Here is a 54,547-nt window from a genome sequence, read left to right on the forward strand (position 1 = left end):
CCGTGCATGTGGCGATGGTGCTGGTCTCGGGCGTGTTCAACAATTTGCGCTCCATGGTCACCGGCTATTACGACATCGGGCAGGGAGGAAAGTCATGAGCCGCATCATCACCAGACGTCGCTTCCTGATCGGCGCGACCATGACGGCATCGGCGCTGGGGCTTGCCGGCTGCGATGCCCTCGTCGAAAACGATCGGACGAAATCGGTGTTGAAGATCGCCGAAGGTTTCAGCATGAAGACGCAACGCTTCCTGCTCGGCGACGACGCACTCGCCCGCGAGTTCACCGAAGCCGATATCTCGCCGACCTTCCGCGTCAACGGCACGAGCATGCCCGACAATGCCCGCTATATCGACTGGATGAACCAGCGGTTTTCGGGCTGGAAACTCGAGGTCGGCGGGCTGGTCGACAAGCCGATGCAATTGTCGCTGGCCGAGCTGAAATCCCTGCCGGCCGGCACGCAGATCACAAGGCATGACTGCGTCGAGGGCTGGAGCGCGATCGGCAAATGGACCGGCGTGCCGCTCGGTGCGCTGCTGCAAGCGGTGGGTCTCAAACCCGAAGCCCGCTACATCGTCTTCCACTGCGCCGACGAATATGAAAAGACGCTCGACGGCAGCGGCTGGTATTACGAAAGCATCGATCTCGTCGATGCGTTTCACCCCCAGACGATCCTTGCCCACAGCATGAACGGCCGCGATCTCGAAGTGGCCCATGGCGCGCCACTCCGGCTCCGGGTCGAGCGCCAGCTCGGCTACAAGCAGGCAAAATACCTGACCGGCATCGAAGCCGTCGCCGATCTCGGCCAGCTCTACGGCGGCAATGGCGGCTTCTGGGAGGATCGCGGTTATGAATGGTATGCGGGCATATAGGCCCCCGACCGACATGCCGACCTTGACGTTTTCCTCGTGTCGGGTTCCACGGCCGGAGAGGTCGTCGTGGTCAAGGGTACGGAAATCCCGCAGCTCCCCTCAGGAAGAGAGACCGATCGTGATGGTGGCGGATAGCACGCCGCCGTCGAGCTTTTCGAAATCGAACATGTGGTCGGCCGCATCCTCCGGGAAGAGGCCGTCCTCGTCGTTGCGCGTATCGCGGGCAGGGCGCCCGAGATAGTCGGGATGCTCACCATAGGTGATATCGCTCAGCACATCGTCGAAATAGATCTGGCTGACGAGAAGCTCCTTGCCCTCGACGAGGATGCGGCAGTGAACGTGCGGCGTGCGGCCCTTGTACCATCCGGGATAGGCCGTCAAAAAGCTTGCCTGCCCCGTGGCATCCGTCAGCTGGCGGCCGCGAAAGGCGAGCCCGCTGATCGCCTCGGCATCGCCGAAGGTGCACATCTCCGCAGCCTCGCGGCCGGAATAGATGCCGCGGTGATCGGTATGCCAGATTTCGATATCGGCATTTTCGACCGGCCGGCAATCGGCTGCGTGGACGATCCGAACGGCCAACCGCAAAGGCAGCCCGGCCTTTCCTTCCGAGACGTCCTGACGGGTAGGAACATTGTTGACATGACAGGGGCCAAGGGTCTGGGCGACGGTCACGACGCAATTCGGACTGCTGCGGAAGAGCGGCTCGGGCAGCTTTTCCAGGGTAACCGCCTTTGTGCCGCCGGTCAGGAAATCCGTTCCCTTCCAGTCGAAAGTTTTGGCCGCAACAACGACATGCCGCCGCGGCCAGATCGCCATCGCAGCCACGGATGATGCGACAATGGCCGCACCGCCAAGCACAAGGGTTCGCCTCTTCATCTGTCTTCCTCTGTCTCAAGACGCGGGATTTAAGGAGGATGCGCAGGAAATTCCAATTAAATCCAGGCAATGATGCGACGGCAACGAGATCATCTGCAATGCCGCCGAGACGCCAGGTGGGTCCCGAAGGGGTCACTCCTGTTTGCAGCCGGATTGACGAGAAAGCGTATTCTGCCGATGTTAGCAAATGGACGGTTGCTCCGAAGCTATCATTGGGCTCCGGTCGCTTAAAAGATGCTGTAAAGCATTGAATTACCGGATAATTTTATCCTTGAATCGATTCCGCTTTGAACTATGCAGTAGGCATCCAAAATTCGTTTTCGAGCCAGGGCAGAGGCGTATGGAACCAACCCACTTATTCGAGCTCGTCATCGCGATGTTTCTTGCGATCATCGCGCTGCACTATGCGGCCCACAGGCTCGGACTGCCGCCGTCCGTCGCGCTGCTGACGGGTGGCGCCTTGCTGGCGTTCGTGCCGGGGTTGCCGGCGATATCGGTCGATCCGGAGCTGGTGCTGGTCATCTTCCTGCCGCCGCTCCTGATGGACGGCGCCTGGGCCATCGCGCTGGCGCGGTTGCGGCGCCATATGATCGGCATCGCCTCGCTGGCCGTCGGCGCGGTATTGTTCACTTGCGCGGTCGTCGCCGTCGTGGCCCATCTTATCTTTCCATCGCTTCCCTGGGCCGCCTGCGCAGCCCTTGGCGCGATCGTTGCCCCGCCGGACGCAGTTTCGGCGCGCGCCGTGCTGGAGCGCGTAAAACTGCCGCGGCGGCTGCAGATTCTTTTGGAAGGCGAGAGCCTGCTCAACGATGCGAGCGGCCTGGTTCTCTTCCGTTTTGCCGTTGCCGCTGCCGCAACGGGAGCCTTCAGCGCGGGGGAGGCGATCGGCAGCTTCTTCGTGCTGGCGCTCGGCGGCGCCGTCGTCGGCGTCGTTGTGGGGACGGCATGGGTCAAGCTCGTTCGGCGACTCGGTGACGAATATCTGATCATCGCAGCCACGGTGCTGCTCGGCTGGATTTCCTATCTGCTCGGAGAGCTGCTGCATGTTTCCGGCGTCATCGCCACCGTCACCACCGGCTTGATCGCGTCCTGGCACCAGCACACCGTATTTTCGGCCGCAACGCGCATGCGCGGCACGTCGTTCTGGACCGTGATGATCTTCCTGATGGAAGCTTCGGTTTTCACCTTGATCGGCCTCTCGCTGCGGGATGTCGTCGAACGCGGCGGCGGCTTGACCACGGTGATCGCGACGATGGGGCTGCCGATGCTGGCGATCCTTGTCACACTTGTGGTCGCGCGCTTTGTCTGGGTTTTCGCCTCCGATCTCGCCATCAGCTTCTGTGCAGCCCTGGGCGTAACGCAAGCTCAGCCGCTCGGCGCCGGCGGCGCGACGGTTCTCAGCTGGGCAGGCGTACGCGGCGTGATCACGCTCGCTCTGGCGCTCAGCCTGCCGGAGGGGTTCCCAGGCCGTGACTTCATCCTCGCCACATCCTTCGCCGTCATTCTCGGAACCGTGCTCGTGCAGGGCACGACGTTGGGGCGGGTGATTGCCTGGGCGCGGCTGGTGGAGACGGAGACGGAAAGAGCGCGCCTGACCATGAGCCAGGCCGAAGTCGCCATGGTGCAGGCGCAGCTCGGGACCGTGCAAAGCCTGGCATACGACGCGGAAGGAAAACTCATCCACCCGCAACTGCTGGACCGATACCAGCGCAGGGCGACAGTAATCGTCGACTATGCCGAGAGAACGGAGCATTACAGACCGGTGCTCCATGCTCACTTCGACGTCGTTCTCGAAGCGGTTGCCACAGGACGACGAGAACTCATTCGCCTCCATCGCGCCGGCGACATCGACGACGAAACGTTGGACGAGCTTGAACGCGATCTCGATCTCGAGGAGTTGAGCGCGATCTCTGCCAAGGCGTAAGGTTCAGCGCCTTACGCCCTTCGATATCATCGTCAACGCATTGCGATATCGAGGCTGATACAAGCAGCGAGCGGCTTGGGAGCCGTGCTCTTAAATGGCAATCTGCTCGCCGAGTTCGACGACGCGGTTGGACGGCAGGTTGAAATAGTCGGAGGGATCGATCGCGAAGCCTTCCAGCGCCATGAATATGCGCTCCTGCCAGCCAGGCAGCCCGGTGTTCGGCGTCCTGACGAGGTTCCGGCGGCCGAGATAGAAGGAGGTTCTCATGATCTCGAACTTGAAGCCGCCCTCGCGGCAGAGAGCCAATGCCCTGGTGACATCGGGATCGTCCATGAAGCCGAAGGTGATGTCGAGGCGCACGAAGCGCGGCGAGAGCTGGCTGATTTTGATGCGGCGGCTGTCGGAAACATAAGGTTCGTCCTCGGTCCAGACGGTCAGGATAACATTCTGTTCGTGGAGCACGTGGTTGTGCTTGAGATTGTGGAGCAGAACATTCGGCGTGCGATCCGGGACGCTGGTCAGGAAGACAGCCGTTCCCGGAACGGTGACCGGCGAATGGTCCGACTTTCGCTCGATCGACCTGATGAAGGAATCGAGCGGGATCTCGTTGTTGGCCCGCAGTCTCTTCAGATAGGCCTGGCCCCGGGTCCATGTCCACATCAGGATCATGATTGCCAGGGCAAGAGCGATCGGAACCCAGCCGCCATCGTGAATTTTCAACAGATTGGCCGCCAGGAATACCACTTCGATGATGAATAGCGGCAGCAGTGCGACTGCGGCAAGTACAAGGGAGTATCCCCAGGCGGCCCGGAGAAACTGGAAGGCCAGCATGGTCGTGATCACCATGGCGCCGGTCACCGAGATACCGTAGGCCGTCGCCAGCGACTCGGAATCGCCGAAGGAAAAGATCAGCATCAGCACGCCGATCAGAAGGAGAAGGTTGACGCTCGGCACATAGATCTGGCCGGTGTTGGTCTCCGAGGTGAACTTGATCCTCAGCCTCGGCAGAAAGCCGAGGTGAACGGCCTGGCGGGCCAGCGAAAATGCGCCTGTTATCACAGCCTGGCTGGCGATGATCGTTGCCATCGTCGCCAGGAGAACTATCGGCAGCAAGGCCCAGTCAGGATACATCAAAAAGAACGGATTGGTGGCCGCTTCGGGATGGGCGAGAACCAGTGCGCCCTGGCCGAGGTAGTTCAAGAGCAATGCCGGAAAGACCAGAACGAACCATGCCATCTGGATCGGGCGGCGCCCGAAGTGCCCGAGATCGGCATAGAGCGCCTCCGCACCCGTCACCGTCAGAAAGACGGCGCCGAGCACGATGAGGCCGACAAGGCCGGCATGGGTGAGGAACAGGAATGCATTGACCGGATTGAGCGCGCCCAGTATCCGCCAGTCGTCACCGATATGGAGCAGGCCACCCGCCGCCATGGCCAGAAACCACAACACCGTTATCGGCCCGAAAAACATTGAGACGGCGGCCGTTCCCCTCGATTGGACGGCAAAGAGAACGATCATGATCGCCGCCGACAGAGGCGGGACGTATTCGGCAAAGGCGGGTGTGACCAGTTTCAGGCCTTCGAGCGCCGACATGACCGACAAGGCAGGCGTGATCATCGCATCGCCGATGAAGAGGGCGGCGCCGATCAGGCCGGCGAAGAAGAGCACCGGCACGTTTCGCCCCATCTTCTTCATCAAAAGCGCGAGAAGCGAGAGCGTACCGCCTTCGCCGTCATTGTCCGCCCTGAGAAGGAAGAGCACATATTTGAAGGTCACGATGACCGTCAGCGTCCAGACCATCAGCGAAATCAGGCCGATGATTTCCGGCTCGTGTATGCCATCGGCGGCAAAGGGCCTCAGCGCCTCGCGAAAGGCATAGAGCGGGCTGGTGCCGATATCGCCATAGACGACGCCGACCGCGCCGATGACCAGCCCGACTAAGCCCTTCCGGCCGGCGCCATCCCCCGTCTTATCCATATGCGTCGACGTCATGGTTCCCCGCTCATGCCATTTGCCTATGAGCACAAACATATGCCGCATTGCAGAACGGCAAGCAAATTGATGCGGGTGCTAAATTTTTTATGACGGGCTGAGGCGGCGGTGTGCGGGTGAACGGTGGCAGCGTCAAAGACGAGACCATGCGGCTTGGCGACTCCGACGTCCAGGACGGGGTGATCCGGCTCTCGGTCGGCAAGAAGCGACACGTCCTCCTTCAGCCGGTTTAGCGTGGTCTGTTCAATTCGGAGAGCGGGCAACCTCGAACCACCTTGTCGCGCTTCCTGCGGGTGCCGTTGACAAGGTGGCCCTTCGGCCCGACTTGTTTGCAGCCTTCAATTGGAGCGGCTGCTCGGCATTGATTTGTGAAATCAGCGACGGCTACACCATGCTGACAGGGGATGTCAGCAGCGGTGGTCGATAATCCTGAGATTACGGGTTTCTCAAGCCCGTCGCCATTTCGTTGGAATGTCCGGTTATGCCGCCGATATCCCGCGCCAATCGGAGCAGTGTCCCCGAGATGAAGCCGCACCACCGCATTTTCTTCATCCAGTTTGCCGTGGCCCTTTCCTTAGGCGCGTTTGTTTCGCGGCTGCCTGACCTTCAGGTCAAGTTCAGCCTGACGGAAGGAGAGCTGGGCCTTTTGCTTGCCGTCATGTCCTCCGGGGTTCTCTGCGGGTTGACGTTCTCGGTGAGGTTCATCGAGAGGCTCGGTGCGCGCACCACGGCTTTCGTCACCGTCTTTGGTGCGGCGCTGTTTTTCGCGTTGATCCCCTGGATGCCTTCAGCTCTTCTGGCGGTGCCGTTGTTCTTCATTGCCGGCATTTTCACCGGCGCGTTCGAGATCAACGCCAATATCGAAACCGATCGCCGTGAGGCGCTGCTTGGGTACCGCATCATGAGCCGGGCTCACGGCATGTGGAGCCTCGGCTTCTGCATCACCGCCCTTGTTGCCGCCGGTATGCGGCAGGCTGCCGTCTCCATAGAACTGCATAGCTTCATCATCCTCGTCACCGTCTTGATTGCGGGGTCGATCGTTTTTTCCGGGATCGAGAACGCGCCCCAGCGGCAAGACGCGCACCCCGGAGATAGTCCGCCCATCGCTTTTCCGACGATCGGGCTGCTGCCCCTTTGCCTGATAGGCGCAGCTCCACTTCTCGCCGAAGGGGCGAGCGTCGATTGGTCGGCGATCTATATGCGTGACGTATTTGCGGTCGAACCCTTCATCGGCGGGCTCGGGGTGACCATTTTCTCCCTGTTCATCGCCATCGGACGGCTCGGCATGGACCCTGTCATCGACCGCTTCAATCCACGCCCGGTCGTAATAACCCTCCTCGGGATCGCGACCATGGGTCTCGTCATGGTTGCGACGGCGACACATCCTGTTGTCGCGCTCGCAGGCTTTGGCCTGACGGGTATCGGCTGTTCTTCGGTCTATCCGCTTGCCATCTCGGCTGCGGCCCAACGCACGGATCGACCCGCACCCGTCAACGTTGCAGCGCTCGGGCAGACGACGTTCCTCGTGTTTTTCGCTGGACCGCCACTGCTCGGTTTCGTTGCCGAACACTTCGGCATCCGCTTTTCGTACTGGGCGGTCGTCCCTGTTCTCGCCGCAGCACTCCTGGTCACCAGGGCACTTGCTGCTGATCCTGCCCCGGTCACAGGCCAACCCGAACCGGCGCAGCCACAAGGTTGACACGCCACGCCGGTCTCCGCCGTCATAACTCGTTCACGTCCGCAACCGGAGGGGCAACCTCCGGCTTTCGCTGGTGAATTGGTGATCGCAATGTATTTCCTATCACGTGTAAGTATTATTGGCAGGCATCGGAAATATAGCTCGTATAGGTGAGGAGCTAATTCCGCGCACTGTCGTCAACTCTTAGCGAATGGTTTTGCTGCTCAAGCATTGCGGACGCTGTCCATCTCGTCTGAATGGACCTGGCTGGGATGGCGAAACTCCAGCCTTTCGGCCTAGCAAAACATATGTTTTGCGGGGTTTCGATGGTCGTGTCCGGCCGTAAAGGGGGGCTCGCCTACCGAGCTCCGCGCCTCGCTTCGGACAAATTTCTGCCGCCAAAATGCCAGTATTAGTTGTTTTCTAAATCACGCCATAATTCGCATCTACGTTGCTGCGCCTGTTTTATTCTTCGCCACATTTCGGAATTTCAACATTATACAAACAATGGTGGGTAACTATGAAGGTTATTCTCGTCATCGTCCTCACGGCGCTTGCCGTGCCCTGTGAGGCGGATATGCTCCGCACGGCGTCCAAGTACAAGAGCATGCACGAACGCTCCATTTCCTTCCTGAGCATCAATCCGCGCCGGGTGTCGTGGTGCGGCGCATTCCTGGCCTTTGTCGCCAAGAGATCTTCGCGGCAGCCGCCGCCCAACCCCAACATGGCGGCGTCGTGGAGAAAGTTCGGCAAGCCGGTCGGCGTCCGCGCCGCCAGGCGAGGGGATGTCGTGGTGATCCGCACCGGCCGGCGCTTTCATGTCAGCCTGTTCGATCACATCGATCAGCGCCGGCAGTACGTCTACCTGTTCGGCGGCAACCAATCCAATCGAGTCCAGCTGTCCAGATATCGCGCCAGCTCGGTGGTCGCCGTGCGACGATGATGTTGGGTGAGAACCCGGGTGAGAACTCACCCTCCTTCTAAACCTCGGTGGCGGCGGGAAAACAGGCCTTACGCCTTGCGCGCCCTGATGTGGAGGAAGATCGGTGCGATGCGGGTATCGGCGACCATTGGCTCGGCGAGCGCCACCTCGACTGACGCCATGGGCTCGCCGAAAGCTTCGATCGTCAGCCCGGCTTCGACGATCATCGACACCCAGGTCGACAGCGTCCGGTGAAAACGCGGAATGGCGAACGGCGTCAGCGTCGCCCGTTCTTCCTTGGGGATGGAGGAAAAGATCCAGCGCTCGACCCGGCCGTCGCTCTCATCGAAATAATCGGCGATCTCCACCGCGACGGGCTTGCCGGCCTCGTCGCGGATATTGCGGCGCGTCGGCGGTACGAAACAGGGGTGCAGGATCGAAAACTGCAGGAAGCCGCCCGGCTTCAGGACGCGGTGGATGCCCTTCAGCACCTGGCGCTGGTCGGCCATGTCCATCATCGACATGAAGGCGGTGACGAAATCGAAGCTCGCTTCGGGGAAATCGATGCCCTGGCCGTCGCCGAGCACGTAGTCGATGCCGAGCGGCGCTTGCGTCTCGGTCTCGCGGGCATAACGAATGAAGGTCGGGGCGATATCGAGCCCGATCATGCGGGCGCCGAGGCAGGCGACGGCGCGGGTGTTGGAACCTTCGCCGCAGCCGAGATCGAGCCCGGCAAGGCCTGCAACCGGCGGCAGCATCTTCAGAAAGGCCGGTGTGTTCAGCGCGTCGCGATATTTGTCGTAGCCGGCGCGGCTATAGATCGTCCAGGTCTCGGCATTGCTCTCCCAATGGGCGGCGACATCATTGGCGTTCATGGCTCTCCTCCTCGCGCGATCGGAACGGGCGGGGAGCTATAAGCGGAGCGTGTGGCAATGGGAAGACAGGAGTCCACTGTAAGCGATTCACGCCTATGGATCATGGCCAAGTTCGCGTGCACTATCATGCGACCGAGAGAATAAGGGGCTGCTGTGTCCGACGAAGTGATCATCGGCGAACTGGTCGGTCTCGATCAGACGATGACAATTTTCCCGCTGTACAGCCAGGTTAGTCGGCTGAGTGAGGCCGCGGTTTGCCGACGACTTTCAGCCATGTTTGCACAGAGCAACTACCGCTGCAGGAGTGAGCGAGGCCCTCGATAGCACAATTCCGTGTCCGGGCGAACCAAGGGAGTTGATGCGTCACCCCAGGCTCACACTCTTGAACGCGGCGATGATGCTTTGGGCAGCGAGCTGCGCCTCATCTGACGTCGTCTGGAAATTGGTGACGGAGAGGCGCAGAACGTCACGGCCGCGCCATTTGGCGCCGCCGGCGAAGATCATGCCGTCCGCCTGGATCTTTTCGATCGTCTTTCGGGTCAATGTGTCGCCTTCTTCGGGGGGCAGGTCAGTTCCGAAACGGATGACGAGCTGGTTCAGAACGACGTCGTTCAGAATGGCGATGCCCGGTTGCTGCGACAGGAGATCGGCCACCAGCCGCGCTGAGGCACAGCACTGGTCGATCAAGGCGGCGATGCCGTCGCGGCCGAGATGTTTCAGCATCGCCCAGGTGGCAAAGCCGCGCGCCCGTCTCGAAAGCTCGGGCACGTAGAGTGAGGGATCGCGTTCGCCTTGGCCGGCGAGCGGCAGGTAGCTCGCGGCGATCGTCATGGCGCGGCGATGGGCGAGCTCGTTGCGGACGATCGCATAGCCGCAATCATAGGGAGTCTGCAGCCACTTGTGGCCGTCGGTCGCCCAGCTGTCGGCCGCTTCGATGCCGCAGCTGAGGTGGCGGGTCTTCGCTGACGCCTGCGCCCAGAGGCCAAAGGCGCCATCGACATGTACCCAGGTGCCCTTCGCCTTCAACAGCGGGATGATGGCGGCGAAATCGTCGAAGGCGCCAGTATTGATCTGCCCCGCCTGGAGAACGGCGATGACCGGTCCAGAGACAGTATCGAGCGTGCCCGCCAGCGCGGCCGGGTCTATCCGTCCCATCGCGTCGGTGGGCAGGCGCAGCACGCGATCATGGCCGAGGCCGAGGAACTGGAGCGCGGAGAAGGCGGTGGTGTGGGCGTCGTCGCCGATCAGCACGGTAATCTCAGGCGCCCCGAACAGGCCCTTTGCGTCGGCATCCCAGCCCACCTGGCGCAGCACCTCGCCGCGGGCGGCGGCGAGGCAGGTGAAGTTCGCCACCGTCGCGCCGGTGACGAAGCCGACCGAGCTTTCTGCCGGCAGCTTCAGGAGATCGAGAAGCCATTTCGCCGCGACGGTCTCGACCGCGGCTGCGGCCGGGGCGGCGGCATGGTTTCCGGCATTCTGGCCCCAGGCGCTGGTGAGGAAATCGGCCGCGACGCCGACCGGATGGGAGCCGCCGATGACCCAGCCGAAAAAGCGCGGCCCAGTGGTTGCATGCAGTCCGGGTTCGGCGCCGTCCGAGAGACGCCTGATGACGTCAAGCATATCGGAACCCGCCGCCGGCAGCGGCTCTTCGAAACAGGCAAGCGAGGCTGCGTATTCGTGGGTGGGCATATGGCGGGCGGGCGCTGCCTGCCGGAACGCGGCCGCAAGCCGGGCGGCTTCCTGAAACAGAGATGCGATTGCCGTCATGCGGATCCCCCTGCCGCCACCGATCCTGGAGGGTCTCACCCTCGAAAGCAGGCTGCCGGCACACGCAATCTAGCCGATATCGCCGAGGCTGTCTTCGCCTGACAGATCTCGGATCTGGGTTCCAGTGCCTTCCTTGGGCTTACCGAGACCTCAAGACAAATTGAGCATCGGGGAGGCGCTTCCTAAATATCTATAATAACTGCGTTATCCCGTTCTGTGCATTTTTGAAATTTCGCGGCTCTTGTTGAAAATGATTGCCTTCGCTTCAAGTATCGTTCAATGATGCGGAAATATCATTTGCACCATTGTCAAGTTGGTGCTGCCAATCAGCGAGGGATATGCACTGAAATATTTCCTTCTCTACGCGCTGACATGCACGTTGGTCGGGATAGTTCTTCTCTTCATCGTCCGTGAAGTTGTACCGTTCGCGATCGACAAGCCAGCCGATCAATCGGTGGCCGACTCAACTGATGAGCCAGGTGCCGGGCCAACCGAGCAATCAGCGGCCCGACCAACCGGTGAGCCGTTGAACGCGGCAACCGGCCAGCCGGTGCCGGGGGCAACCGACAAGCCGGTGCCGGGGGCAATCGGCGAGCCGGTGCCCAGGCAAACGACCGACCAATCCGCCGTCCAGCCAGCCGATCCCCTGGTCGTCCGATCCACTGGCCAGCCGGTCGACGGGCCAGCCCGTGAACCGGTGGTCAGGCCAACTGGCGAACCGGCAGCGAGGCCGACCGATCAATCGGTGGTCGGCCCGAGCGGTGAACCGGTCGTCCGGAAGGGTGGCCGGCTGGGGAGCCCGGCGCAGTGACCGGCGCCTGAGACGACGGATTTCCGTTCGATCTCGTCACTTCGAGCATATGCTGAACTACGAAGCTTCCTGACACCGTTGCATCGGCTGAGGCCATCTGTATTGACAGTACCTCTCATCTCGCAGGAGGTCCCGATGGATGGAAGTGGCACGACGATCAGGCATGTCAGGGCAGACGAAGTGGAGGCTTTCCGGCGCATCCGTCTGGAAGCGCTTCGCACCGAACCGTCCCTCTTTGCAGGCCGCTACGAGGATTGGCAGGCTCTTTCTCTCGAGGAGTGGCGCAATCGCTTGAATGAGCCGGTTTTCATCGCCTTTCAGGGTGACGAACCCGTCGGCATAACCGGCCTGGTTCGGCAGCGGTCGAGCAAGATGGCCCATCGCGCGACGATCATCATGGTTTACGTGAGAAGGAGCCTGCGCGGAACGGGCCTTGCCGGCAAGCTGCTCGGCGCGGCGGCCGATCACGCGCGCGATATCGGCATCCTGCAACTGGAACTCTTCGTCAGCGCGGAGAACCCGGCGGCAATACGCTTCTATCAACGGGAAGGTTTCTCCGAGATCGGCAGGATTCCCGGCGGGGTTCTGGAGTAGGGCAGGGAGATCGACGACGTCATGATGGCTCGCCGTCTGACTGGGTAGGACGAGGGAGGTTGGGGATGCCACGGTTTTGCTTGCCGCTCCCGCTGCGCGACCCCGCTTTTGGGGCGCCGACACTTCAGAGAGCCTCATCCTGAGGTGCCCCGCGAGGGGCCTCGAAGGACGAGGCGGGCGCGCTGTGTCAGATGCACGCAAGGAGCAGCGTTACGGCGTGTCCTTCGAGGCTCCGCCCTTCGGGCTGCGCACCTCAGGATGAGGGATGTTGGAGGATGCCGTACCCAAGGACCAGGGCGAATGGATTTGCCCAGCCTATTGACCACAAGTGGGGTTGGGGTTGCAGCATGCCGGCATGGGTTGGAGATTTGGCCGTGACGAAAATTCTGAAAGACGAGGATCTGGTCGGCAGCGCGCTGATGGTGGCCGCAATCGATGCGCTCGAGACCGCTTTTCTCGCGAGGGCCGACAATCGACTGATCTCTCCACCCCGGCACCCTGTCTCGTTTCCCGATCGAGGCGATCTCGTCTTCACCGTCGGCGGTATCCTCGGCGAGAAACCGCTTGCGGGCTTCCGGGTCTATGAAACATTCGAGGGGGTTGAGCATTCGCAGATCGTCGCGGTGTGGTCGGCCGACGACGCGAAGCTCAAGGGCATTATTCTCGGAGAGCGTCTCGGTAACCTCAGAACCGGTGCGATCGGAGGGCTCGCCATCCGGCATCTCAGCGCGCCTGACGCCAGTATCGTCGGGATCCTCGGCAGCGGAGCGCAAGCGCGAACCCAGCTTGCCGCGGCCGCCGCCGTTCGAAAGCTGGACCGCGCCCGCGTCTATAGCCGAAACGAGAAAAATCGCGGCGCCTTTGCAGACGAGATGCAGCACACCTTGGGTATAGAAGTGGAGCCTGCCGGCAGTGCCTCTGAAGCCGTCGATGACGCCGACATCGTCATCTGCGCGACGACGAGCCGAACGCCCGTCATTCATGCCAGGGATTTGAAGCCCGGCGTGCACGTCAACACCGTCGGCCCGAAAACGCATGAGGGATACGAACTCGGCCTGGATCTTGCCGATGTCGCCGCCGTGATCGCGACGGATTCACCCGAACAGACGCGCGCCTATGCTTCGCCCTTTTTCCTGACCGGCTCCGGCAATGAGCACCGCATGACCGACCTTGCCGATATCATGGCCGCGAAAGCGGCCGGGCGAGGATCACCTGGCGATACGACGCTGTTTTGCTCCGTCGGCTTGGCTGGAACCGAAGTCGTCGTCGCCTCGGCAATCCTCGATATGCTGTGAGCCTGTTTTCCTTATTCACGCTAGGCCCAACACATCCCCCATGGCGTATTCACCGGGTGCGCGCCCTGCGATCCAGCGGGCGGCGGCAAGCGCGCCGCGGGCGAACATGCCGCGGTCGAGAGCCGAATGCGAGAGCGTCACGAGTTCTTCGGCGGCGGCAAACAGGACGCTGTGTTCTCCGACCAGCCCGCCGGCCCGCAACACGGCAAAGCCGATTTCTCCGGGCGGGCGCTCGCCGGTGATGCCGTCGCGCCCGCGTCGCTCGACGGATGCGAGAGAAACGCCACGGCCCTCGGCGGCGGCTTCGCCGAGCATCAGCGCCGTACCGGACGGCGCGTCGATTTTCCTGTTGTGATGGGCTTCGAGGATTTCGATATCCCAGCCATGCGCGGGAAGGGCGCGTGCGGCCTGGGCGACCAGGCCGACCAGCATGTTGACGCCGATGGAGAAATTGCCGGAGCGCAGGATCGGAATCCCGCGGGCGGCCTTTGCGATCCGCTCGAGCTCATCCGGCTCGAAACCCGTCGCCCCGATCACCAGGGCCGGTCCACTGGCCGAAGCGCACAAACCGGCAAGTTCGGCGGCAGCACGTCCCGTCGTGAAATCCAGGATCACGTCGGCCGCTCCGATCGCAGCCGAACGGTCAATCAGCCCGGCGCCTGCGGAGCCCTCGCGGCCGATGCCGCCGACGAACGCAAAATCCGGATCGGCCGCCAGCAGTGGCAGGATGGCGCGCCCCATGCGGCCGTTCGCGCCGGCGACGGCTATTTTGATTGGTGAGGTCACGGAGTTTCCTTGGCTGGCGATATTTCCGACGGACGGCTGTTTGGATCGGCATTACGCCGGCGAACGGGATCTGCAACTACCGCAATTGAGGTCCCGGCGCAAAGCGGGGATCTCCTCTGGTCGTCTGCCGCTTACCAGTTGCCGGGGTCGGCGGTGTGATCGATGCTGGCGAATTCGTCGGCCTTTTGCCGATCCAGCTTCACCTCCGTGGCGGCCTTCGTCCCGTCGACGACCGAGTAGCGGTCGGGGATCGGTCCCCTTGATAGTTCCTGATACAGGAGCAAGGCGGCCTCCTCGGCGGTGTCGGCCTCGATCTCCCGGGTGATTGATACGGTGAACTTGTGCATGGCTTCGGCCCTCTCGATCGGTGCGCCGGCGTGTGCGTGGCTTGCGCAGTCTGACACGAGTTTTATCTCGATGACACTAAAACTGCTCGCTTAGAATTTGATTCATGCGACGGCTTCAGGTCTTTGTTTTTATGCATGTCGTCGCGCCAAGCCGCCGCATAGGTTTGGACGAACTCAGCCGAGGAGATAGATCATGCGCCTGAACCAGGTGACCGTTACGGTGCCTGACCTTGATGCGGGCTGGAACTTCTACTGCGCTCTTGGTCTCAGGCCGGTCGTCGACGCTCGTCCTCGCTATGCGCGCTTCGTCTGCCCGTGCGGGGACAGCACCTTCTCCCTGCATCAGGGCGAAGGCGGCGGTGGCGGTGGCGGCACCACGGTGTATTTCGAGTGCGAGAACCTGGACGAAACGGTCGGCAGTCTCAGTGAGGCTGGTGTTCGTTTCGTCAGCGGACCGGAGGACAAGAGTTGGCTCTGGCGCGAAGCGGAGCTGTTCGACCCCGGCGGCAATCGCATCATCCTCTATTTCGCCGGATCGAACCGCACCGATCCGCCGTGGCGAGTGGATAAGGCGGAACGCCCGACGTAGGGCGCCTCGGCGCCTGCCGATCCCGGCCATTCCCTGAATTGACGAATCGCGGTCGCCTCGGCATCTTTGTGTCGGCGTGGCCTAACGCCGAACCTCCCAGGACCTTCCCCAGCAGGGTCGTCAACCGGAGGCAAAGGGAGTTTCGTCTCGGGTCGTGATCCTTGGTCCTGATGTTTCGGGCCAGTTGCTGGGGAACGATGTCCGGAACGTGAGAGGCCCTGATATGACTGAGAATGGAAATTTCAAACGGCGGGTGCGTGCGCGCGCCGCCAAGACGGGTGAATCCTACACCGCCGCCCGCATGCATGTTCTTCCGAGGTCGGCGAACGATGCACTGCCTGAGGCAAGACGCTTGCGTCTCGCCGTGGCCCAGACCACCCATGCAGACGATCCCCGCGATGCCGACAAGCTTCGCCGGAGCGGACAGGAGATGCGCCTGCTGATGCGGCAGGCGCGAGAGGCAGGGGCGCGGCTCATCCACTTTCCCGAAGGAACGACATCATCGCCGAACAAGCGCATCATGTCGGAAATCGGCCCGAGAGAGATCGGGCCGTCCGATTGGCGGCGGTTCGAATGGGCCGTGTTGCGTGAGGAACTGGATGCAACGCGCAAGCTGGCGCGCGAGCTCGGCCTCTGGACGGTCATCGGCTCGGTGCATCCGCTGACGCCGCCGCACCGGCCGCACAACAGCCTTTATGTCGTCTCCGATCGCGGCGAACTGGTGACGCGTTACGACGAGCGGCTGCTGTCCAACACCAAGATCTCCTTCATGTATACGCCGGGTTCGATCCCCGTGACCTTCGAGGTCGACGGCATCCGCTTCGGCTGCTCGCTCGGTATGGAGTGTCACTATCCGGAGATTTTCAGCGAATATGAGCGGCTCGACGTCCACTGTGTGCTGTTCTCGACGACCGGGGGCTCGCCGGCCAACGAGCCGTCCTTTGCTGCCGAGGCACAAGGGCATGCGGCGAGCAACAGCTACTGGGTCAGCTTCTCGATTCTTGCCCATCCCGGTCAGGCTGATCCGGCATCTTCCGGGATCGTCGCGCCTGGCGGCCGGTGGGCGGCGCAATGCCCTGCGGATGGAACGGCCGCGATATCGCTTGCCGATATCGACGACAATCCCTGCGATCTTTCCCGGCCGTGGCGGCGCAAGGCGCGGAGCGGCCTCTACGAGCCGCATCGCGTTGACGGCGACCCGCGCAGCGATGCGCGGGATAGGTTTTAGAGCCGTATCGAACCTCATCCATGCGACGCACTTGCCCAATGATTTTCCTATGGCTCAGGCGCGTTAAATTTTATCACCGGTGGCTCGACCCCACCGGTGATGCAGCACCAAAAGAGCCGCATTCTGAGGGGCCTGAAGGTCGATGGTCGCAAGTCGAGGCGTCAATCTCTGGCAGCGAGCCGCGTTATAATCAGCAATGACGTTTGGCGGCCGAGTGGTCACTCAGGGATGAACCCTTCCTAAGCGACCACGCCGGATATCATATCAGCCGAACCGTTTACCAGGCTGAACTCACCGTCACAAAGACGATAAAACCCGTCTTGGGGAACGGGCAATTCCAGCATTTCCTGCTTCGAAAGGCCAGCATATACACCACGAACCAATCTGCCAAACAGCCCGTGAGAAATCGCTACTGTCGGTCCACGTATCCCTACGATCCAGTCCTTGGCTCGCGCACAGGCAGCATCGAAGCTCTCCCCGTCTGGAGATTTGAAATACCAATCAAAAGCGTTGGACCCGTCCAGCATTCCTGGAAACTCGTTGTCGATCTCGAACTTGGTCATGCCGTCCCAAGAACCGACGGTCACCTCCATTAGCCGCGATTCCGGACGAGCCGTCAGCGGCAATACACGTTCGATGCGAGCCGCAGTCTCCTGCGTTCTGCCGAGAGGGCTGACATGGAGTTGGAAAGATTGTTCGCTCGCTGCCATTTCCTTCTTCAGAAGCTTCGCCATCTGTTCGGCCTGTACGATGCCGCGCTCTGTCAGCGGTGAATCTTTTTGGCCTTGGAACCGACCTAAGGTGTTCCAAATGGTCTCGCCATGGCGAAGCAGGTAAATCACTGGCGTTGTCCTAAATGAATTGATGAAACAATTAGCTGAGCTACCCGCCCGAGGTGCAGTTGTAGCAGCTACCTCATGCGACAGTTCAATGATGACCGCAATTGGAGCGATCCAGGCGAACCCGGTCTTTTTCTACTGGCTCAAAGCTACCAAGGACCTCATTGGGCCTCCTCGCTCGATGCCCCTGGCTCGACGCGCAGCCACGGCCAGCGTTGCTGATATTGCTTGCATTTCCGGGCGAACAATTCAGGCTGAGCGTTAAGTGGGTTCATCCTGAGTATGCCGTGCCACATGTCGTCGAGGTAATCGGGTGCATAGAGGCTGCCGTCATGAACTCTCACCCCCAGCCGAGTACAGGAGATAAGATAATGATCAACGCCGTCTTCAGTGCATTCGAAGGCAGGGAAGTCTTTGCCAAACTTCTCGCCATACCAGAGGTGGACGCGAGCCTGGTTCTTTATGTCAACTTTGTCTGCGAGGTCTCCCAGCAAAGCCTTGCCACGACGGATCACGTTGTCCTCGGCTTCCCATGAGAGATCGTGGTCGTCAAAATAAAAAATGTCATAATCTTTGATGCCGTGCTCTGGATCATTTCCCGTCTTCAAGTTCCATACCGTCTGAAAGAGGCAGCCAGCCGTCAGCATACATTGCGGCAGGTCCAGAGCCGGCAATTTCTCCAGGAGCAGATGGTTGACCGGATTAAGCCGAATGCGGGCTAGAAATTGTTCAGTGGTGATGGTCACGCTTATCCCTTCCTCTCTGCGATTATAGTCGATTCTCGTCTCGCGATCGTCCGCGTGAAATCGTGCGGACTGGGCTGGAGAAAGACGGCTTGCCTCTTATTTCAGTTGGGAATTGAAACGAAGAGCGAAAGGACCGCGCAATGGCAAAGAACACGATCTGTGTATGGTACGACAAGGACGCTGAGGCGGCTGCCCGCTTCTATGCCGCGACTTTTCCCGACAGCGCCGTGGGGGCCGTCATTCGGGCACCGGGAGATTATCCTGACGGCAAGCAGGGGGACGTCCTGGTTGTTGAATTCACCGTTGCGGGCATTCCTTGCATCGGCCTGAACGGCGGCCCTGCGTTCAAACACAACGAAGCCTTCTCATTTCAGATCGCAACCGATGATCAGGAAGAAACCGATCGCTATTGGAACGCCATCGTCGGCAATGGCGGTCAGGAAAGCGAGTGCGGCTGGTGCAAGGATAAGTGGGGGGTGTCCTGGCAGATTACGCCGCGCGTCCTCTCCGAAGCGCTCTCGGCCGGCGGCGGTCAGGCAAAGCGTGCTTTTGACGCGATGATGACCATGAGGAAGATCGACATTGCTGTGATCGAGGCAGCGCGGCGCGGCTGAGGTGGCCTTGCGCAGAACGATCTTTTACCAGGGCTTGCATCTGGCGCGATCAGGTCCGTGTCGCTCCTCGCAGTCGGCTCAGAACCAGAGATCGCGCACGCAACGCCCCTTCGATGGAAGGTCTTCAAATGTGTCCAGGCCGTCGAAATGATCGATAGGCAGATGCTGAACGAGATCCGGCGGCGCAAGCCGCATGTTGACGGCCATGCGCCTGCGGCCATCCTTTCCAAGCCGCAGGCCGCGCCAGCTCAAGACACAGGCGCAGAATGGGCAGAATAAGATTTCGAGGGACGGCTCGTCCCTGTCGGCGCGGGTGTAGGAGGCGGTCTCACCGGTGAGAGCGATGCGCTCTCCTTCGTAGTCATAAGCCCACAGCGTGCCGTAGCGTCGGCAGAGCGTGCAGTTGCAGGCGGTGATCGAGCCGGGATCACCTTGGAGTGTCCAGCTTGCCTTGCCGCAATGACATGAGCCCGTCAGCATGAGCGTCGGTTCGATCCTGCTTGCTATTCAAGGACGGCATCCTGCCTCAGTCGCGCGATGACCGCAATTGGGCGATCCGGCTCCGCTTGCTTCTCTGGCTTCCTAACCGGCGTTCGCGATACGTCAGGCTTCGTCAGGCTTTCTGAAATTTATAATTGAGATTGCAGCATGAAGATGATTTTCTGCGACCTTGCGTAGCTGAGTCCACGCCTCCTCCCGATTTAATCCGAGTGGCCCATGTCGATTTCAGATGCGATCTATCGTCCTTTCGAAAGCCTGATCCGGCCGCTCGATATCCCCTACCGGCCGCTGCCGTCGAAGGGGCCGGTGGCGGTACTCCTGCATTTCATCTCGATGTTTCGCGGCGTGCTGATTGTGGTGACGCTTTGCACCATGGCGAACGAGGCCATGAATCTAAGCATTGTCTGGGGGCTGTCGGTCATCGTCGACGGTGTTACGCAACAGGGTGCATCCGCTTTCCTGGCGAGTGAATGGCCGCTGCTGACCTTCCTCGGCTTGCTGCTCTTTCCGGCCATGCCGATCGCCTCGTTCCTCGTCAACACGCTGACCTCGCATACGCTCGGCATCGGCATGCCAGCCGCCATCCAGTGGCAGGGTCACAAGGCGGTGGAGCGGCAGGATCTCGGCTTCTTCCATGATCTCTATGCCGGCCAGGTCGCCTCGCGCCTGCAGCAGGTGGCCTCTGCTGTCCAACAGCAGCTCATTTCCGCCTTCCAGTCCATTCCACGCTTCCTGATGCAGATGGTGGGCTCCGTGATCCTGCTCAGCGCCTTGTCCTGGCAGCTCGCCGTGCCGACCGTCATCTGGATCACGCTCAACGTCCTGCTCGCCGTCAGGCTGGCACCGATCTTTACCGAGCGCGCTCGCCGCTCCGCCAAGCGGCGCAGCCTGATCGCCGGCGCCATCACCGATCTCTACACCAACATGCAGATGGTCAAGCAGTTCGCCGCCGAAGACAGCGAGGCGGGCACTATCCGCGGTATTATCGGCAAGTCGATCGAGACCCAGCAAAGCGAACAACGCATTTATCGCACAGCCGAGCTGACTGTTGTCGTCCTCAACGTGCTGCACTGGCTGTCCATTCTGTCGATCGGCTTTACCGGCCTCGTCGAGGGGGTCGTGACGATCGGCGAATTTACCGGCGCCGTCTATGTCCTCCAACGGCTGTCTGGCCACACCTTCACCTTCCTGCAAATGGGCCGGCAGATCTTCCAGGCGATCGGCACGATCAGGGATGCCATGCCGGTCATGACGACGCCGCCCGCGATCACCGACCGGCCGGATGCGGCAGACCTCAAGGTCGAGAGCGGCGAGATCCGTTTCGAAAACGTCCGCTTCGCCTACAAGTCAGGCAAGCCCGTCATCGATGATCTGTCGCTGACGGTCCGATCCGGCGAAAAGGTCGGCCTCGTCGGCCTCTCGGGCGCCGGCAAGACCACGCTCGCCAACCTGCTCCTGCGCTTCTACGACATCAGGGACGGGGCGATCTTCGTCGACGGGCAGGACATCCGCGCCGTCACGCAGGCAAGCCTTCGCCGTGCCATCGGGGTCATCGCGCAGGACGTCGCGCTGCTGCATCGTTCGGTCGGCGACAATATCCGTTACGGCCGGCCGGAGGCGACGAGGGACGAGATCGAAGCGGTGGCGAAGATGGCAAGCGCCGATGTCTTCATCGCCGATCTTTCCGACGGCGAAGGCCGCAGGGGTTATGACGCCTTCGTCGGCGACCGCGGCATCAAACTGTCAGGCGGCCAGCGCCAGCGCGTGGCCATCGCCCGCGTTCTCCTGAAGGATGCGCCGATTCTGGTGCTCGACGAGGCGACCTCCGCCCTCGACAGCGAATCCGAAGCCTCCATCCAGGAAAGACTGAACCTCGTCATGGAAGGAAAGACGGTGATCGCCATCGCCCACCGGCTGTCGACCATCGCCAGGATGGACCGGATCGTCGTGCTCGATCACGGGCGCATCGTGGAGGAGGGCAGGCCGGATGAACTGGTCGAACGAGACGGCTTGTTTGCGCGCTTGTGGAAACGCCAGACCGGCGGCTTCATTCCCGAAGAGATCGATGAACTTTTGCCGACCTCGCCTGCGGCCTGAGCGGCGGGTCCTCACGTAAACCGGGATAACATCAGCGGACTAGGAGCGGCCGAACGGGACCTTCTCCATCGCCGCACCCCTTGACGATGGCGGCGACCGTCCTGCCTATTGCCGGCAAGGGAACCGGGGGCAGGGTGGTCATGATCAATCCGTCGAGTAGGTCGGGCAGGCGCGACCCCGATGTCACCATCCGTCGCATTCTGAAGGTCAACCATGCGGGCGAGTTCGGCGCTATCAGGATCTATGGCGCTCAGATCCTGGTGGCTCGGCGGCTGTTTCCCGACATCGTGCCGGCGCTTGAAGAGATGCGTCGGGACGAGATCGACCATTGCCGCCTGTTTCGCGAGGCGATGCCTGCAAGGAGCGCCAAGCCCTGTCGTGTCATGTCATGTCATTCTGGAGCCTTGGCGGTTCTGTCCTCGGCTTTCTGACGGCGCTTGCCGGGCGCAACATGATCTGGATTTGCACCGAAGCGGTCGAAAGCACGGTCCATCGCCATCTCGAAGACCAGCTGGCTTTCCTTGCAAAGCGCGACCCCGAGCTTCATGCCCTCATCGCGCCGATCCAGGAACAGGAACTGGCGCATCTCAGGACGGCCGAAAACAGCCAGAAAGGGCGGGGCCTCAGCCACGCCCTGCTCCTGCCCGTCGTCGGCGCCCTGACCGACGTGATGATCTGGCTCTCGACCTGGGGAGACTCGAGCTGGATGCGCGCCGAAATGGCGCGCGCGGGGAGGGGCTAGTCTCGCTGCGCAAACGGTGACTTGCTGGTGTCGGGCCTTTGGCCAAATGCGAGTGCGCTATTCGACGAGCCCGAAGATAGGGCCGTAGCCGCCGTGCCAGGATCGGTCGTTGCGGCCCATTGCCGGATTGTAAAGTCCGACACCGCGTCCGCCATCGAGAAACAAGGCATCGGGGCATTTCAGATGGTCGCGGAAGAGCCGTGCGAAATCGTGGAAATTCACGCCGTCTTCGCTGATCGCGAAACGAACCGCGCCATGTTCGCAGACGCCGACACCGTTGCGGCGGGTTCGGTCTGTCGAGCCGACGATGAAGATCGGGTTCAGCTTGTTAGCAATGACAAGCATCGGGCCGGATTGCGTGGCGAACCGCACCTTGGGCCGACGCTTCAGAAATTCATCGGTCGGGAGTATCCCGGCACCTGCCTCACCCAGAAAGAATACGCCGTTCGGCTTCTTATAAAAATTCGGCACCTGACCGGCGGAGCTTTCGGCCTTGGTCGTATTGGCGGGCTGCAATTCCCTGGCGTTTTCGACATAAAGTCCCATCGGCGAAAAATCGGCCCGGTACATCCCGGCGTTGACGGCCAATGTCAGCGTTCGCCCCTCGGCGCGAACGGCTTCGGCAAGGCTTGAAAAACTGCGGTACGGTGCGTCATCGGCGTTCTTCCAGAACAATCGCAGGTCGGCTTTGCCCGGCCCCAGCGTGCAGACGACGTATTTTGCCTCTTCGAAGCTTTCCTGCTCACATTGTTCGGCATGCGCCTGATGCAGGGATGTCATCGTTGCTGCCAGCATGATGGCGGCGGCGAGCACGGGATGTTTGAGATAGGTCATCTTGTGACACGTCCTCGCGCTGCTTACCATGTGCCTGACAAAGCCGTGCAGGCGAGCAATAGCCCGGTCAAGATATTCGCCAGGAACAGGCGATAATTCACCTCCGGGCGGGCAAGATCGATCCGCTGGGTCTGCCAGGCAAGATGGACGGCGATTACCAGCATTCCGATCGCATAAGGCGGCGACATGTCCAATAGCCAGCCCCCGAGCGACCATGCGCCGACCGCCAGAGCATAGAATAGCCCGATAAAGATCTTGCCGTGCCGGCCGAACAGAATTGCCGTCGATTTCAGGCCAAGGCGGGCGTCGTCCTTCAGATCGACATAGGCATAGACCGTATCGTAGCCGATCTGCCAGGCGATGGCCCCGGCCCACATCAGCACGGCGCCGACGGGGATATGTCCGGCAGCCTCGCCCCATGCCATCAGCATCCCCCAGTTGAACGCCGCGCCCAGGACGGCTTGGGGCCAATGGGTGAAGCGCTTGCAGAGCGGATAGACGAAGACAAGCGGTAGGACACATATCGCGATGAGGCGCGTGTAGGGCGTCAGGAAAAACAGAAGCGAAGCCGCCAGTGCGAGTTCAACAGTCAGGAAGATAAAGGCCTGTCGTGTGACGATCTCTCCGCTTGCCAGAGGCCGAAAGCGAGTCCGCTCGACATGGCCGTCAAACTTCCGATCGGCGATGTCGTTGACCGTAGAACCGGCACTTCTCATCAGAAGAGCGCCGAGAGAGAAGATCGCCAATTGCCTGAGATCCGGGAGACCGTGCGATGCCTGGATAAGGGCGGCCCAGCACGGGAACAGCGTCAGCCATATACCGACCGGGCGATCCAGCCGCGCCAACCGCGTATATGGCCGCCATGCGGCCGGCAACCGGCGATCGACCCAGTCGCCACGGTGGATGTCGCTGAGATCAGGGCGGCTCGCAGTCGTCATGATGATCCAAATTTCCTGTCAGAATAGCCGTGAAGCCTCAGGTGCTGTCGCCATCGGCGCCGCCCAGAATAGGAATTTTTGCAGACACGGCAATAACCATCGGCTGCGATTGGTCACCGACCTTCCGCGGAAAATGCAGCTGCCTGTTCTTGTTGTGTTCACATACTTGCGATATGGATTCTTCCGATCTTGGAGCAGGGAGGAAAGATCATGAGCGTCTACGCAACCGTCGGTGCAATCGATTCCGTCAAATCGAATGGCTTTTATGATGCGACCCTGGCAACGATCGGATGGAGCAAACATCGGGAATTTCCCGGATGGAGCGCCTATTCCCAAGGCGGGAAGGGTGATGGTTTCGTTTTATGGGTTTGCACGCCGTTCAACGGCGAACCGGCGAGCGCCGGAAATGGCTCGATGGTTGCTTTCATGGCCAAGTCCCGCGCCGAGGTGGACGCTTTTTACGATGCGGCCATGACCAACGGCGGAACGGACGACGGCGCGCCTGGTCTACGTCCGCACTACGGGCCGAACTGGTATTCCGCTTACGTGCTTGACCCGGCTGGGAACAAGATTGCTGTCGTCTACGATAGCTGAGGCCAGTTTGATTGCCGCAATTCGACGTCTCGGGACTACCAGGCGGTACGGGCGGTGCCGAGCGCGGTTGTATGAGAGGATGATACCTGGGCGACGTGCGCCTTGAGCGACACGACGCAGTTTCCCGGAACGCTGAGATTGTGCGACGTCAAGTGTTTCAGCAATGTCTCGGCGTCGCGCTTTTCGGTTAGCGGAAATGTCACAGTCATGCGAGTTCTCCAACGAATAAACTGAGCATCTGCAAAAATTAATGTCTAAATTCTTTTGCGCTGCAACAAGAAAATTTTAACGATAAAATTAAAATCGATTAGCTTTCGGAGTGGCTATTTTAAAAATCGTTTGAAATCGGATTTGGGGCTTCTCCATGGATGCCTTGACTGCTTCGGCCAACCGCGAGGGAAGATGCCGTCAATGTGGGCATTGACCTATCCGCCCATCTGACCCTCGCAGCTTATTGGGATCCGAACCGTTCGTTTCGTCCGGTTCCTGCCGGTCGAAGTGAAGGCGTTTGAGCGTCGTGAGCGTTGAGTGCTCTGGCTGACGTAAGATCGGGCGGTCATCTGCCGTTGCGGGCGGCCCAACTCCTGAGCCGTAGTCCGTTAAGCCTGATGAAACCTTCCGCATCGTGATGATCGAAGGCGATAGTGCTTTCTTCGAAGGTGACGAGGTCGGCGGAGTAGAGTGAGAAGGGGGAGGCGCGGGAGATGACCGAGGCGCTTCCCTTGTAGAGCCTGAGCGTCACTTCGCCGCTGACGAAAGCCTGGCTGTGGTCGATCAGCGCTTGCAGCATTTCCCTCTCGGGCGCGAACCAGAAGCCGTTGTAGATCAGCTCGGCGTAGCGGGGCATGATCTCGTCCTTCAGGTGGGCGGCGACGCGGTCGAGCGTGATCGATTCAATGCCGCGATGCGCCGAAAGCAGGATCGTGCCTCCCGGCGTTTCGTATATTCCCCTCGACTTCATGCCGATGAAGCGGTTTTCAACGAGATCGAGCCGCCCGACGCCGTGCCGGCCGCCCAGTCCATTGAGCTCGGTCAGCAATGCGGCCGGCGTCATGGCCTTGCCGTTCACCGAAACCGGATCGCCCCTCTCGAAACCGATGGTGATGATTTCGGGGGCATCGGGCGCGTCGACCGGATCGACCGTGCGCTGATAGACATGATCGGGCGCGACCTCCGCCGGATTTTCGAGAATCTTGCCTTCGGTCGAGGTGTGCAGCAGGTTGGCGTCGATCGAGAACGGTGCCTCACCGCGCTTGTCGCTCGGCACCGGGATCCGATGCTTCTCGGCATATTCCAGAAGCTGCATGCGGGAGCGGATGTTCCATTGGCGCCAGGGCGCGATGACCTTCATCGACGGGTCGAGCGCATTGACGGCCAGCTCGAACCGGATCTGATCATTGCCCTTGCCTGTCGCACCGTGGGCAACGGCATCCGCGCCGACCTCTCGGGCTATGCCGACCAGATGCTTGGCAATCAGCGGCCGTGCGATGGAAGTGCCCAGCAGATATTGCCCCTCATAGCGCGCGTTCGCCCGCAGCATTGGAAAGACGAAATCGCGGACGAATTCCTCGCGCAGATCGACGATACGGATGTCCTTGACCCCCGCCATCTCCGCCTTGGCTCGCGCCGGCTCGAGCTCCTCGCCCTGGCCGAGATCGGCGGTGAACGTCACCACCTCACATCCGTAGGTTTCCTGCAACCATTTGAGGATGATCGAAGTATCCAGCCCGCCCGAATAGGAAAGCACAATTTTCTCTATCTTCGTCATTTACCCATCTCCATCTCGATGCTGCAACGATAGGCCAAGCTCTGCGCAATGAGCTTGCGAAACATCCGTAAAATTGCAAAAGTTTAGCATATCATGCCATTTCAGCATGAATAGGAGCTATGAAATGCCAGTCATCCCGGACGCGATCGACCGCCATATCCTGCGCGTACTTCAGCGTGACGGGCGTATTTCGAATGTCGATCTGGCGAGGGAGGTAGGGCTGTCGCCTTCGCCGTGCCTGCGTCGCGTCCGGCTCCTGGAAGAGGCCGGGATCATCGATCGCTACGTTGCCGTGCTGGACCCTGCAAAGGTCGGGGCGGGACTGACGGTTTTTGCCCGCGTCTGGTTCAAGACCCAGGATGCCGAGGTCACGCTCCGCTTCGCCGAAGCCGTCAGGCGGTTTCCCGAGGTGATGGAATGCTACCTGACGACAGGAGAATGTGATGCCGTGCTTCGGATCGTCACCGCCGATCTGCATAGCTACTGGCGTTTTCAGGCCGATCACCTGACGCGCATTCCGAGCGTCCTCAGCGTCAAGACCGACGTGCCGATGGAAACGCTGAAGCGAAGCTTCGAACTGCCGTTGAGATAGGCGTCGTGGCTCCATCCTATCCCAGAGAAGAGGCGCTCCGGCTCCTTGCCAGCCAGACGAGGCCTGTGACCAGGAGCAGGATCATCACGGCATGGGTGAGGTAATCGAGCGTGGTTTGCGGGCCGACGCCGATGGCGATGGTAAAGGCGCCGACGAGGGTGCCGAGGAGAGCGAAGGACTGGGCGAAGATCGCAGCCGTTCGGCTCCACGATCGGTCAAGGCCGAGCGAGATCAGGCCGAGAAGGAGTACGGCCGATATAACCGCTTCGGCAATCATCGCCTGCCGGTGTTCGTGGCCTTCGAGGATGAACCCGGCATGGGTGAGCGAGGCAATGGCATAAAGACAGGTTTCGATCAGGAAGAGGATCGCGACGGCTGAACGCATGGGATGGCTCCTTGGCAAGGTGGACGCCCAGTGGACTTCCGGGGAAGTCGCCGATAAGGTTTGATTGATACGATAATTTGAGTAATAAAACTATTTTTCAAGTATGTTGCGAGGATATTTGATGCCTTCCGCCTCCGACCGTCATGCCAGAGCCGCCGCCTCGGCGTGGCGGATGATGTTCGATCTCTTGATGAAATCGGCGCCGAACCGGCTGGAAAGCCTTCAGGCGAGGGGGCTGACGCCAAACGATTCCAGGGCTCTGTTCACCTTGCACGACGAGGGGGAGCCGATCAGCGCGCTCGCCCGCCAATGGGGGTGCGACGCCTCGACCGCGACCTGGCTGGTCGACCGGCTGGAGCGAGCGGGTCTTGCCGAACGCGTGACGCCGGAACACGACCGCCGCATCAAGTTGGTACGGCTAACCGGCAAGGGCTCAGCCACCAAGGATGAGCTTTTGACGGAGCATTATCGCCCGCCGGCGGAACTCCGGCACCTTTCGGCCGGAGAGCTCGAAGAGCTGGCCAGGCTGCTTGCCAAGACCGAAGGCGGGCACTGACCGGCGAGGGATTGTATCGTCGTCGCGGAGGCTACATCATTCCCGGTTTCTCCGTGGCGCGGAGATGGTCTAACTTTTTGTTTTTGCGCGATTGGGGACGCGCTGTGTCAGACGATTCCGTATTCTTTCAAGAGCGCCTGCTCGTCGCCGGAAACCCAACCAAATATCTTCGGCTCTCCATTCAGTTTCTGAACGAGATAATGGACATCGAAATCTATCGAGATATCCGGTGCGTCCTGTCGAGAGTAGATCGCCGTCCAGGCAACGTGAGCCACGCAATGACACTCATCGATCGGGGAGAGCCTGAGATCGCGTATCCGCATCTCTTTCGTCCCTGTCGCCCGATACCGCTCATAGCCCTGCTCCATGATCCGTCCGAGTTGATCGTCGTTTTTTCCGGCCATGACCCCGGCGGGCGAGGCTGCGATGAACGCGGAAGCGTAGAACGACGCGCTCGCATCCAAATCCACATCACCATTCAGCGCGCGATTGAAGAACCGCTGATATCGCGCGAACAGGTTCCTGACCGCAGTCTCCATCGATCACCCTCAATTCCAATCGGGCATGCCGGGTAGCAGTATGCTTGTGCGTGGTGCAATTGCCAATGCCAGCCGAGAGTTTAAAGGGACTAGCCAGCATAGGCCGCTTCAAGATGGGCGATGATGATCTTCCTCATCCTGTACATGGCCTGGACCACCCGCTTTGCCTTCTTGCGGTCGCGGCCGCCGATAAGGCGGACCGAATTTCTCCTGCAGCCAGCCGCCCGCGCGCTCCGAGCCACCATTTGCCAGCAGCGAAAGCTCAAAGCATTTCGTGATTGGCTCCTTGCCGAAATCAGTCATTCTTGAGATCTCGGGTGCCACAGCGCCTCGGCCGAATGGAGTCCGCGATGAAAAGGGTAAAGCTTGACCAGCGGTTTGGCCGCGAAGCGTTTGGCGATGATCCTGCCAATTATCACAGCGCGCGGCCGCCTTATCCGCAGGCGACCTGGGCGGCCCTGCGCGAGCGCGCCGGTCTCAGGGCCGGCATCGATATATTGGAGATCGGCGCCGGTTCAGGGCTGGCGACAATGGCGCTGCTCGGTCACCGGCCGCGCAGCCTCGTTGCCGTCGAACCCGATGGCCGGCTTGCGGATTATCTTCGCACCTCGATCGACGATCCCTGTCTCGATGTCGTGGAGGCGCCTTTCGAGACCGCCGATCTCAAGCCGGCCTCCTTCGATTTGGTCGCTGCCGCGACGATGTTTCACTGGCTTGATCCGACAGGTTCGCTGAAGAAGATCCATCGTCTGCTTCGGCCGGGCGGAGCGGTCGCCCTGTGGTGGAACGTCTTCGGCGATGCGGGCCGGCCGGATGCCTTCCACGACGAAACGGTGCATCTGTTCGCCAGTCATCCGTCGAGCCTGTCGAGCGGCGATGCGAAGCGATTGCCTCACGGGCTGGACACTGGCGCCCGTGTCGGGGAACTGGCCGCCACCGGCTTCATTGCCGACGAGCCGCAATTTCTCTGGTGGACGCTGACGCTCGATCCGGCAGCCGTCCGCAGGCTCTACGCTACCTATTCTAACGTGACCACACTGCCGCCGGCCGAGCGCGGCGCGCTGCTCGATGCTCTGGAAGCCATTGCCGCATCCCGATTTGGCGGACGCGTTGAACGCAACATGACGACGGCGATCTATATCGCACGGCGACGCTCCTTAGAGGCGGACCATTAGTCGACCTGGATATGAATATGGTCGTCGTGGCGGGCAGCGCGGCAACCTTGAAAGCGGATATGGCCGTCGGTGATGCCGAGCGCGTTCTTCAGATGCGGCTCGATGAAGATCTTCTGCAGGCCGAACTTCGCAACGCCTTCGCTCGTCAGCCAGCCGATCGCCGCCGACGTGCGCTGCTCCTCGAGCCGATAGGCCGGAAACAGAGACTGCAGCGGATCGAAGTTCCAGCGGGTGGTGAGCCAGTCGTTGCGCCCTTCGCATGGCAGTTCATCGCCGGGGGCGGGTTGCTCGAAGGCGAAATAGCCGATCGGGGAGCGGGTGGCGCCATTCAGGAATGCGCCGTCCACATCCTTGTAATAATAGGCGAAGACGAGCTTTTTCCCGTCGGCATGCGACAGATGCGGCAGCAGCGGAAAGCCGTTCACGAAGGGGAAATTCGCATCCAGCGTAACGGTGACGGTTCCGGGGAATTCCCTGTCCATGTGGGCGGAAAGCGCCTTTGCCAGATCGTGCACTTCTGGGGTGACGTAGTTGCGGTTCAGCAGGTAATAGATCGGGGAGCGGACCACGAGCCGGTCCGTCGCGCCGGCGATGCAGGAGAGGGGAACTCGCCCGAAGATCGGCGCGGCGAGGCCTGCGGCAAAGGTGGCGCCGGCATAGCAAAGCAGGAAGATCGCAAGCTCTGCCAGAAATCGCCGTAAGCCCCAGGCGCGTGAGGCGGCCAGCGCTGCGAGATAGACGATGCCTCCGATCTGCGTCAGCAACGTCAGAATGAGAACGATCAGGGCGTGAAGGGCAAAACGGAACACGGGAAGGCCTTGCGGACGTTGTCGTTCCCATAGGCGAGGCGATACTGCTGCGCAAGGCGGATGGCGGGGAAGTGCGCGGCTCATTCATGCCTCCCTTGCGTGCTCCGCATTGACAGGATAAATTATCTGACTAAAGTCAGATAATATGACTTATGATCCTGTCGCTCGTGTCCGTCGTTTCAACCGTGCCGTCACCTCCGAAGTCGGCGCTCTCGATACGTCTTTCCTCGGACGCGGCCGTCCGCTGGGTGCTGCCCGCGTCCTCAATTCGATCGGCCGGGGGCAATCGGATGTTGCGGTGATCCGCGATTATCTCGGTCTCGACTCCGGTTTGATGAGCCGTCTGCTGCGCAGTCTGGAAGAGGAAGGTCTCATCGAGACGGTGGCGAACCCTCAGGATGCGCGCCGCCGCGTTGCCAGGTTGACCGAAACCGGCCGTTGCGAGTTTCAGGCTTATGAAGCGCTTTCCAATGCGCAGGCGAAATCGTTTCTGGCGCGCCATCGCCGCCCGGACGAGCTGCTGCGCGCCATGGATATCGTCGCTTCCTCGCTGAGGCGTGAGCAGATCGTGCTCGAGGAGAAAGACCCGCGACACGAGGACGCCAGCTATTGTCTCCGCGAATACTATGGCGAACTCGCACGCCGCTTTGAGAAGGGTTTCGATGTATCGCTTTCTCGCGATCCCGACGCCGAGGATATGATCCGTCCGCACGGTGCGTTCCTGGTGGCCATGTCGGATGGTCTCCCGATCGGCTGTGTCGGGTTGAAGGGTAATGGCGGCGAGGTCGCGGAGATCAAACGGCTCTGGGTCGCCCCATCCGCGCGCGGCCTCGGGCTCGCAACGCGCCTTATGACGGCCGCCGAGAACATCGCCCGCGAGTTATCCATCAAGCTCCTGCGTCTGGATACGAATAGCGCTCTGCCCGAGGCAACACAGCTTTATCGTGGAACCGGCTGGAGTGAGATCGATCGTTTCAATGACGATCCATACCCGGACACGTTCTTTGAAAAGCGTCTTTAAGTGACGCTCGCCTTGAGCTGCTCACCTCTCCTCCGTCATTCCTGTGCTCGTCACAGGAATCCAGTGCGCCCAAGTCCTTGGGCGCGGGAGAGTTGTTGCTTGGATGAGAGTCACTCACGGCGCCGACGCGCCGTGGCTGGATTCCTGTGACAGGCACGGGAATGAGGGAGCGCGAGGCGCCGCCGTTGCCCGGCCCTTCGCATGGCTCAGGGCGTTCGGCCCTGCGATCGATTCACTGGATCGATCGCTCCTGCTTTGCAGGATCGGGCCTCACCCCTGCCGGTCAGGCGGCGAAGCGCTCCGCTATCGGGCGGCGGCGCAGGTTCGGCTGCGTTACCGTAGGCGGGTTATAGGCCGCCTCCAACGGGCCGGCGTCGGTGCCGGGCGGGACGATCGCGTCGATCCGGTCGAGGATTTCGTCCGTCAGGCTCACCCCGGCGCCGGCAAGCAGATCGTCGAAGTGCTCCATCGTGCGCGGGCCGATGATCGCCGAGGTGACGGCGGGATGGGCGATGGTGAAGGCCATCGCCATGTGCGCCAGCGAAAGCCCTGCCTGCTGGGCGAGCGGGATGAGCCGTTCGACCGCGTCCAGCCGGCGCTCGTCGTTCATCTGCCTGGGGAAGCGTTTGGCGCGGGCGCTGTCGGGTTGCGGCGCGCCCTTGCGGTATTTGCCGGTGAGCATGCCCATCGCCAGCGGGCTCCACACCATCGCGCCCATTGCGTAACGCTCGCAGGCGGGTAGAACCTCGCGTTCGATACCGCGGTTGAGGATCGAATAGGGCGGCTGCTCGGCGCGGAAGCGTGCCAGCCCTCGACGCTCGGAAACCCATTGCCCCTCGATAATTTCCGAGACGGGGAAGGTCGACGATCCCACGGCACGCACCTTGCCCGCCCGTATCAGGTCGGTGAGGGCCGATAGCGTCTCCTCGATGTCGGTGTCTGGTGCCGGCCGGTGGATCAGGTAGAGATCGATATGGTCGCTCTGCAGGCGGCGGAGCGAATCTTCGACTGCGCGGATCAGCCAGCGGCGCGAATTGCCCTGCCGGTTCGGGTCGTCGCCCATCGGCAGATGTGCCTTGGTGGCGAGCACGACGTCTTCGCGCCGGCCCTTGAGCGCCTTGCCGACGATCTCCTCGGATTCGCCGCGGCTGTAGATATCGGCGGTGTCGATGAAGTTGATGCCGGCATCGAGAGCCTTGTGGATGATCCGGATCGAATCCTCGTGGTCGGGATTGCCGGCAGAGCCAAACATCATAGCGCCGAGGCAATAGGGGCTGACCTTGATGCCGGTTCTTCCAAGCGTGCGGTATTGCATGGTCTGTTCCTTTATTGGGAGGCGGACTTCGTGCGTATCGATGTGGCCAACATCGTCGCGCTGTGTTAACAGAAACGGAACCGTATTCCGTTTATATACGGAACAATGTTCCGTTTGCAAGTGAGTGAATGATGAGCGACGCGAGAAAAGCGCAGGAAGACGGCTTGAAGCCCGGGGAAAGGGCGGACAGGCGCGTGCGCGCCGACGCCAAGCGCAATCTCGACGGGCTGCTTCAGGCGGCATTGACGGTGTTTGCGACCTCCGGCGTCGACGCCCCGGTGCGTGAGATCGCGGAGAAGGCCGGTGTCGGCATCGGCACCGTTTACCGGCATTTTCCCGAGCGTTCCGACCTCGTCGTTGCCGTCTTTCGCCGCGAAATCGATGCCTGCGCCGACGCCGCGCCGATCCTTGCCGCCGAACATGCACCGGGCGAAGCGCTGGCCAGGTGGATGCAGCGTTTCGTGGATTTCATCGCGGCCAAGCGCGGGCTTGCGGCGGCCCTGCACTCCGGCAACCCAGCCTTCGATGCCTTGCCCGCCTACTTCCAGCAACGGCTGCAGCCGGCCCTTCGCTCGCTTCTCGACGCCGCCGCTGCCGCCGGCGAGGTCCGCACCGATATCGCCGCTGAGGATCTTTTGAATGCGGCCGCAAGCCTCAGCATGCACGCCTACGCCCAAGGGCCCGAACAAGCCCGGCGTATGGTTTCCTTGCTGGTCGACGGGCTACGCTACGGCGCTGTACAGCGGTAACGCTCCGACAATAGAACGCGCCGTTGCCCGATCGGCACGCGCGCGGCCGGGCAACGGCTTGGCGTCATCAGGTCCGCATCGACAGCTCGATATCCTCTTCGAATGGCATTGAGAGGTAGCCGGCTGCAGGCGAGCGCACGCGGGCGAGGTAACTCCCAAAACTTACAGCCCCTGGCAGGCATGTTGCTCTCCTCCATCTGATTGCGGACCGAAACTAGTTGCGTTGGCGCATAAGTGATCCTATATTGCAACCAGTTTTAAGGAGGGAATTCGTGGATATTGAACTGCGGTCGGGCTGCCCGATCAACCTGACGATGGAAGTGCTGGGCGATCGTTGGAGCCTCATCATCATCAGGGACATCATGTTCGGCAACCGCCGCCATTTCCGCGATCTTCTGACCCATTCGGAGGAGGGGATTGCCTCCAACATTCTGGCTGCCAGGCTGAAGCGTCTGCTCTCGCTCGGATTCATCAGCAAACGGGACGACCCAAGCCACAGCCAGAAAGCGATCTACAGCCTGGCGGAGCCGGCGATCCAGCTCGTGCCGGTCTTTGCTATGATCGGTGCCTGGGGACGTCGGCATCTGCCTGTGAGCGAGGAGCTGAGCATCCGTGCGCAGCTTCTCGAAGAAGGCGGGCCGCCGCTGTGGGACGAGTTCATGGAGGATCTCCGGCAGATCCACATCGTCGACCCGATCGGCGGCGCCAACGGTACATGCACCTCACCCGTACTGGCAAAGCTGACGGCTGCGTTCCTCGAGGTCCGCGCGAGATCGTTGTCGCAGGCATCCTGATGTCGAGAGAGGTCGGCGGCTCGATCAGCCGCCGGCACCCTGGTACTTGCTGGTGGCATATCGCCAGTAGGCAATTGATATCAACACCCAGATCGGGCCGGCCAGGAGAGCCACGGGCCCGGCCCAGTCCCCGAGGATTGGGATGGGCTTGCCGAGCAGGGCGCCGACGGGGACCGAACTGGTGAGGGCGAGCGGGACCGCGGTGATGAGGATCACCTGGATGCTGCCGGGGAAAATGTTGAGCGGGTAGCGCGTCAATTCCCAAAAGCCGAAGAAGATCGAGAACAGGTGGTTGGAGCGCACCCAGATCAGCGCCGTGGCGCCGATCATGGTGATGAGCGCCGCGGTCAGCAGCGTCGCGCTGAGGAGCGCGGCAATAAGGAACGATGCCGACCAGACCGACCAGGCGAAGTCGACGGACCGAACGGCCCAGCCCATCAGCGGCACCGCGAGGATGACGTGGCCGGCATAGCCGATATTGAGGCCGGAAAAGATCAGATAGGCCCAGGGGCTGAAAGGCTTGACCAGCAGCGTGTCGAAAGTGCCGAGCCGCACCAATTCTTCGAGGTCGCGCAATTGCACGAAGCTCATCGCGGCACCGAGCGAATAGGCCAGCAGCTGGAAGCTGAACAACAGCGCAAGCTCCGGCCAGCTCCAACCGCCGAGCGTATCGAAGCGGGCAAGCAGGATGCCGATGGTGGCAAAGACGCTGCCATAGGAGAGTATCTGCGCAAGGCGGTCGAGCCAGAAAGCGCCGCGATATTCCATCTGGGAGCGGACATGCATCCGGACCAGCAGCGGAAGGACGCGAAGGTGATGAATAAGCACGATCAGCCTCCCTGCACGGTGATGCGGGTGGAGGCGCGGCGCCACAGCCAGAGGACGCCGGCGAGGAACAGCGCGGCCCACGCAAGGCCCAGGCCGAGATGGAGCCAGACATCGGCCGCGGAAAGCCTGCCGAGATAGACGGCATTGGGATAATAGACCACCCAGGCGAAGGGCAGGTGGCGGGCAATCGTGGCCAGCGGTTCGGGGAAGAACCAGAACGGTATCAGCAGGCCCGAGAACAATTGCAGCAGGGCGCCCAGGATCCAGTCCAGCGAGAAGCTCGTCATCAGCCAGAAGGCGATGATGCCGAAGAGCGCCGACATCAGGAACAGCAGCGTAAAGGACAGCGCCCAGAAGGCGATGAACATCAAGCCATCGAACAGGGTCGCCGGCGGCAGCATGCCGTAAAACAACGCGGTAAAGGCGATGGTCGGAATGACCTGGGTCATCAGGCGGTAACCAAAGCTGCCGCATTCGTTGGCGAAAAGATAGAGCGGATAGGACAAGGGCTTGAGCAGCCAGACTGCGATATCGCCTGTCTTGAGCGACCGGCCGATTTCGCCGATGATCCTTTCAGGGCGGGTCGCGCCCATCACGGCGCCGCCGAGCAGGCATAGGTCACCATCTGCTGCAGGGACACGCCATCGACCACGATGCCGCCGATGCCGGCATAGGCCGCCTGCCAGATGGCGACACGCGCAAAGACCTGCACGAGTTTGCCGAAGATGTTGGCCCATACTTCGTTACGGTAGGCGAGTTGCGAATGGAAGGAGCTGCGGGCGAAGGCGAAATAGGCGCTCATGATGCCAGAGCCTTGGCATTGCGGCGCTGGTAGAAGGTGCGGATGACCTCTTCGATGTCGGGCTCGTGCAGCGCCACATCCTTGAGGCCCCGCCCGCTGCCGACCTCCGACAGGATCGCGACCAGCGAGATGTCTTCACGCTCGATGAGATAGTTCTTGCGCAAGCCTTCGTCGCTGACGAGCGCCGCGGTGCGCAATAGCAGCGGTCCGGGGTCGCTGGCAAATTCGAGTGTCAGCCGCCGGGCCGAGCCCAATGCCGCACGCAGGCTCTTCAACTCGCCGTCGAAGATGAGCCTGCTATGATCGACCATGATCAGCCGCGGGCAGATGGTTTCGATGTCCTGCAGATCATGGGTGGTGAGGATGATGGTGACGCTGCGCTCGCGGTTGATCTCGGCGAGAAAACGCCGCACGGCATCCTTGGCGACCACATCAAGCCCGATGGTCGGCTCGTCCAGAAAGAGGATCTTGGGATCGTGCAGCAGCGACATGACGATCTCGGCGCGCATGCGCTGACCGAGGCTGAGCTGGCGGACCGCGCGGTCGAGAAAGGGCGTCAGATCCAACAACTCGCTGAAGCGTCGGAGATTATCCGCATAGCGGGCGGTGGGAATGTCGTAGATGCGCTGATGCAGGGTAAAACTGTCGACCAGCGGCAGGTCCCACCACAGCTGGCTGCGCTGGCCGAAAACGACGCCGATCTCGCGGGCATTGTCCATCCGCTTCAGATGCGGTGTCCGGCCGAGCACCGAGAGCGTGCCGTCGCTCGGCACCAGGATGCCGGTCATCATCTTGATCATCGTCGATTTGCCGGCGCCATTCGGACCAAGATAACCAACGGCTTCGCCCGCCGTGATGTCGAAACCGATGTCGGAAACGGCCAGAACTTCCGTATATTGGTTGGTCACCAACGTCTTCAGCGCGCCCAGCAGGCCCGGAAATCTCTTGTGCTGCCGGAAGCGTTTGCTGACACCCCGTGCCTCGATCAAAGCCGTCATGTGTATTTCCTCGGGGATGATTCCAGCCGATTCGGCAGCAGCACCCAGGCTAACGCGAGGCTCGGTGAGTTCAAGCAAAAGTCGCTTTTTTGGATGCTACTCAATCGCGCCTAACCTTTTGCATTGACAGCGACGGTCGCACCGTTCTTGCGACCGGTTCGCGGGCGACATTTTCGTCCGGCTTCCTCTGACGAAGCTGGAGCCGGCGGAAGTGTTCAAGGCCGTCGAGGCAGCGGAGAACCGTTCCAGGGTGCAGGCCGATCTTCAGGCATTCTCGGCCTATGATGGCGGACAGTAAGGCCGCCTGAGGTGCGCTCGCTGCATCATCGGACGTCCATCAGCAGGCCGTTCTCGAATGCCGTCTTTTCGTGAAGCGTGTGCAGAATGACGAGCGGGGCTGCGAGCAGCGCGGCGAGGATGAAAGCGGAGAGGAAGTGTCTCGTCAGGAGACGAAGGATTGGTCGGATCATCTTGATCTCCAGCTGCCGCGAATATTCTTGTGCTGGACCTCAACAATTGCAGCAGCATGACCGGCTGCCTTGCAAGCTCCGCAATGCTGCCGCAACCCTTGTGGCGGACAGAGGGGAGAGCGAGACAATGGACGGGCGATGCGGATACTGCTGATAGAGGATGAAAGGGAGCTGGCCGAGGCGCTGTCGGTCGCACTCGGCAAACATGGGATCGTCACCGACCACACCATGCATCTGGCCGACGCCGTCGAGCTGACGCGGCAGAACCTCTACGATGCAATCCTGCTCGACCGGCGCCTGCCCGACGGGGAGGGGCTGAGCTTCATTCCGGAGCTCAGGCGGACGGGCAAGGACACGCCTATCATTGTGCTGACGGCGCTGAACGAGCCGAGGCAGCGGGTGGAAGGGCTCGATCTCGGCGCCGACGACTATCTCGGCAAACCGTTTCTGGTTGAGGAGCTGATGGCGCGGCTGAGGGCCGTGCTGCGCCGCCCGCCGAGCCTTGCCGAATTGAAGATTACGGCCGGGCGGCTGGTGATCGACCCGCTGCACCTGAGCGTCACCGTCGACGCTACGCCGCTCGATCTCCCCCGACGCGAGCTTCTGGTGCTTTCAGCACTCGCAAGACGCAAGGAGAAGACCGTGCTGCGCTCGACGCTGGAAGCGGCGGTTTACAACTACGAAGAGGAAATTCGGTCGAACGCGCTCGACGCGCATATCTCGCGGCTGCGCAAGCGGCTGATCGACGCCTCCGCCGGCGTGACGATCCACAATATCCGCGGCGTCGGCTATCTCATGAAGGAAGAATGATGCGCGAGGCGACCAAGTCGAACCTTTCACTCTGGTGGACGCTCAGCTGGCAGCTCAGTATCGTTTTCGTGGCTGTTGTTGCGACGGTGATCATCGGGCTTTGCATTTACGCCACCAGCATCCTCTCGCCCAATGAAGGAATGCAGGTTCAGCTGACTGCAGCCCTCGAGGAAGCTCTTACGCGTGACTCGCAGGGCAGGATCGCCATAGCGGATAGCCCGCGTCTCAGGTCGTTCAAGGCTGAGAACAACAGGCTCTGGTTTTTCGTTGCAACACCCAGTGGAGAAACGGCCTCCTACGGCGTAATACCGGCGCCCTATGCGGACCTAGCCCGGTACGTCTACCTCATCAAAGACGCCGACCTACGAGGGGCGTCTGGTACGACCGAGGTCGCCTCCATCGACCGTGTCGACACGGTCGATGGAGAGTACAGAGTGATGTACGGCGGAAACGCCAGCAGAAGCTCCGCATTTCTGGCAATACTCGGCAAAACCTACCTCATTTACACACCACTTTTGGCCATCGCTTTGCCCGGGGTTTTTCTAACGATCCCCCGCGTCGTAGCGCGCGCTTTGGCGGGCGTGAAGGATATAGCGAGCAAGGCATCGGAAATCGAACCCCGCCGGCAAGGAGCCCGATTGCCGGTGGATGGTATTCCCACGGAAATCGCACCATTGGTGATTGCTTTTAACGGAACGCTTGAGCGGCTTGAGAACGAGTTTAAGAAACGCCAACGTTTCCTGCTCGATGCGGCGCATGAGCTGCGGACGCCGATCGCTATCATGCAGACGCGCATCGACGGCATGCCCGATGGGCGCGAGCGGCAGCGGCTGCTTGACGACGTGGCGCGGCTGGCGCAAGCGGCCGAGCAGCTGCTCGATTTCGAGCGCAACGATCAGGCGGCCGATCTCGACGAAATGGTTGATCTCGTCGAGATCGCCCGAATGACGGTTGCCGATCTGGCGCCGCTGGCGATTGCCGCCGGCTATCAAATTTCGTTTCAGAGCGAGGTCAAGAGCCTGAAACGCAAGGGCAGCCCGTCGGCGCTACCGAGGGCGGTGAGCAACCTCGTGCGCAATGCCATCGACCACGGAGGCAACAGCGGCATGATCACGGTTTCTGTGTCAGACTCACCTTCCGGCGGCGGGCGGATCATGGTCGCCGACGAAGGGCCGGGTATTCCGGCCGAACATCGGGAGCTGGTGTTCGAGCCATTTTATCGCGTCACCCCGAAGAGCAGGGGCGCCGGTCTCGGCCTCAGCCTCGTCAAGCAGGTCGCCGCAAACCATGGCGGCGAGGTCAGCATCGAGAGCAGCGATGTCGGGACGCGGGTGATGATCGAACTCGCATAGGTCAAGGCTTGCTTGAGCAGCATCCGCCCTGATTCTGATCAGCAAAGGCTCTGGGAAGCGAACTGTAATGTTGCGGCAATTCTCGACCGGCACTTTCGCCCGACACTAGAGCGCCGCGCGTCCGACAGGATACGCCAAGGACGCTCTAGCGTTTTAAACCTGCGCATAATCCTTTCCGGAAATCGATTTCGATTTTCGGGGTTATGCGCTATCGGCGACGGAGGCCATACAGCGTGCGCAGCAATTCATTCCCATTTTCCTTCCCCGTGGGGTCGAGAGGTTTGTGCCTCGCTCTGCCGGTGGCGTTCGCCATGGCCGCGGCCGGGTGCAGCTCGGTGCCGCTAAAGGAGGCCGGCACGCTTTCTTCCTATGGCAATCTCGGCGCGCCGAAGGGCAAGTTGTCGAAATCGCGCGTCTATGTCGATGGGACGCGCCTTAGCCCGGCAAAGACGGTGAGCATCGTGCCGACGACCTTCGCCTTCAATGCCGCGACCCGCGTCAAATCGGACGCTGACCGCGTGATGGTGGCGAACGCTCTGGACCGGGCGCTCTGCATTTCGCTCAGCGACAAATACCAGTTGGTCTCTGCCGGCCAGCCGGCAGACCTGACAATCCGCTCCGTCGTCACCGACATCGTGCCGACCAACAAGGCGATGGCGGGTGTTTCGACCGTGGTGACCGTCGGCACCGGTTTCATGCTGCCGGTCAGCGTGCCCCGCCTGCCGGCTGGCCTCGGCGGATTGGCGGTCGAGGCGGAGGCAGTCGACAGCGGTGGCGTACAGCGGGCGGCGATCGTCTGGTCGCGTGGTGCAAACTCGCTGCAGAACAACCCTCGCGTTTCCGAAGTCGGCGACGCCTATAGCCTGGCTTCGAAATTCAGCAGCGAGTTTTCCCGCATGTTGATCAAAGGCAAGGAGCCGAAGGGACTGGATGTCTCGCTGCCCTCAGGGCAGCGGATGAAATCCTGGTTCGGCGGAAAGCCGAAATACGCCGCCTGCGACGCCTTCGGCCGGCCGCCCGGACTGATGGGCGCCGTGGCCGCCAAATACGGCGCGCCGCCGCAGTGGACCGAGAAGAAGCCAAAACCGGCCGCGACCTATTGAACGAGCGTTCAGCCGCAACCCCCGGCTGACGGGACGGGCGGGGAGAGGCCGACAAGCCTTGCTCCGCCCCTCCTTCACCATGCGGACGATTTTGATTAGACCGGATCCCGGAGCTGTAGCCAGAAATACAGTTTGATCCGATCGAGTCTGTTCGGCATAGGCATCAAAAAGCCCCGCATCTTGTTGCGAGGCTCGTTGCTAAATGGTGGACCGGTTAGCGGCACTGGCGGCGCGGGCCGTAGTTCGGCTGGTAGGTATTGTCATAGGCGCGGTAGGACCGATAACGGCTGTAGCAATAGTCCGCATGCGAACTATAGGCACGTGCGCGCGGCTGCGAGGCGAGGATACCGCCGATGATGGCGCCGGCCGCCAGACCGCCGATGATGGCGCCGGTATTGTCGTGGCGGCGATACCGGCGATCGTAGCGACGATCCCAGCCATAGCGGTCGTCGCGGTAGTAGTCTCGGTCGCGGTAGTAGTCCCGGTTGCGATAGTGGCGCTTGCGATACCACCTGCGATTATTGCTGAACTGACCCGGGCAGTTGGTGAAGTTATTGCAGCCAACGGTCATGATGCGGGCATCGGTGCTTTGAGGCGCCGGCTGCGCCGATTGCACCGGGCCCGGCACGAAAGCCGGGCCTGCCGAGGCCGGCATTCCGGAGAAGGCCGTCGCTATCGACAGGGCAATGATGGCGAATCTGTTCATTTCACTCACCTTGGGTAAACGGATGTATCGAGGGGATAACGCAGGGGAAGGGGAATGGTTCATTTTGGGAAATTCAGCAACAAGTTCAAATTGAAAGTAGATAGTCAATTGGATCTTTATGGATGGGCTGCATCAATGACCGAGATGTAACAGCACTCCTGTGCATGTCGGAAGGATTAGCATGCGGCTCTCCAGAATTCTCGGTGTTCTCTGTCTCTCGACGAGCTTGGCGATTGCACCCCTCAACATCACCTTCACCGATTTATCGCCTGCTTTCGCCAAGGGCGGCAACGGCGGCGGCAATGGTGGTGGCCACGGCGGCGGTGGCGGTGGCGGCGGCGGTGGCGGTGGTGGCCACGGCGGCGGAAACAGCGGCGGAGGTCATGGAGGCGGAAGCAGCAATAGCGGCGGCGGAAAGGGCAGCGCCAGCTCGAGGGGGAAGACAGAAAATGGCCGGACCGGAAGCACGGGCAAGGCCGCTAAGACGAAATCGGCCAAGCAGACTGTCAGTACGAAGGCCACGTCCAAAAAGACGACCATCGCCAAAGCGCCTGCGACAAAACCTGCAAAGAAGCCAGCAGCAGAGCTTGCCGGTCTCAATTCGCTGAAGCGCAACTTCCATGCTCTCATGAAAACGGCTGATCCCCGGATGGCCGCGATTGCCGCGTTCAGCACGGCGTACGCTCAATATGAACTCACCAACGGAGTGGCGCCACCGGCCGACGATCCGGTATTGGGCGATGCCGCCCTGACTGCGGCGCTGGCCGCCGCAACCAAGACAGGCACGGTCACGCCGGAGGCTTTGGGCTGGGCACAGGAGACACTCGGTGTCGGAACAGCTATCGGAACGATCGACCAGATGAGAGACGCCTTGGCGGCAGCCGCCCCGACACCGGAAACCCCGGCAGCAGAGACCGAGATAGCGACCGGCGAGACGGCCGACGGGAGCGCGACGACAGACTCGGTCGCGGCTGAGGAAACCTCTGAGACTGGAATGGAAGTCACAGCGGACACCACTGAAGCCGCCCAAAGTGTTGACCAAACCGAGACCTCTGCCACAAGCACCGAGACGACAACGAACCCGTAATCCTCCTTGAGGAACCTTGGGATTTGCCGAATTCATTGCCCCTTCGACGACGGGGCAATGCTGCTTGTCGTTGGCGACATGGCGCTGGATCAGGCCACTGCGCGACATGCTTTAGGTCGTCTCGCGGGCGCTCCAGAGCAGCCTGAGGCCGAGCGCCCCGAGGAAGAGGCCGGTGATGCGGTCGATCCAGCTCTTCATGCCGATATAGAATGTCCGGATGCGACCCGACCCAAACAATATCGCGACGATCGAATACCAGGAGAATTCGTTGAGGAAGACGATGGCAAACAGCGCGATCGTCATCCAGAGTGGGGCTTCGGCCGGCAGCATCGAAACGAAGATCGAGCCGAAGAACACGGCAACCTTCGGGTTGGAGAGCTGCGTCAGCAGTCCCTTGAGGAACGGATTGACGGCGCCATCTCGATCTTCGATGACAAGCGGCTCGCTCGCGTGGCGGAAGATCTGAAAGGCGACCCAGAGAATGAAGAGGGCGCCGGCCACCTTCATGACGAAAAACAGAGTGGGCAGCGCGTGGAACAGCATGTTCAGCCCCAGAAGGGCGGCTAACGCCCAGAGGAGTGAGCCGGAGCCGAGGCCGAGCGCCACCTTGACGCCATCCGAACGCGAGCGCGCGGCTGCGGTCTGGGCGGTGATCAGGAAGCTCGGCCCGGGCGATATCACGGCGACCAGCTGGACGAGGCCGATGGTGAAAAGGCTGAAGAGATGGGCGGTGAGGGAATGCATGGCGGGTTCCTTTGCTGGCGGGCATTGGGGCGTCAAGCTCGGCGATTACACTGTCGCGCGCGGACGCGACACGGCCCAGGTGGGGTCGGCGCCGAAGGGATGGTCGAGGAAGAAATACCAGGTGCCGTCTTCGCCTTTGCGGTGCACCTCCATGCCGTGATGATGGACCTCGACCGGCCTGCCATCCTGGTCCTGCCCGGTGATCAGCCATTGCGAGCGGGTCATGGCGAAATCGCCCGAAACGGTGGTGTGGTGGGTGACGACGTCCATATGCGGTTTCAGCCCGATATAGGCGGCCATCGTGGCGCGGATGGCATCGGCGCCGCGGGCGATCGTGGTGCCGCCATGCACCTCGTCGACCTGAACGATCGAGGCGTCGGGGTGATAGAGGGCGGCTGCGGCTTCGATATCCTGATCGTTGAAAGCCCGGGCAAGCCAGAGGTTGCTGAGTTCGGGATTGGGAGAGCCCATGGAATATCTCCTTTTCTGTGTTTGCTGAAGGGCTAACCGCAATGCGCGGCATCGGCAATCTGTGAGTTTGCAGTCTCGGGATGCACCTGCGCACAGGCGGGCGCCTCGCCCAAGCGGGCCTTCCCGCCGCGCCGGCCGATCGGTTATAGATGAGGGATGGCGCAAAATCATCGACATCTGGACTGGAACGACCTGCGCTGCGTTCTGGCGGTCGCCGAACATGGCGGGCTTGCGGCGGCGGCGCGCGCGCTCGGCGTCAACCATACCACCGTGCTGCGGCGGGTAAACGCCTTCGAAGAAGCGCAGGGCCTACGGCTTTTCGAACGGCTGCCGAGTGGATATCTGCTGACGCCAGGTGGCGAGGAACTGCTCGCCTCCGTGCGGCAGATATCATCGCTTGTTACCGATCTCGAGCGGCGGCTGACCGGCCGGGACCTCAGGCTGGAGGGCGTGCTGCGCGTCGCAACGACCGATACGCTGGCCTCCAGTATCCTGCCGCGGCATCTGGCGGCGTTTTGCGTCCGCTATCCCGATATCGTCGTGGAACTGGCGGTCGGGAACCTGCCCGTGGATCTCGTGCGCCATGATGTGGATGCTGCGATACGGCCGATGGCCGGACCATCCGAGACGCTGATCGGTCGGCGCGTCTCCGCGGTGGCCTTCGCAATCTATGCCGCGCAGGGCGCCGAGACGAGGCCGTGGCTCGTGCCCGACGACACGCTTGCCGGCACCGTTGCCGGCCGCTGGGTGCGCGCGTATGTCGACCCAAGCGAAATCGCCGCGCGCGCAGATAGCCTGCTTACCCTGCGTGACCTCGCGATTGCCGGCGCCGGACGCACGATCCTGCCGTGCTATCTCGGCGATGTGGTGCCGGAGAGGCTTGTGCGGCTGGGGGAACCGCTGCCGGATGCTGTGTCCGAACTGTGGCTGCTGATGCATGCTGATCTCAGCCGGACGGCACGGGTGCGGGCTTTCAATACGTTCATGGCAGGCGCCTTGGCGGGAGAACGGGATTTGCTCGAGGGGCGTCGGGATCGGTCTTCTCGCAGTAGGTAGCGTTAACGCAACAGACATCTCAGGGTGGTAATTCCTTCCAAACAGAGCTTGGCTACTGGTGGCGGTCGATGCCACCGGGGCGCGTCTTGCAGGGGACTGGAAGAATGCTGAATTGGCGCGTGCGGCGGACGGCCCTGATCCTTGGGTTGGGCCTGATTTTGTCGATAAGCATCTACGGTCAGACATCGCGTGACAGCGGGCGGGCCGTCAACAACATCGTCCTTACATCCGATCCCGACAGCAACCAACGGATCGATGCCGGTGCGGGCGACGATGTGGTGTATGGTCGAGGCGGACAGGATGAAATCCGGGGTGACGAGGGAGATGACACGCTCTACGGCAACGAGGATGACGATCTTCTGACCGGCGGCACCGGCAACGACACCTACGGCTATGCCCGCGGCGACGGCAACGACACCATTGTGGAAACGATCGAGGATAGCGGCAATGCCGACACGCTGATCTTTTCCGATATCGGCCCCGGCGATATCGGCCTTCGCCAGGAGGGCGACAATCTCATCATTGCGATCAGGATGAGTGCGGCAGATGCCGCCAAGAACGTATCAATTCTCGAGGAAGCGAGGCTTGCGGCCAAGAGCGACGGCAGGCTCATCTGGGCGCTTGAAAGGACTGCAGCACGTATGGCCGCGGGCGGGTCTATCCTCATCGAGTCGGGACGATCAGGTGGTGATAAGGGGATCGAAAGCATCAGGTTCAGCGACGGGACAATCTGGTCGAAGCAGGACATCGCCGCGCATATCAGTGTGGTTCTGCCCGAGGGTATTGCCGGCACTGTCGGCCGGGAAACTCTAGAAGGCACGAGGGGCGACGATCTGATCATCGGGTTTGAAGGAAACGACACGCTTTCCGGATCCTTTGGCGACGACACCTATGTCTATGCCAGCGGCCACGGCTCCGACGTCATCGATGACATCGTCAACATGTCGAACGAGATCGACACACTTCGCCTAACCGATCTCACCGCTTCCGACGTGATGTTGCTGCGGGATGCGGCAAAGCTGATGGTGATCGTCAAACCCACGGGCGCAGTGATCACCGTCGAGAAGCAGTTCTTGGCCGAGGGCTATTGGGGCATTGAAAAGATCGAATTTTCCGATGGAATGTCCTGGGACAGGGACAAGATTCTTATGCGCTAGGTGCTGAACCTGAATGACTGCGCCGACCCCCATCGTCGTGTGTTCATGCAGCGGCGGCGCAAGTTTCTGCGCCCTGGGTCTCCATGTGCGTTCGGTGCCGGTAAATGGCGGGAGTAGTCGGTCCGCCCTTTGTTGTGCTAACGTGAGGCGCTATCAGGCTCACCTTGCACCGGCCAGCAACCGAAGCTGGTTCTCGTCGTGCACACCCTGGCGGTAAAGCTCGATGATGAGGGCGCCAAGACGGTCGGCCTCCTTGCCTGCTCTGTCGATCTTTAGCCCGCTACAGAGAGCTTCATGGACACGCCTGCACACATCGAGGTCTTCCGAGGCGAGCGGTTCGTCACGCGTGCTGAACAGCTTGTCTGACATCGCAATCTGCCCTTTTTGGATGCCGTGAATTGCTTTCGTGGAAAAAAGATAATTTCGCGATCTTTGCTCTGCAAGATGGGCGAAGGTCCGAAATTCAAAAAACAATTTTGGCCGCGCGAGAAGATGCGGGCGAGGGCGGCGGCACGAGATGAGACCGATCAAGGCGTCGGCCGGACGGATGGTGTGAGCGTGAGATCTACTTGGTTGCGGGATCCTGGCCGCTTTGTTGCGCCAGGCGCAGCTCTTTCAGCCGCTTGGTTTTTTCGCGGCGGGCCCGCTGCTCCGCCTCGATGGTTTCCTTGGCGGCTCGCTCGGTGTTTTCGAAACGATCCTGCCGGTAAGCCTTTGATGAGGGTTCACGTTCTCTTTTCATGGCCGCTAAACGCAAATCGGCGAAAACGGTTTCATGGGAAAATGAGTCACTGGCCGTCAATCGATCGACATGGCCGGCGTGCCTACGTATGGAGTCACAGCCATAACAGCAACCGGGCGCCTCGTCGGCGCCCGGCAACATCACGGATCAGCCCTTGATGAAGGCGAGGATGTCGGGGTTTATGATGTCGGCATGAGTGGTGCACATGCCATGCGGGAATTTCTCGTAGACCTTCAGCGTGGCGTTCTGCAGGAGCTTGGACGAGAGCAGGGCAGAGTCGGCGATCGGCACGATCTGGTCGTCGTCGCCATGCATGACGAAAGTCGGCACGGTGATGATCTTCAGGTCTTCGGTGAAGTCGGTTTCCGAAAAGGCCTTGATGCCGTCGTAATGCGCTTTGGCGCCGCCGATCATGCCCTGGCGCCACCAATTGTTGATGACCGGTTCCAGGACCTTCGCGCCCGGCCGGTTGAAGCTGTAGAACGGACCGGCCGGCAGATCGTAATAGAACTGCGCGCGATTGGCGGCGAGCTGCTTGCGCAAGCCATCGAAGACTTCGATCGGCAAGCCACCGGGATTGGCTTCGGATTTTACCATGATCGGCGGCACGGCGCCGATGATCACCAGTTTGGCGACACGGCCCTGCGGCTGACCATGGCGGGCGACATAATGGGTCGCTTCGCCGCCGCCGGTGGAGTGGCCGACATGGACCGTGTTCCTGAGGTCGAGATGCTCGACAACGGCTGCGGCATCGGCGGCGTAGTGATCCATATCGTGACCGTCGCCCACCTGGGTCGAGCGGCCATGGCCGCGCCGGTCATGGGCGATGACCCGATAGCCCTTCTCGAGGAAGAACAGCATCTGGGCATCCCAGTCGTCGGAGCATAGCGGCCAGCCGTGATGGAACATGATCGGCTGGGCGCTCTTCGGCCCCCAATCCTTGTAGAAGATTTCGACGCCGTCCTTGGTGGTAACCGTGCTCATCTTTTGGCTCCGTTGGTTGGGTTGGTTGGATTAATGCGGTCAGAAGTTTGCGCTGTTGCCGGCAGAATTGACAAGGCCACGAGCGCCGTTGGGCCGGAGGCTAGGGGCAAGAAGGTCGCGCCTGATCAACCCGAATATATTATTGAATGCTTCTTTCTATTCTATTGACATGACAGAAGTTTGTATGTTTCCGCGAGGATGGGTGTGAACCCGCCCATTTCGCATGGCTGCTTTGCACTGCGAACATTCTTTTAATCCACGGTATCTCGGCTGTTGGCTGCCTCAGGCTAGTCCGTCAGGGGCGCGGCGAACGTCTGTAATGAGCCATTTTTTTAATATTCGTTCAATATATCCGTCCGGGTAGTTCAATATATCTGTCCGGGGTAGGTGGGCTCCCGTTCTGCCGCCGCGTGCATGCTGCTGCCGGCGCTCACTTGAACGCGGTTCATCGCCCAACCATCTAATCCTCATACAACAGCGCCATGGCGGACCGTCGCAACCGCGACGGCTTTGCCGGCGGCGGGACGGCCGTTATTGCCGCCTGAGGATCAAATAATGGGTTACATGGATAAGGACATAGCGCCTCAGAATGATGGGGCGCTGATCGATGCCTATTCGCAATCGATCGCAGCCGCAATCGACATCGTCGGGCCGGCAGTCAGCCGGATCGAGAGGGTGGGCGGCCGGCAGGGGCACGGGTCGGGTTTCGCCGTCTCGCCTGACGGCCTGATCATCACCAACAGTCACGTCGTCGACGACGCCAAGGTGGTCCGCATCACCACGCCTGACGGCTTCGTCACCGAGGGCCGGGTGTTGGGTCGCGACGTCGATACGGATATCGCCCTCATTCGCGCCAATACAAGCACCGGCGCCTGGGCGAAGCTCGGAGATTCTCAGCGCTTGCGCAGGGGCCATATCGCGATCGCGATCGGAAACCCGCTCGGCTTCGAATGGACGGTTACCGCCGGCATCGTCTCGGCGCTCGGCCGGTCGATGCGGGCGGCCAGCGGCCGGCTGATGGAGGATGTGATCCAGACCGATGCGGCGCTCAATCCCGGCAACTCGGGCGGGCCACTGGTGTCTTCGGGCGGGGAGGTCATCGGCGTCAACACCGCCGTCATTCAGGGCGCGCAGAGCATCGCCTTTGCCGTGGCATCGAATACGGCCAATTTCGTCGTTTCAGAAATTCTCCGCTATGGGCAGGTCAGGCGCGCCTTCATCGGCATAGCAGGCGATACGATCGTGCTGCCGCGCCGGGTGGCGCTTGCGGCGGGCACGGTGCAGACGACATCCGTGCGCATCCGCCGCGTCGAGCCGGACGGGCCGGCGGCGAAGGGAGGCCTGCAGGAGGGCGATTATATCCTCGCCATCGACGGCAGCCCGGTCGGCGGTGTCGATGATATCGTCCGATTGATGGATGGCAGCAGGATCGGCAGGGATACGGAGATTTTGGTGTTTTCGGTGGCGGGCCGGATCGAGAAGAAGATCTTGCTGCCGACGGCGCGTTCATGACGTCGCACTTCGGCGTCATGACAAGGCGTCGCTTACGTCAGGCGCTGACCGCCTCCTGCTCGGTCCCCGAAAAATCCACTGCCGCAAAGGCTGCCGCCAGCACCTCCGGCCCAGCGCCGTTTTTCGCGGCATCGGTGGAGAGGATCTGGCGGTAGCGGCGGGCACCGGGCAGGCCAGTGAAGAGGCCGACCATGTGGCGGGCCACGTGCTGCAGCCGGCCGCCGCTGGCGATGTGGCGTTCGGCATAGGCCATCATCCGGTCACGCAGCGCTTCCCAGTCCGGTTCGGCCGCAGGCGCACCAAAGAAGCGCTGGTCGATGTCGGCAAGGATCGCGGCATTCTGATAGGCGGCGCGGCCAAGCATAACGCCGTCGACATGGGCAAGGTGGGTTGCCGCCTCGTCGAGCGTGCGGATGCCGCCGTTGATGCCGATGAAGACGTCGGGCCAGCGCTGTTTCATCCGGTAGACAATCTGGTAATCCAGCGGCGGGATTTCGCGGTTCTCCTTTGGGCTCAGGCCCTTCAGCCAGGCCTTGCGCGCATGGATCCAGATCGCGTCGGCGCCGGCGTCTAGAACGCGGGTGATCAGCTCGGGCAGCGCCCGTTCCGGTTCCTGCTCGTCGACGCCGATCCGGCATTTCACCGTCACCGGCACGGTTGCAACCCCTTTCATCGCCGCGATGCATTCGGCCACCGTCTCCGGCGTCAGCATCAGGCAGGCGCCGAAGGTGCCCGACTGCACGCGGTCGGAGGGGCAGCCGACATTGAGGTTGATCTCGTCATAACCGTGGGGTTCGGCGATCTTCACTGCCTCGGCAAGCTTTGCCGGGTCCGATCCGCCGAGCTGCAGCGCCAGCGGATGCTCGGCGGCGTCATGACCGAGCAGCCGGTCGCGCGGGCCGTGGATGATCGCATCGGCCACCACCATCTCGGTATAGAGCAGCGCCTCGCGGCTGATCTGCCGGTGGAAATAGCGGCAATGCCGATCCGTCCAGTCGATCATCGGGGCGACCGCAAAAATCGGCCTCTTCTGCGTCATCGACGTTCCATTGTTCCTTGTTACCGGCGCCACAGCGCGGCGCCGTCACCGCCGCATGGGCGGGCATCCATAATGCGCGCATATAACACCTGCCAATGCGATCGACAAATGACCGCCGATCACCACAAACAGAAACGGCGCCCCTTGCGGAGCGCCGTTCATGCCGCCGAAGCGATGTCTGACTTACGAAGCCGAGATGTTGACAGCCTTCGGGCCCTTGCCCATGCGGTCCGGCTCGGTGTCGAAGGTAACCTGCTGGCCTTCGCGCAGCGACTGGATGCCAGAAGCCTGCAGCGCAGAGATATGGACGAAAACGTCCTTTGCGCCGCCGTCCGGCGTGATGAAACCAAAACCCTTGTCCTGGTTGAAGAATTTTACGGTGCCCTTGGTGGCCATTGGGATCGTCCTTTTCCCTTAGTCTGTGTAGTATCCGCGCCCCCGAGAGGAAGCGGACGGCTTTAGCTTTCGCCCCGATCGATTGAGACGAAGGGTCAGTCGGAGAAGTCACGTACGGGGAAAGAACGTCTACGTAGGCGGGTAGTCCCGCGCCGCCTTCCAAACGGAAGGGATTACCACATCAGTCCAGTCACCGGCATGCAAATGCCCGAGTAAGTCAATTCGTGCCAGCATTTCGGGCAAAAAGCAAGCGGGATTATTGTGGCATGCCCGCATCGATACCGGGAAATGCCGAAGATTCAGATACTTGACGATGGGTTAACGGATTCTTGCACGCCTGTGCCATATCGGGATTCCGTGCCGAAACGGGATGAGCGGCAGATTCGATAGCCGGGCAGGGATTTCGTGGGGCGGTCGGGGCGGCGGGCACACCGATCAGTCTTCATGGTGAGGCGGATCGCAGAGTCTGCTCTCCGGTGTTCCTCGCGCCGTCTTTGCTCCGCCCTCATTCTGAGGTGCGTAGCCCGCAGGGCGAAGCCTCGAAGGACGGGGGCGGCCACCGGCGCCTAACCTTCGATTTGCATAGGGGGCTTTGTGGAATGCAGGTGGGAGGAGCTTCCACGCCCGCCCTCGTGGTTCGAGACGGCCCCTTGGGCCTCCTCACCATGAGGGCTCTCTTCCGCTCCATCCTCATCACGGGCGAGATCCCTCGAGGCCGTCCACTTACTGCGCATCACCCAGCAACGCGCTCAGGCTCCACGGATTATCCCCTTTTTGGTTCGCAATGTCGTCGACCTTCCAGCCGCCGTGTTCGCGTACCAGGGTGTAGAAGAGCGTCACCTCTTCGCCGTTTTCGAACTCCACCTCCACCTCGGCCTTGTCATCCAGCAGGATCGGTTGGCCGATCCTGACGTCGCTGGCCGCGCCGTCCTGACCTGCGATGACGGGATCGAAGTCGATCGCGCCGACATCGCCTTCCGGCGTGTTGTCGAGATCGGTCTGAAGGAGGTCGTTCAGGTGGTCGGAGAAGAAGGTCGAATAGGGCGAGGGCGCCTCGGCGTCGCTGTTGTCGGTGTCGTAGCTGTAGAGCGCCTTGAGCAGCGCCTTCGGCGTCTTGTAGGTCTGCGCCGATGCAGGCAAGGCTGCGACCGCCGACACGGCGAGGGCGAGGATGAATGTGGGCAGGCGCATGCGGGCTCTCCTCGGATAAGCGGTGAAACATAGCGGAATCAGGCGCTGAGGTGGAGCGGCATTTTTGGAGGGGTATCAGGGTTTGGCTCGGCCATCGCTGCTTATGAAAGGCTTCGCGCTTGCTTGTGGCAGGCGCCCGGGCGAAACTTCCAAATCAAGCTGGGGAGGGTGAGATGAAATGCATCGTCGGATTCTTCATGACCAAGCCTGGAAAGCGCCATGCCTATCTGGCTGCGGCTCAGAACCATCTCGATCAGAGCCGGCTCGACCCGGATTGTCTCTATATCGAGCTGGTACCGATGCCCGAGCATCCCGACAAGATCCTGCTGGCCGAGGCCTTCACCAGCGAGGAAGCGCATCGCCGGCACGAGGATACGGATCACATGCGCGAGTTATGGGCCGTCGGCCCGACGCTGCTGTCGCATGTCGTCATCGACAATGTGATTTCCGCTGAGGTGGAGCATATCGACGAGCGGTTTGACTGATGCGTGCCTGATTTCGCGCAGCCACCCATCGGTGGGGCTTGCACGACTGCAAGTCCCACCTCGGTGCCCGGCAATTCTGTCGCGGCTAGATCAATGCCTCGTGCGACAGCGCAAACGACGGCTCGAAGACGTCCTTCACGGCAAGCGTGAAATCGTGGCTGGTGACGTTTCCGGCCGCGTCGTAGGCTTCGGCGGTGAAGGTCAGGCTGTGGGTGCTTTCGTAGTCGATCGCCGCCTTCGTCTGGATCTTGTTGCCGACGAGCTTGAAGATGCCGTCGGCATCATCCGTCAGCCGCCACTTCACCGCGCCGCCTTCCGGATCGCGCGCCGAGAGAAGGCCGACCGAGGTGCCGATCGCGATATTCTCGGAGACCGAGCCGCGTGAGAAGGCGAGATTGGTAGGCGCCTTGTTGACGGGTCCTTCGTTGACGTCGAGGACATTGATCGTGATGTCCTTTTCGACCGTGACCTTGCCGTCGGAGACTGCCACCTTGATCGTGTGCGACTTGGCCGTCTCGTAATCCAGAGCCTTGGAGGTGACGATGCGGTTCCCATTCAGCCGGAAGTGATCGTCGGCGCCGTCGATCAGCTTGTAGGTGAGCTTGTCACCGTCGGCATCGTGAGCGCTGAGCAGGCCGAGGGTGGTCCAAATTGGGGTGCTCTCGGAGACAGAGGTTTTCGAGAGCTGGAGATTGATGGGTGCGGTATTAGCGTCGGGTGTGAAGGTGCCCTCGGCGAAATCGTAGACACCATCGGTAAAACGACCGATTTGAATGTCGCGCAGCGTGTCCACACCCTCCTTGGCGCTCGTCAGAATGTGATCGCCGTTGTTCATCGCGAAGGTGTAGTTAGCGAAATTGCCAGCGAAGACTGCCGTGTCGATGCCGGCACCCCCAAACAGCGTGTCGTTGCCGGCGCCGCCTTCGAATTTGTCGTTACCTTCGGTCCCGAAGAAGTAGTCATCGCCGCCGCCGGTCTTGACGTCCAGGCCAAAGGCCTCGCCGTAAATGTCGACATGGCGGTTTGCCAGCTCGTCGGAGAGATCGGCATGGGCAATGTCCGTTAATATCAGTGAGAGGACATCGTTCTCGTAACCCGTTTTGTCGTAAATGACGATCTTGTCGAAGCTTTCGAACTGCGCGGCCGAAGCGAAAACCCCAGCTGCTGCCGTTTCAAGAATTTCGACGTTTTTGATCGTCAAGCCGGTAAGCCCAATGGATTCCATGCCGGGGTCCAATGTCGGCTCGATGACACGCAGCGTATCCGTGCCGGCGCCGCCATCGATCAATCCGGAAAGCGCGGAAGAGTGTGACTGCAAGTTGATGGCATCATTGCCATCGCCGGCGTCAATGTCGAAGGCCTCAGGGGCGGTGGACATATTATCCCCATCGGTGATCTTGTCGTCGCCCGCGCCACCTCTGATGATGTCATCGCCGGCTTTTCCATTGATGATGTCGTTGCCCCCATTACCATCGAAAATGTCGTTGCCGTCGGTGCCCGTAAAGTCGTCGTCGCCGTTGCCGGTCTTGACGTCAATGCCGGAGACATAACCGGAAATGAAAGCCCCGCGATCTCCCAGTTCCTCGGAAAGATCCAGATGGGCGCTGTCCGTCAATGCCAATGAGGGCCGATAATCGTCGGCCGGATTGGCCGAGTAGGCGATCTTATCAAAGCTTTCGAACTGAGCGCTCGAACCGGCAACCAACCATCCCACCGTTTCAAGGACTTCGATGTTTTTGATCGTCAGGCCCCTGAGCGAGGAGGCTTGCAGAGTATCAAACCCGGCACCGCCATCGATTGTTCCGGAAACCAGTGGACTGAACGTCTCCACGGCTATGGCATCGTCGCCGTCGCCTGCATCGATGTCGAAGACCTCCGGGAGAAAGCCGCCAAATCCACCGTCGGTGATTGTATCGTTGCCGTCGCCGCCGATCAATTTGTCGTTGCCGCCATTACCAATGATCGTGTCGTTGCCGGCGCCGGCGTCGAAAATGTCGTTGCCGTCGGTTCCCGCGAATTGATCGTCGCCGCCGCCGGTCTTGACGTCAATGCCGGAAGCGGAGCCGCGAATGCTGGCCGCACCGTTTTTCAGTTCGTCGGAAAGATCGAGGTGGGCGCCGTCCGTCAATGACAATGAGGCGGGAAAGCCCTCGCTCGGATCGCTCGAGTAAACGATCTTGTCGAAGCTTTCGAACTGCGCGGTCGAACCTGATACCACCGATCCCGCCGTTTCAAGGACTTCGATGTTTTTGATCGTCATGCCCCTGAGCGAGGAGGCTTGCAGAGTATCAATCCCGGCGCCGCCATCGATTGTTCCGGAAAGCCCCCCGGTTCGCAGGGTTATGGCGTCGTCGCCGTCGCCTGCGTCGATGTCAAAGACTTCCGGGGAACCGCTGAAGAAATCACCATCAAAGATGATGTCGTTGCCCGCTCCGGCCCTGATGACGTCAT

Annotated in this window: 58 protein-coding genes and 5 pseudogenes (2 of these 63 only partly in view); 30 read left to right on the plus strand and 33 right to left on the minus strand. The window is 61.2% G+C overall.

The annotated features are described in order from the left end of the window. A protein-coding gene (locus GFM02_RS09770) for a cytochrome b/b6 domain-containing protein (protein ID WP_020050541.1) crosses the window boundary here: on the plus strand, positions 1-98 show its 3' portion. 745 nt of this gene lie to the left of the window's left edge; 98 of the gene's 843 nt are visible here — the last part of the coding sequence; its start codon lies off the left edge, out of view; it ends in the stop codon at positions 96-98. After that, positions 95-871 carry a molybdopterin-binding protein gene (locus tag GFM02_RS09775; protein WP_168321549.1) on the plus strand — a complete coding sequence of 259 codons (777 nt, stop codon included), beginning with the start codon at positions 95-97 and terminating at the stop codon, positions 869-871. Before GFM02_RS09770 ends, GFM02_RS09775 begins: the two co-directional genes overlap by 4 nt. 99 nt (positions 872-970) lie before the next feature. On the opposite strand, the gene GFM02_RS09780 is transcribed toward GFM02_RS09775, so the two are convergent. Next, entirely contained in the window at positions 971-1,747 is a 777-nt protein-coding gene (locus GFM02_RS09780) for a protocatechuate 3,4-dioxygenase (protein ID WP_168321550.1), read from the minus strand. Positions 1,748-2,087: 340 nt separating this feature from the next. Between GFM02_RS09780 and GFM02_RS09785 the strand changes: the two genes are divergently transcribed. Further along, positions 2,088-3,671 (plus strand): Na+/H+ antiporter, encoded by a 1,584-nt coding sequence (locus GFM02_RS09785; protein WP_168321551.1) that lies wholly within the window; start codon positions 2,088-2,090, stop codon positions 3,669-3,671. Between the two features lie 90 nt (positions 3,672-3,761). Here GFM02_RS09785 and GFM02_RS09790 read toward each other — a convergent pair whose 3' ends face one another. Then, positions 3,762-5,663, minus strand: a complete 1,902-nt coding sequence (locus tag GFM02_RS09790; protein ID WP_168321552.1) for a potassium transporter Kup — start codon at positions 5,661-5,663, stop codon at positions 3,762-3,764. Between the two features lie 101 nt (positions 5,664-5,764). Between GFM02_RS09790 and GFM02_RS35035 the strand changes: the two are divergent. The 3 genes and pseudogenes from GFM02_RS35035 to GFM02_RS09805 form a co-directional block, all read left to right on the plus strand. Next, positions 5,765-5,896, plus strand: a pseudogene (locus tag GFM02_RS35035) (tyrosine--tRNA ligase); the annotation flags it as partial. 290 nt (positions 5,897-6,186) lie between these two features. After that, positions 6,187-7,362, plus strand: a complete 1,176-nt coding sequence (locus tag GFM02_RS09800; protein ID WP_168271363.1) for an MFS transporter — start codon at positions 6,187-6,189, stop codon at positions 7,360-7,362. A 499-nt stretch (positions 7,363-7,861) separates the two neighbouring features. After that, positions 7,862-8,284 (plus strand): TIGR02594 family protein, encoded by a 423-nt coding sequence (locus tag GFM02_RS09805; protein ID WP_168271248.1) that lies wholly within the window; start codon positions 7,862-7,864, stop codon positions 8,282-8,284. Between the two features lie 68 nt (positions 8,285-8,352). Here the strand turns inward: GFM02_RS09805 and GFM02_RS09810 are convergent, their stop codons facing one another. Together GFM02_RS09810 and GFM02_RS09815 are read right to left on the minus strand one after the other, a co-directional pair. Next, the gene (locus tag GFM02_RS09810; RefSeq protein WP_168271247.1) at positions 8,353-9,138 is read right to left on the minus strand and encodes a class I SAM-dependent methyltransferase; all 786 of its coding nucleotides are present in this window, start codon (positions 9,136-9,138) and stop codon (positions 8,353-8,355) included. Positions 9,139-9,501: 363 nt separating this feature from the next. Further along, the gene (locus GFM02_RS09815) at positions 9,502-10,905 is read right to left on the minus strand and encodes a pyridoxal phosphate-dependent decarboxylase family protein (RefSeq protein WP_168321553.1); all 1,404 of its coding nucleotides are present in this window, start codon (positions 10,903-10,905) and stop codon (positions 9,502-9,504) included. 313 nt (positions 10,906-11,218) lie between these two features. Here GFM02_RS09815 and GFM02_RS09820 point away from each other — a divergent pair, with 313 nt between their 5' ends. The 3 genes from GFM02_RS09820 to GFM02_RS09830 all read left to right on the plus strand — a co-directional run bounded on the left by GFM02_RS09820 (position 11,219) and on the right by GFM02_RS09830 (position 13,605). After that, on the plus strand, positions 11,219-11,716 hold the full coding sequence (locus GFM02_RS09820) for a hypothetical protein (RefSeq protein WP_168321554.1): 498 nt from the start codon (positions 11,219-11,221) through the stop codon (positions 11,714-11,716). Between the two features lie 135 nt (positions 11,717-11,851). Further along, the gene (locus GFM02_RS09825) at positions 11,852-12,310 is read left to right on the plus strand and encodes a GNAT family N-acetyltransferase (RefSeq protein ID WP_168321555.1); all 459 of its coding nucleotides are present in this window, start codon (positions 11,852-11,854) and stop codon (positions 12,308-12,310) included. Positions 12,311-12,684: 374 nt separating this feature from the next. Further along, a complete protein-coding gene (locus GFM02_RS09830) occupies positions 12,685-13,605 on the plus strand; it encodes an ornithine cyclodeaminase family protein (protein WP_168321556.1) in 921 nt (306 codons plus the stop codon). Positions 13,606-13,620: 15 nt separating this feature from the next. Here GFM02_RS09830 and dapB read toward each other — a convergent pair whose 3' ends face one another. Together dapB and GFM02_RS09840 are read right to left on the minus strand one after the other, a co-directional pair. Next, complete coding sequence (gene dapB, locus GFM02_RS09835) at positions 13,621-14,391, minus strand: 4-hydroxy-tetrahydrodipicolinate reductase (protein ID WP_168321557.1); 771 nt, start codon at positions 14,389-14,391, stop codon at positions 13,621-13,623. Positions 14,392-14,522: 131 nt separating this feature from the next. Continuing rightward, positions 14,523-14,738 (minus strand): hypothetical protein, encoded by a 216-nt coding sequence (locus tag GFM02_RS09840; RefSeq protein WP_168288229.1) that lies wholly within the window; start codon positions 14,736-14,738, stop codon positions 14,523-14,525. A 193-nt stretch (positions 14,739-14,931) separates the two neighbouring features. On the opposite strand from GFM02_RS09840, the gene GFM02_RS09845 reads away from it, so the two are divergent. Together GFM02_RS09845 and GFM02_RS09850 are read left to right on the plus strand one after the other, a co-directional pair. After that, positions 14,932-15,327: a VOC family protein gene (locus GFM02_RS09845; RefSeq protein WP_168321558.1), complete on the plus strand. Its 396-nt coding sequence runs from the start codon at positions 14,932-14,934 to the stop codon at positions 15,325-15,327. Between the two features lie 223 nt (positions 15,328-15,550). Continuing rightward, a complete protein-coding gene (locus GFM02_RS09850; protein ID WP_168321559.1) occupies positions 15,551-16,555 on the plus strand; it encodes a carbon-nitrogen hydrolase family protein in 1,005 nt (334 codons plus the stop codon). A gap of 239 nt (positions 16,556-16,794) precedes the next feature. On the opposite strand, the gene GFM02_RS09855 is transcribed toward GFM02_RS09850, so the two are convergent. Next, positions 16,795-17,397: a histidine phosphatase family protein gene (locus GFM02_RS09855; protein WP_168321560.1), complete on the minus strand. Its 603-nt coding sequence runs from the start codon at positions 17,395-17,397 to the stop codon at positions 16,795-16,797. 158 nt (positions 17,398-17,555) lie between these two features. Next, a complete protein-coding gene (locus tag GFM02_RS09860; RefSeq protein WP_168321561.1) occupies positions 17,556-18,140 on the minus strand; it encodes a nucleotidyltransferase family protein in 585 nt (194 codons plus the stop codon). 140 nt (positions 18,141-18,280) lie between these two features. Between GFM02_RS09860 and GFM02_RS09865 the strand changes: the two genes are divergently transcribed. Continuing rightward, on the plus strand, positions 18,281-18,754 hold the full coding sequence (locus GFM02_RS09865) for a VOC family protein (RefSeq protein ID WP_164051760.1): 474 nt from the start codon (positions 18,281-18,283) through the stop codon (positions 18,752-18,754). 78 nt (positions 18,755-18,832) lie between these two features. Here the strand turns inward: GFM02_RS09865 and GFM02_RS09870 are convergent, their stop codons facing one another. Further along, positions 18,833-19,234: a GFA family protein gene (locus GFM02_RS09870; RefSeq protein ID WP_168321562.1), complete on the minus strand. Its 402-nt coding sequence runs from the start codon at positions 19,232-19,234 to the stop codon at positions 18,833-18,835. Positions 19,235-19,471: 237 nt separating this feature from the next. Between GFM02_RS09870 and GFM02_RS09875 the strand changes: the two genes are divergently transcribed. After that, on the plus strand, positions 19,472-21,352 hold the full coding sequence (locus GFM02_RS09875) for an ABC transporter ATP-binding protein (protein WP_168321563.1): 1,881 nt from the start codon (positions 19,472-19,474) through the stop codon (positions 21,350-21,352). Positions 21,353-21,492: 140 nt separating this feature from the next. After that, positions 21,493-22,094, plus strand: a pseudogene (locus tag GFM02_RS09880) (demethoxyubiquinone hydroxylase family protein). 57 nt (positions 22,095-22,151) lie between these two features. On the opposite strand, the gene GFM02_RS09885 reads toward GFM02_RS09880, so the two are convergent. Both GFM02_RS09885 and ubiA read right to left on the minus strand, forming a co-directional pair. Further along, positions 22,152-22,928, minus strand: coding sequence for a phosphodiester glycosidase family protein (locus tag GFM02_RS09885; protein WP_168321564.1), 777 nt, complete (start codon positions 22,926-22,928; stop codon positions 22,152-22,154). A 23-nt stretch (positions 22,929-22,951) separates the two neighbouring features. Continuing rightward, positions 22,952-23,866 (minus strand): 4-hydroxybenzoate octaprenyltransferase, encoded by a 915-nt coding sequence (ubiA, locus tag GFM02_RS09890; RefSeq protein WP_168321565.1) that lies wholly within the window; start codon positions 23,864-23,866, stop codon positions 22,952-22,954. A gap of 210 nt (positions 23,867-24,076) precedes the next feature. Between ubiA and GFM02_RS09895 the strand changes: the two genes are divergently transcribed. Further along, on the plus strand, positions 24,077-24,460 hold the full coding sequence (locus GFM02_RS09895; RefSeq protein ID WP_168271234.1) for a VOC family protein: 384 nt from the start codon (positions 24,077-24,079) through the stop codon (positions 24,458-24,460). A gap of 35 nt (positions 24,461-24,495) precedes the next feature. On the opposite strand, the gene GFM02_RS09900 is transcribed toward GFM02_RS09895, so the two are convergent. Both GFM02_RS09900 and GFM02_RS09905 read right to left on the minus strand, forming a co-directional pair. Further along, positions 24,496-24,669: a hypothetical protein gene (locus GFM02_RS09900; protein ID WP_003540843.1), complete on the minus strand. Its 174-nt coding sequence runs from the start codon at positions 24,667-24,669 to the stop codon at positions 24,496-24,498. Positions 24,670-25,016: 347 nt separating this feature from the next. After that, the gene (locus GFM02_RS09905) at positions 25,017-26,228 is read right to left on the minus strand and encodes an argininosuccinate synthase (RefSeq protein ID WP_168271233.1); all 1,212 of its coding nucleotides are present in this window, start codon (positions 26,226-26,228) and stop codon (positions 25,017-25,019) included. A 124-nt stretch (positions 26,229-26,352) separates the two neighbouring features. Between GFM02_RS09905 and GFM02_RS09910 the strand changes: the two genes are divergently transcribed. Next, entirely contained in the window at positions 26,353-26,820 is a 468-nt protein-coding gene (locus tag GFM02_RS09910; protein WP_017988747.1) for an Lrp/AsnC family transcriptional regulator, read from the plus strand. 16 nt (positions 26,821-26,836) lie between these two features. Here the strand turns inward: GFM02_RS09910 and GFM02_RS09915 are convergent, their stop codons facing one another. After that, on the minus strand, positions 26,837-27,205 hold the full coding sequence (locus tag GFM02_RS09915; protein WP_168321566.1) for a hypothetical protein: 369 nt from the start codon (positions 27,203-27,205) through the stop codon (positions 26,837-26,839). A gap of 121 nt (positions 27,206-27,326) precedes the next feature. Between GFM02_RS09915 and GFM02_RS09920 the strand changes: the two genes are divergently transcribed. Next, on the plus strand, positions 27,327-27,761 hold the full coding sequence (locus GFM02_RS09920) for a MarR family winged helix-turn-helix transcriptional regulator (RefSeq protein ID WP_168321567.1): 435 nt from the start codon (positions 27,327-27,329) through the stop codon (positions 27,759-27,761). A gap of 107 nt (positions 27,762-27,868) precedes the next feature. On the opposite strand, the gene GFM02_RS09925 is transcribed toward GFM02_RS09920, so the two are convergent. Together GFM02_RS09925 and GFM02_RS09930 are read right to left on the minus strand one after the other, a co-directional pair. Beyond that, a complete protein-coding gene (locus GFM02_RS09925) occupies positions 27,869-28,300 on the minus strand; it encodes a nuclear transport factor 2 family protein (protein ID WP_168321568.1) in 432 nt (143 codons plus the stop codon). 108 nt (positions 28,301-28,408) lie between these two features. Beyond that, positions 28,409-28,603 carry a VOC family protein gene (locus GFM02_RS09930; RefSeq protein ID WP_246792161.1) on the minus strand — a complete coding sequence of 65 codons (195 nt, stop codon included), beginning with the start codon at positions 28,601-28,603 and terminating at the stop codon, positions 28,409-28,411. A gap of 35 nt (positions 28,604-28,638) precedes the next feature. Here GFM02_RS09930 and GFM02_RS09935 point away from each other — a divergent pair, with 35 nt between their 5' ends. Continuing rightward, positions 28,639-29,475 (plus strand): class I SAM-dependent methyltransferase, encoded by an 837-nt coding sequence (locus GFM02_RS09935; protein ID WP_168321678.1) that lies wholly within the window; start codon positions 28,639-28,641, stop codon positions 29,473-29,475. On the opposite strand, the gene GFM02_RS09940 is transcribed toward GFM02_RS09935, so the two are convergent. Beyond that, a complete protein-coding gene (locus GFM02_RS09940; RefSeq protein ID WP_168321569.1) occupies positions 29,472-30,368 on the minus strand; it encodes a hypothetical protein in 897 nt (298 codons plus the stop codon). The two genes, GFM02_RS09935 and GFM02_RS09940, sit on opposite strands and share 4 nt — an antisense overlap. Positions 30,369-30,429: 61 nt before the next feature. On the opposite strand from GFM02_RS09940, the gene GFM02_RS09945 reads away from it, so the two are divergent. Next, positions 30,430-31,305 (plus strand): bifunctional helix-turn-helix transcriptional regulator/GNAT family N-acetyltransferase, encoded by an 876-nt coding sequence (locus tag GFM02_RS09945; RefSeq protein ID WP_168321570.1) that lies wholly within the window; start codon positions 30,430-30,432, stop codon positions 31,303-31,305. Positions 31,306-31,588: 283 nt separating this feature from the next. On the opposite strand, the gene GFM02_RS09950 is transcribed toward GFM02_RS09945, so the two are convergent. Next, on the minus strand, positions 31,589-32,620 hold the full coding sequence (locus tag GFM02_RS09950) for an aldo/keto reductase (protein WP_168321571.1): 1,032 nt from the start codon (positions 32,618-32,620) through the stop codon (positions 31,589-31,591). 128 nt (positions 32,621-32,748) lie between these two features. Between GFM02_RS09950 and GFM02_RS09955 the strand changes: the two genes are divergently transcribed. After that, complete coding sequence (locus tag GFM02_RS09955; RefSeq protein WP_168321572.1) at positions 32,749-33,369, plus strand: TetR/AcrR family transcriptional regulator; 621 nt, start codon at positions 32,749-32,751, stop codon at positions 33,367-33,369. A 67-nt stretch (positions 33,370-33,436) separates the two neighbouring features. Here the strand turns inward: GFM02_RS09955 and GFM02_RS35040 are convergent. Further along, positions 33,437-33,520: pseudogene (locus GFM02_RS35040) on the minus strand (O-methyltransferase); the annotation flags it as partial. Positions 33,521-33,641: 121 nt separating this feature from the next. On the opposite strand from GFM02_RS35040, the gene GFM02_RS09965 reads away from it, so the two are divergent. Next, the gene (locus tag GFM02_RS09965) at positions 33,642-34,163 is read left to right on the plus strand and encodes a winged helix-turn-helix transcriptional regulator (protein ID WP_025395039.1); all 522 of its coding nucleotides are present in this window, start codon (positions 33,642-33,644) and stop codon (positions 34,161-34,163) included. Positions 34,164-34,187: 24 nt separating this feature from the next. Here the strand turns inward: GFM02_RS09965 and GFM02_RS09970 are convergent, their stop codons facing one another. From GFM02_RS09970 to GFM02_RS09980, 3 genes and pseudogenes are all read right to left on the minus strand, one after another. Continuing rightward, positions 34,188-34,991 carry an ABC-2 family transporter protein gene (locus GFM02_RS09970; protein WP_168321573.1) on the minus strand — a complete coding sequence of 268 codons (804 nt, stop codon included), beginning with the start codon at positions 34,989-34,991 and terminating at the stop codon, positions 34,188-34,190. Between the two features lie 2 nt (positions 34,992-34,993). After that, positions 34,994-35,793: pseudogene (locus GFM02_RS09975) on the minus strand (ABC transporter permease). After that, complete coding sequence (locus GFM02_RS09980; protein WP_168271225.1) at positions 35,790-36,791, minus strand: ABC transporter ATP-binding protein; 1,002 nt, start codon at positions 36,789-36,791, stop codon at positions 35,790-35,792. Before GFM02_RS09980 ends, GFM02_RS09975 begins: the two are co-directional and overlap by 4 nt. Before the next feature lie 151 nt (positions 36,792-36,942). Here GFM02_RS09980 and GFM02_RS35045 point away from each other — a divergent pair. Next, positions 36,943-37,099, plus strand: a pseudogene (locus GFM02_RS35045) (NAD(P)H-dependent oxidoreductase); the annotation flags it as partial. Between the two features lie 15 nt (positions 37,100-37,114). Here the strand turns inward: GFM02_RS35045 and GFM02_RS09985 are convergent. Continuing rightward, positions 37,115-37,261 (minus strand): hypothetical protein, encoded by a 147-nt coding sequence (locus tag GFM02_RS09985; protein ID WP_012757973.1) that lies wholly within the window; start codon positions 37,259-37,261, stop codon positions 37,115-37,117. A 138-nt stretch (positions 37,262-37,399) separates the two neighbouring features. Here GFM02_RS09985 and GFM02_RS09990 point away from each other — a divergent pair, with 138 nt between their 5' ends. The 3 genes from GFM02_RS09990 to GFM02_RS10000 all read left to right on the plus strand — a co-directional run bounded on the left by GFM02_RS09990 (position 37,400) and on the right by GFM02_RS10000 (position 40,526). Beyond that, a complete protein-coding gene (locus GFM02_RS09990) occupies positions 37,400-38,071 on the plus strand; it encodes a response regulator transcription factor (protein WP_168271224.1) in 672 nt (223 codons plus the stop codon). Further along, positions 38,071-39,423 carry a sensor histidine kinase gene (locus GFM02_RS09995; RefSeq protein WP_168321574.1) on the plus strand — a complete coding sequence of 451 codons (1,353 nt, stop codon included), beginning with the start codon at positions 38,071-38,073 and terminating at the stop codon, positions 39,421-39,423. Before GFM02_RS09990 ends, GFM02_RS09995 begins: the two co-directional genes overlap by 1 nt. A gap of 203 nt (positions 39,424-39,626) precedes the next feature. Then, positions 39,627-40,526 carry a DUF3313 domain-containing protein gene (locus GFM02_RS10000; RefSeq protein WP_168271222.1) on the plus strand — a complete coding sequence of 300 codons (900 nt, stop codon included), beginning with the start codon at positions 39,627-39,629 and terminating at the stop codon, positions 40,524-40,526. A gap of 214 nt (positions 40,527-40,740) precedes the next feature. Here the strand turns inward: GFM02_RS10000 and GFM02_RS10005 are convergent, their stop codons facing one another. Beyond that, on the minus strand, positions 40,741-41,232 hold the full coding sequence (locus GFM02_RS10005; RefSeq protein WP_168321575.1) for a BA14K family protein: 492 nt from the start codon (positions 41,230-41,232) through the stop codon (positions 40,741-40,743). 181 nt (positions 41,233-41,413) lie between these two features. On the opposite strand from GFM02_RS10005, the gene GFM02_RS10010 reads away from it, so the two are divergent. Further along, positions 41,414-42,319, plus strand: coding sequence for a hypothetical protein (locus GFM02_RS10010; RefSeq protein WP_168321576.1), 906 nt, complete (start codon positions 41,414-41,416; stop codon positions 42,317-42,319). 111 nt (positions 42,320-42,430) lie between these two features. Here the strand turns inward: GFM02_RS10010 and GFM02_RS10015 are convergent, their stop codons facing one another. After that, complete coding sequence (locus GFM02_RS10015) at positions 42,431-43,063, minus strand: LysE family translocator (protein ID WP_168271219.1); 633 nt, start codon at positions 43,061-43,063, stop codon at positions 42,431-42,433. Between the two features lie 45 nt (positions 43,064-43,108). Further along, complete coding sequence (locus GFM02_RS10020) at positions 43,109-43,534, minus strand: YybH family protein (protein ID WP_168271218.1); 426 nt, start codon at positions 43,532-43,534, stop codon at positions 43,109-43,111. A gap of 156 nt (positions 43,535-43,690) precedes the next feature. Here GFM02_RS10020 and GFM02_RS10025 point away from each other — a divergent pair, with 156 nt between their 5' ends. After that, positions 43,691-44,590: a LysR family transcriptional regulator gene (locus GFM02_RS10025; RefSeq protein WP_168271217.1), complete on the plus strand. Its 900-nt coding sequence runs from the start codon at positions 43,691-43,693 to the stop codon at positions 44,588-44,590. Positions 44,591-44,694: 104 nt separating this feature from the next. Beyond that, positions 44,695-45,747 carry a calcium-binding protein gene (locus GFM02_RS10030; protein WP_168321577.1) on the plus strand — a complete coding sequence of 351 codons (1,053 nt, stop codon included), beginning with the start codon at positions 44,695-44,697 and terminating at the stop codon, positions 45,745-45,747. A gap of 159 nt (positions 45,748-45,906) precedes the next feature. Here GFM02_RS10030 and GFM02_RS10035 read toward each other — a convergent pair whose 3' ends face one another. The 3 genes from GFM02_RS10035 to GFM02_RS10045 form a co-directional block, all read right to left on the minus strand. Beyond that, the gene (locus GFM02_RS10035) at positions 45,907-46,116 is read right to left on the minus strand and encodes a hypothetical protein (RefSeq protein WP_168321679.1); all 210 of its coding nucleotides are present in this window, start codon (positions 46,114-46,116) and stop codon (positions 45,907-45,909) included. 196 nt (positions 46,117-46,312) lie between these two features. Further along, positions 46,313-46,633: a hypothetical protein gene (locus GFM02_RS10040; RefSeq protein ID WP_410056133.1), complete on the minus strand. Its 321-nt coding sequence runs from the start codon at positions 46,631-46,633 to the stop codon at positions 46,313-46,315. Positions 46,634-46,636: 3 nt separating this feature from the next. Then, a complete protein-coding gene (locus GFM02_RS10045; RefSeq protein ID WP_168271214.1) occupies positions 46,637-47,473 on the minus strand; it encodes an alpha/beta fold hydrolase in 837 nt (278 codons plus the stop codon). Positions 47,474-48,028: 555 nt separating this feature from the next. On the opposite strand from GFM02_RS10045, the gene GFM02_RS10050 reads away from it, so the two are divergent. Next, positions 48,029-48,985 (plus strand): S1C family serine protease, encoded by a 957-nt coding sequence (locus GFM02_RS10050; RefSeq protein WP_168271213.1) that lies wholly within the window; start codon positions 48,029-48,031, stop codon positions 48,983-48,985. Between the two features lie 37 nt (positions 48,986-49,022). Here the strand turns inward: GFM02_RS10050 and dusA are convergent, their stop codons facing one another. The 3 genes from dusA to GFM02_RS10065 form a co-directional block, all read right to left on the minus strand. Next, positions 49,023-50,024: a tRNA dihydrouridine(20/20a) synthase DusA gene (gene dusA, locus GFM02_RS10055; RefSeq protein WP_168321578.1), complete on the minus strand. Its 1,002-nt coding sequence runs from the start codon at positions 50,022-50,024 to the stop codon at positions 49,023-49,025. Positions 50,025-50,207: 183 nt separating this feature from the next. Beyond that, complete coding sequence (locus GFM02_RS10060; RefSeq protein ID WP_003540801.1) at positions 50,208-50,420, minus strand: cold-shock protein; 213 nt, start codon at positions 50,418-50,420, stop codon at positions 50,208-50,210. Positions 50,421-51,143: 723 nt separating this feature from the next. Then, the gene (locus GFM02_RS10065) at positions 51,144-51,611 is read right to left on the minus strand and encodes a DUF3828 domain-containing protein (RefSeq protein WP_168271211.1); all 468 of its coding nucleotides are present in this window, start codon (positions 51,609-51,611) and stop codon (positions 51,144-51,146) included. 173 nt (positions 51,612-51,784) lie between these two features. Here GFM02_RS10065 and GFM02_RS10070 point away from each other — a divergent pair, with 173 nt between their 5' ends. Continuing rightward, entirely contained in the window at positions 51,785-52,096 is a 312-nt protein-coding gene (locus GFM02_RS10070) for a putative quinol monooxygenase (protein ID WP_168271210.1), read from the plus strand. 85 nt (positions 52,097-52,181) lie between these two features. On the opposite strand, the gene GFM02_RS10075 is transcribed toward GFM02_RS10070, so the two are convergent. After that, positions 52,182-54,547, minus strand: partial view of a cadherin domain-containing protein gene (locus GFM02_RS10075; protein ID WP_168271209.1) — the 3' portion only. The gene runs 871 nt beyond the window's last position; 2,366 of the gene's 3,237 nt are visible here — the last part of the coding sequence; the start codon falls outside the window, past its right edge; its stop codon occupies positions 52,182-52,184.

Origin of the sequence: Rhizobium leguminosarum bv. viciae (assembly GCF_012276115.1) — a bacterium.
GTDB lineage: Bacteria > Pseudomonadota > Alphaproteobacteria > Rhizobiales > Rhizobiaceae > Rhizobium > Rhizobium leguminosarum_T.

Coding starts and splice junctions, on each gene's coding strand:
- GFM02_RS09775 (WP_168321549.1), top strand. CDS start 95: ATGAGCCGCATCATCACCAGACGTCGCTTCCTGATCGGCGCGACCATG.
- GFM02_RS09780 (WP_168321550.1), bottom strand. CDS start 1,747: ATGAAGAGGCGAACCCTTGTGCTTGGCGGTGCGGCCATTGTCGCATCA.
- GFM02_RS09785 (WP_168321551.1), top strand. CDS start 2,088: ATGGAACCAACCCACTTATTCGAGCTCGTCATCGCGATGTTTCTTGCG.
- GFM02_RS09790 (WP_168321552.1), bottom strand. CDS start 5,663: ATGACGTCGACGCATATGGATAAGACGGGGGATGGCGCCGGCCGGAAG.
- GFM02_RS09800 (WP_168271363.1), top strand. CDS start 6,187: ATGAAGCCGCACCACCGCATTTTCTTCATCCAGTTTGCCGTGGCCCTT.
- GFM02_RS09805 (WP_168271248.1), top strand. CDS start 7,862: ATGAAGGTTATTCTCGTCATCGTCCTCACGGCGCTTGCCGTGCCCTGT.
- GFM02_RS09810 (WP_168271247.1), bottom strand. CDS start 9,138: ATGAACGCCAATGATGTCGCCGCCCATTGGGAGAGCAATGCCGAGACC.
- GFM02_RS09815 (WP_168321553.1), bottom strand. CDS start 10,905: ATGACGGCAATCGCATCTCTGTTTCAGGAAGCCGCCCGGCTTGCGGCC.
- GFM02_RS09825 (WP_168321555.1), top strand. CDS start 11,852: ATGGATGGAAGTGGCACGACGATCAGGCATGTCAGGGCAGACGAAGTG.
- GFM02_RS09840 (WP_168288229.1), bottom strand. CDS start 14,738: ATGCACAAGTTCACCGTATCAATCACCCGGGAGATCGAGGCCGACACC.
- GFM02_RS09845 (WP_168321558.1), top strand. CDS start 14,932: ATGCGCCTGAACCAGGTGACCGTTACGGTGCCTGACCTTGATGCGGGC.
- GFM02_RS09850 (WP_168321559.1), top strand. CDS start 15,551: ATGACTGAGAATGGAAATTTCAAACGGCGGGTGCGTGCGCGCGCCGCC.
- GFM02_RS09865 (WP_164051760.1), top strand. CDS start 18,281: ATGGCAAAGAACACGATCTGTGTATGGTACGACAAGGACGCTGAGGCG.
- GFM02_RS09870 (WP_168321562.1), bottom strand. CDS start 19,234: ATGCTGACGGGCTCATGTCATTGCGGCAAGGCAAGCTGGACACTCCAA.
- GFM02_RS09875 (WP_168321563.1), top strand. CDS start 19,472: ATGTCGATTTCAGATGCGATCTATCGTCCTTTCGAAAGCCTGATCCGG.
- GFM02_RS09885 (WP_168321564.1), bottom strand. CDS start 22,928: ATGACCTATCTCAAACATCCCGTGCTCGCCGCCGCCATCATGCTGGCA.
- ubiA (WP_168321565.1), bottom strand. CDS start 23,866: ATGACGACTGCGAGCCGCCCTGATCTCAGCGACATCCACCGTGGCGAC.
- GFM02_RS09895 (WP_168271234.1), top strand. CDS start 24,077: ATGAGCGTCTACGCAACCGTCGGTGCAATCGATTCCGTCAAATCGAAT.
- GFM02_RS09900 (WP_003540843.1), bottom strand. CDS start 24,669: ATGACTGTGACATTTCCGCTAACCGAAAAGCGCGACGCCGAGACATTG.
- GFM02_RS09905 (WP_168271233.1), bottom strand. CDS start 26,228: ATGACGAAGATAGAGAAAATTGTGCTTTCCTATTCGGGCGGGCTGGAT.
- GFM02_RS09910 (WP_017988747.1), top strand. CDS start 26,353: ATGCCAGTCATCCCGGACGCGATCGACCGCCATATCCTGCGCGTACTT.
- GFM02_RS09915 (WP_168321566.1), bottom strand. CDS start 27,205: ATGCGTTCAGCCGTCGCGATCCTCTTCCTGATCGAAACCTGTCTTTAT.
- GFM02_RS09920 (WP_168321567.1), top strand. CDS start 27,327: ATGCCTTCCGCCTCCGACCGTCATGCCAGAGCCGCCGCCTCGGCGTGG.
- GFM02_RS09925 (WP_168321568.1), bottom strand. CDS start 28,300: ATGGAGACTGCGGTCAGGAACCTGTTCGCGCGATATCAGCGGTTCTTC.
- GFM02_RS09930 (WP_246792161.1), bottom strand. CDS start 28,603: ATGACTGATTTCGGCAAGGAGCCAATCACGAAATGCTTTGAGCTTTCG.
- GFM02_RS09935 (WP_168321678.1), top strand. CDS start 28,639: ATGGAGTCCGCGATGAAAAGGGTAAAGCTTGACCAGCGGTTTGGCCGC.
- GFM02_RS09940 (WP_168321569.1), bottom strand. CDS start 30,368: ATGAGCCGCGCACTTCCCCGCCATCCGCCTTGCGCAGCAGTATCGCCT.
- GFM02_RS09945 (WP_168321570.1), top strand. CDS start 30,430: ATGACTTATGATCCTGTCGCTCGTGTCCGTCGTTTCAACCGTGCCGTC.
- GFM02_RS09950 (WP_168321571.1), bottom strand. CDS start 32,620: ATGCAATACCGCACGCTTGGAAGAACCGGCATCAAGGTCAGCCCCTAT.
- GFM02_RS09955 (WP_168321572.1), top strand. CDS start 32,749: ATGATGAGCGACGCGAGAAAAGCGCAGGAAGACGGCTTGAAGCCCGGG.
- GFM02_RS09980 (WP_168271225.1), bottom strand. CDS start 36,791: ATGACGGCTTTGATCGAGGCACGGGGTGTCAGCAAACGCTTCCGGCAG.
- GFM02_RS09985 (WP_012757973.1), bottom strand. CDS start 37,261: ATGATCCGACCAATCCTTCGTCTCCTGACGAGACACTTCCTCTCCGCT.
- GFM02_RS09990 (WP_168271224.1), top strand. CDS start 37,400: ATGCGGATACTGCTGATAGAGGATGAAAGGGAGCTGGCCGAGGCGCTG.
- GFM02_RS09995 (WP_168321574.1), top strand. CDS start 38,071: ATGCGCGAGGCGACCAAGTCGAACCTTTCACTCTGGTGGACGCTCAGC.
- GFM02_RS10000 (WP_168271222.1), top strand. CDS start 39,627: ATGCGCTATCGGCGACGGAGGCCATACAGCGTGCGCAGCAATTCATTC.
- GFM02_RS10005 (WP_168321575.1), bottom strand. CDS start 41,232: ATGAACAGATTCGCCATCATTGCCCTGTCGATAGCGACGGCCTTCTCC.
- GFM02_RS10010 (WP_168321576.1), top strand. CDS start 41,414: ATGCGGCTCTCCAGAATTCTCGGTGTTCTCTGTCTCTCGACGAGCTTG.
- GFM02_RS10015 (WP_168271219.1), bottom strand. CDS start 43,063: ATGCATTCCCTCACCGCCCATCTCTTCAGCCTTTTCACCATCGGCCTC.
- GFM02_RS10020 (WP_168271218.1), bottom strand. CDS start 43,534: ATGGGCTCTCCCAATCCCGAACTCAGCAACCTCTGGCTTGCCCGGGCT.
- GFM02_RS10025 (WP_168271217.1), top strand. CDS start 43,691: ATGGCGCAAAATCATCGACATCTGGACTGGAACGACCTGCGCTGCGTT.
- GFM02_RS10030 (WP_168321577.1), top strand. CDS start 44,695: ATGCTGAATTGGCGCGTGCGGCGGACGGCCCTGATCCTTGGGTTGGGC.
- GFM02_RS10035 (WP_168321679.1), bottom strand. CDS start 46,116: ATGTCAGACAAGCTGTTCAGCACGCGTGACGAACCGCTCGCCTCGGAA.
- GFM02_RS10045 (WP_168271214.1), bottom strand. CDS start 47,473: ATGAGCACGGTTACCACCAAGGACGGCGTCGAAATCTTCTACAAGGAT.
- GFM02_RS10050 (WP_168271213.1), top strand. CDS start 48,029: ATGGGTTACATGGATAAGGACATAGCGCCTCAGAATGATGGGGCGCTG.
- dusA (WP_168321578.1), bottom strand. CDS start 50,024: ATGACGCAGAAGAGGCCGATTTTTGCGGTCGCCCCGATGATCGACTGG.
- GFM02_RS10060 (WP_003540801.1), bottom strand. CDS start 50,420: ATGGCCACCAAGGGCACCGTAAAATTCTTCAACCAGGACAAGGGTTTT.
- GFM02_RS10065 (WP_168271211.1), bottom strand. CDS start 51,611: ATGCGCCTGCCCACATTCATCCTCGCCCTCGCCGTGTCGGCGGTCGCA.
- GFM02_RS10070 (WP_168271210.1), top strand. CDS start 51,785: ATGAAATGCATCGTCGGATTCTTCATGACCAAGCCTGGAAAGCGCCAT.